We start from the raw sequence: 51,622 nt of genomic DNA on the forward strand, positions 1-51,622 counted from the left end.
GATTACATAGTAAGGAATATGAGTGCTTTTTACAACAGCAATGGTGGATTCATTAAGTTGAGCAAATAGTTGCTCACCACCTCTCATAGGCTTATGCAATAATTCTTCTTTGGCAGAATTAGCAAAAACTAATATGGCTGTTTTTGAATGCATATTATACTATTACGCTACTGTTCCCTGACAACTACTACCTGCACCTGCAGTGCAACCATAGCAGTGTTGTGAAATTACGATATTTCTATTATTTAGCAAATCTTCGTTGTATTCACTAATATGTTTTACTTTGCTAGCTACCTTAAGATCAAGCATTTGATTGAAATCACAATCGTACAACCAACCGTCCCAGCTTACAGAAATGGTATTGGTACACATTACATTGGCAACGGCTGAAGGATTGTAGGCATCTACCAGGGCATACATATAGTCTTCATAGTTTTCTGAAGCAATTAAATAATCCAAAAACCTACTAATAGGTAGATTGGTGATCGCAAACAGATTATGGAATTGAATTCCGAAATCTTCAAGTAATGCCTTTTTGAAATCTTTTTCCATAGAAGCTTGATCCCCAGGTAAAAACGCACCCGAAGGATTGTAGACCAAATCCAACCGCAAATCGCTATCCGGCATCCCATACCCACGTTCATTGAGTTCCTGAAGTGCCTTGATCGATTTGTCAAAAACACCATCTCCTCTTTGTTTGTCGGTTTTACCACGAGTCCAGTGCGGCATTGAAGAAACCACATGCACATTGTGCTTTTTGAAAAAGTCCGGAAGATCGTAATATTTCTTATTAGCTCTTATGATGGTAAGGTTACTTCTTACAATAAAATCTTTGATTCCAGCTTTGCTAGCCTCTTCAACAAACCATCTGAAATTAGGATTCATCTCGGGAGCACCTCCGGTTAAATCCAGCGTATGCGCTCCTGTATTTCTGATCACCTCCAAACATTGCATCATCGTTTCTTTGGTCATGATCTCTTTCCGGTCCGGTCCGGCATCAACATGACAATGTTCACAAACCTGATTACACATGTATCCGACATTGATTTGCAGTATTTCAAGCTTACGAGGACGTAAAGGGAACTGATTAATTTCAGCTATTTTGTCGGCAAACTTGGGTAATTCGCCATTGGCAAAAATACCATTGTTTAAAATTTCCAGCTGTCTTTGAGTATTGGCTAACTGGTCATTTCTTTTATGTAGCGACTGTTTTTTCTTTGTTTCAGACATTTTTCCTTTAATATTTTTACGATCAGAAACTACATAGAGAGTTTCTCGTACTTATTCATCATTTGTACACCATGTACCAGAGTAGCACCACTTTCGATTGCTGCTCCTGCGTGCACTGCCTCCATCATCTCTTCTTTTGTAATTCCTCTTTGTAATCCATCTTTGGTGTATGCATCTATACAATATGGGCATTTTACCACATGAGATACGGCAAGGGCAATCAAAGATTTTTCCCTGGCGCTCAAAGCACCTTCTTCAAATACTTTTCCGTAGTAATCGAAAAATTTAGTGCCTAATTCTTCGCTCCATTCTGTGATTTTACCAAACTTTCTAAGATCCGCCGGATCATAATATGTTTTAGACATATGCTGTTGTTTTATTTGGGAATAAATTTATTTGTCGTTGTTTATAGTGTATCACTTACACTATATTTCTAAAATTAACTTTATTTTTTTTGAAAAATTAAAGTTTAGGTAATATAAAAAAACCTTAACGAATAAAATGGTTATTTCTTAAACATCATAAGAATAAGAGCACAAAGTGCCGATGTTTTAATATTACGTTAAGAAAAAAGCTTAATTTAGACTCGAAAGTCAATTTGCGAGATATTCTTATTTCTGAAATAAGAATTATAATTTATTACACAAAGGTCATGAGGAAAAAGGTTACTTTAAAACAACTTGCTCGAGAATTAAATTTATCGATATCCACAGTTTCGAAATCTTTAAAGAATGATCCCGAAATCAGTCAAAAAACAATCAATAGGGTTCACGAATTAGCAAGTTTTTACAATTATAAACCCAATGCATTAGCCGTTAGTTTAAAAAGTAACAAAACCAAAACCATAGGGGTAATTTTACCAGAAATACTTAACCACTTTTTTGCAAAAGCACTTTTCGGAATAGAAAAAGAGGCCGCCAAAAATGGATATAAAATAGTGACCTGCATTACCAACGAATCCTACCAAAAAGAAGTAGAATATGTAGAGATGCTCAACTATAGTAGTGTTGATGGCTTTATCGTGGCATTGAGTCAGGAAACCCAAGTGCTTAACGAATTAGACCATTTTAAGGTATTGAAAAGAGAAAATGTTCCAGTGGTAATGTTTGATCGAGTAAGTGATGAAATTGATTGTGATAAAGTGATTGTAGACGACAAAGTAGCTTCCAAAAATGCGATGCAATACCTTATCGATACAGGATGCAAACGAATTGCCATAGTTACTACTATTGGAGATATTAGTGTTGCTAAATTGAGATTAGAAGGAGCTAGAGAAGCTGCAGAGGCTAATAAAGATGTTTCATTGATAAATCTTGAAGTAAAAGACACGATAATAGATTTAGTGGAAAAAGAATCTAATGCCATAGAAAATGAAATTGAGAAGTTTCTGAAAGAGAACGATCTTGATGCTGTATTAGGTCTTGATGAAACCGCTGCAGCTATTACTATAAATATATCTCATAAGTTAGGTTATAAAATTCCTCAAGATATTTCTGTGATTGGATTTACAGACGGATTATTGTCTAAGCATTCGTATCCCAAGTTGACTACAGTATCTCAGCATGCAGAGGATTTGGGAGCAAAAGCCGCTGAAATTTTACTGGGCCATCTCGTGGATGATTATGATGAAAATTATAAAACCGCTACCGAGATTGTGAAAACTTCTTTAATCGTAAGAGAATCTACCAAATAAAGTTAGATTTAGTCAATAACATAAGTTTTCTTATCAGGTCCAACACCAGTAAGTGTCAGTTTTTTCCACTGTTTTGGTAAAATTGGATTTTTCTGAATGATTCCTTCGTCGGTCAAATGAAGTCCTCCAAACCCAAAAATGACAGTTTGTAACATTCCTCCGGCACCCGTGGCAAAGTAAGGATTGTTGCTAGTTGCAGCTTCGGCCAAAGCACCAAACGGAGGTCTTTTGTTGGGTTCGTAGCTTCGTTTAAACAATCGAAATGCATTATCGGCGTCGCCCAAACGAGCATAGATAACCGCAAATACACTTTGCGCCATTGCTGGTCCTTCTTCTGCAAGCTTGGGTTCGTAATATTTTAAATCTTTAAGGATGGTTGCTTTATCACTGATAATATCCAATGGATATGACAGTAGGTTAACGTCTGCCTGTTTGATACGATCTCCATCATAAGTGCTGTGTTCTTTGGTTGTACCATCTTCAAATTTATGGATCACTATGTTCTTTGCAACCTTGCTCCATTCTGGATTTGAAGCCAAACCCAATTTGGTTGAGGCTTTTTGAGCATATTGTAAGCAGGTGATGGCAGATCCATTGGTAAATGCGTTATCATCTACGTTTGGAGCGAATTCATTTGCACCTACTACATTTTTGATGGTGTATGAGCCATCTGCATTAGGCGAAGATCGACTTACCCAATAATCAGCAACTTCTTTAAGTAATGGATATCCACGTTCTTTTAACCAAGTTTTATCTTTAGTAACGCGATAATAGTTCCAGAAAGCAATGCCTACATCTGCAGTTATATGATGTTCAAAAGTACCGGTAAGTGCCCATGCCGGAGTCGCTTCTTCTCCTGTATCATCACTTTCCCAAGGAAACATGGCACCTTTATATCCAAAATTAATGGCTTTTTTCTTGGCAATTTCCAGGCGGTCCGAGCGATAATTTACTAATGATCTTGCGATTCCCTGGTTTAGAACCAGCAATGGTGGATACATCCATAATTCGGTGTCCCAAAAAATATGACCGTTATAGTTTTGTGAGCTTAACCCCATTGGAGCAATACTCAGATTAGAATCTTCTCTAGAGAATGCATATAGATGGTATAAGGCCAAACGCACATCGAGTTGCGATTGCAGGTCACCTTCAATAATAATGTCTCCTTTCCATAGATCTTTCCAGCGGTTTTTGTGTTGTGCCAATAGATCTTTTTGTGGAGTAAGTAGATTAAAAATTACAAAACGCTCACTTTCGGTTTGTGGGTCATAAAAATCTTGCGTCGTACATTGTGCACCAGTCCAGGCAAATTGGTAGTTTTCTCCTTTTGTTATTTTCTTTTCAAACGATAATCTGTTGTCGTATTCAGATACTTTTTGATGAATTAATTTTGGTCGCTGGTGCTCTCTTGTAGAGTTGATCGCATGCCAAATAAAGGTTCCAGAAGAGGCTACGGTATGTCGGTTTAGTCTACTTTTTGCTACAGTTTGTAGTATGGGCATGGTGGTTTCAAGATCTTTCAGAATCCGAAAAGTACTATTTGGTGAGTTGTACTCTTCTGGAGTTTGGATTTTTCCAGTTACTTTTAGGTCAATATCTTCTGAGGCCTGTATCTCAACATCAATATATCCAGCATAGGGAACATTCTGAAGAGCATAGATGCTATACGAAATGGTGGCTAGGTTTTTATAGGTGAAAGAGGTTGTAAAACGAGCTTCTTTCATGTGTAGTGTTTGGGTCCAATTATCAATAACACTGTTATCAAGTAGTTGTCCGTTGATTTCTACCTCTAAATTTCCAAAGTTCATCCCTTGTAAAATTCTACTAACTCCAAGCGGAGATTCTTTGTCGTAAACGTTATTAAGGATAATCTGTTTTGTTTTGAAAATGTTGGAAGAAGGAAGGATTCCGATTCTACCGTTGGCGGCTACGATTCCGGTATAATTTTGTTGATTCGTAGTAGAAATTGACCATCCATTTTCTTGAGAAACAACAGCGGTACTTAAAATGATGAGAAATAGAAATGCTAGTAATCCTTTGACTTTTTGTGTGATCATAACAATAAACAATTTAAGTTAATAGTGATGTGCTATTTAAGGTGTTTTAATAGCATTAATCCCTACTTTAGAACTATGTTAGTATTGTTTATTAGCGTATTGTGGTAGTTAAATATATGGATTTATGTACTATCCCTCAAAACCAATTCGGTTTTTAATTTCACCACCTTTTTACGATGATTTTTGTCTACGGGTTCATTAAATTGCTGAATAAGTAACTCGGCTACCTTTTGTCCCATTTCAAAGCTGGGCTGCGCAATACAAGTCATTGATGGTACAAAAACTTCACCTAATCCTAAATCCCCAAAGCCAATCACTGCAACATCATCGGGGATACGATATCCCATTTTCAGCAATGTTTTCATGGTGAGTAAACCATAATTATCGGTACAGGTAAAAATGGCATCCGGAAACTCTGGTAAGTTACTTAAGAACTCGTTGATTTCTGTATCTTCAAATTCTCTATCCAAAGATTTACAATGTAGAATCAATTCGTCAAGAACTTCAATTTGATTTGCTTGCATGGCGTCTAAATACCCCTTGAAACGATCCTGAAAAACCTTTTTCTCCTTAATACCTCCAACAAAAGCGATTCGTTTTCTACCAGTTTTGATTAAATGTTCTACTGCTTCATAAGAAGCTTTATCGTCTTCAATTAGAACATGATCGGCTCCAGAAACTTCTTCCTTGATATTGTCAAATAAGACAACAGGAATACCTTTGCCAATGATACTTCTGATATGGGTAAATGTTTCGGTTTCATGAGTAGGAGATAGAATAATACCATCTACAATACCTCTCTCGTAGGAAATAAGATTTTCTCTTTCAAATTCAAAAGAGTTTCTGGAAGAACTAATAAGGATTTTATAGTTGTGTTCTCGGGCATAATGATCAATACCACGACAAACTTCAATAAAAAAAGGTTCGTCATATCTGGGTATGATGACTCCTATGATGTTGGTTTTACCAGAACTGAGACTTTTTGCAATCTGATTGGGCATATAGCCCATGGCCTCTGCGGTTTTGAAAACCTTCTCACGGGTACTCGGTTTTACTCTGGGATTTTTGTCCAGGGCTCTAGAAACCGTAGCTATAGAAATATTAAGCTTCCTAGCGATATCCTCAAGTTTTACCCGTCTTTTTTTCAAATTTATCTAAAATTACGTTAAAAAATTGTTATTAAAACATCAATTTCGCTAAAAATATGATAATACAAACGTTTGCATTTTTTTAAACCTATCGATTGTTTCTCAGTTATATGAATTGTTTAGTAATTTGTATTAGTCGTTATGATTTTTTGAGCAATTCATAATAATACCTACTAAAAAAAGTCATTTTTTTAATCAACTTTCCCCAAAATACTTCATGCTCAAGGTGCCATGCGGCTATGCTAATTTAGGATAAATAATGCTTAGTTCGAATTAAACATTGTTTAAAATGCAGTAGGAAAATCAAATATTTTGAAACCAACGATTTTACAATCTTAAAACCGAATTGCATGGAGCTTACTTGGTTCAAAAAAGGAACTATATATCAAATCTATCCCAGGAGTTTTAACGATAGCAACAATGATGGGATAGGAGATCTAAGAGGAATTATAGAAAAACTGGATTATTTAAAAAGTTTAGAAGTCGACATTTTATGGTTAAGTCCAATTTTTAAGTCTCCCAATGATGATAATGGTTACGATATCAGTGATTATTGTGATATCATGTCTGAATTTGGGACGATGGAAGATTTTGACGAACTATTGAAACAAACGCATCATCGCGGAATGCGATTGATTTTAGATTTGGTGGCCAATCACTGTTCCGACGAGCACCGTTGGTTTCAGGAAGCAAAAAAGTCGAAAGACAACCCTTATAGAGATTATTTTCATTGGAGAAAACCTGCTGCCAACGGTGGTCCACCCAACAACTGGAAGTCATTTTTTGGAGGAAGTGCATGGGAGTTAGATCCTTTATCCGGAGAGTATTACTTGCATTTGTTTACCAAAAAACAACCGGATCTGAATTGGGAGAATCCCAAGGTGCGAGAAGAGATTTATAATGCAATGCGATTTTGGTTGGACAAAGGTGTAGATGGTTTCAGAATGGATGTGATTCCGCTAATATCAAAAAGAGAAGGGTATCCTGATGCACCGAAGAAAGGATTCAGAAAAATAATTGAGGAGGTATATGCGAATGGACCTAGAGTGCATGAATACTTGAAAGAGATGAATACAAATGTGGTCAGTCAATATGATGCATTTTCATTAGCCGAAGGAGTTGGAATCAATCATGAAAATGCCGGATTGTATATCAATAAGGATAGAAAAGAGCTGGATATGCTATATCATTTTGATGTTTTAGAATGTACCATAGTAAACGGCAAGTTTGAAGAATCTTCAGTATTTAACTTGGTTAACCTGAAGAACATCTTTAAAAAATGGAGAGAAGCGGTTCACGAAAAAGGTTGGTTAGCAAACGCAATGGGCAATCATGATTTTGCACGAATGGTATCTCGTTTTGGAAACGATACCTCGTATTGGTCAGAATCGGCCAAGATGTTGCTCCTCATGCAAGCCACTCAAAATGGTAGTTTAAACATTTATCAAGGTGATGAAATAGGGATGACCAATATCGTTTTAGAATCTGTAGAAGATGTGAGAGATGTGCAGTCTTTGAATTTTTACAATGAAAATCTGGAGACAAAACGGTATTCTAACCGAGATGCTTTGGAAATGATCAACCGAGAAGGAAGAGATAATGCTAGAACACCAATACAATGGAGTGATGAAATAAACGGAGGGTTTTCTGCACATACACCATGGCTAAAGGCGAATCCAAATTATGCCGTGATTAATGTAGAAAAACAAGACAAGGATAAAGATTCAATATTAAATTTTTATCGAAAAGTATTAAAGACAAGAAAACAATACGATGTATTTGTTCATGGGGATTTTGAAGAACTGGAATTCAACAACCCCAATATCTATGCTTATAAAAAGAAAAGAGAAAATGAAGAAATTCTGGTAGCACTTAATTTTAGTGAAGAGGAGATTGAATTTAAATTCGATACAAGCGATGTTGCTTCAGAAATATTGATTAGTAATTACGAAAATTTAAATATAGAAAATAACCAAATGACACTGAAACCTTATCAGGGAGTGGTTTTGGAAATGAACTAAAAACAGACACCTATACTGTAGAAAGTGAAATTAGTTTTTGTTTGTTAGCGAAGAGGTCTCAGTATTGAGAACTTCTTGAAGGTGTAACAATGGAGGCATCAATATTTTTTGTAACTTAATAGTGTCCTAGACAGTATAATTGCAGAAATCAGTCAGAATGTGGTAATGAGGCTACGATGCCTCCCTTGTTACTTTAACTTATTTAGAAATAGTAATATTAACCATAAATCAATTATTAGGAACTTTCAAATTTAAATCAAACTCTATATTATGAAAAGTATGATACTTAAAAGGCTCATATTTCTGCTGATTTTTTTATCCGGGGGTATGATGTCTGCACAAATTACAGTTTCTGGGGTGGTTTCAGATGCCAATGGACCAATTCCGGGAATTAATGTTATCGTTAAAGGTACTAACCAGGGGGCCAGTACCGATTTTGACGGTAAATATACTATCGACAATGTTGCCGAAGATGCAATTATAGTCTTTAGTTACATTGGTTTCCGAACTCAGGAAGTTGCTGTTAACGGACAAACTACAATAAATGTTACCATGTCTGAAAATGCGGCAGAATTAGATGAAGTAGTGGTGGTTGGATATGGTAGTGTACGAAAAAGTGACGCAACAGGTGCCATAGATGCTATCCAGGCGGAGAAATTTAAAGAAGTGGCGGCAGCCTCTCCAGCTCAGCTCCTCAGAGGTAAGGTATCTGGGGTGCAGGTAACGACTGCAAGTGGTGAGCCAGGTGCCGGAGTAAATATTCGGGTACGTGGTAGTGCATCTCTTCGATCTGGGAATAATCCTTTGATTGTAATCGATGGGGTGCCTATTGATGGTGGAAACGTAAGTGCTGGAGGTGCCAGTCCTTTTGGTAGAACAGCACCAAGAAACCCATTAAACTTTATCAATCAGAATGATATCCAAAGTATAAACATCTTGAAAGATGCTTCTGCAACTGCAATCTACGGATCTAGAGGTGCTAATGGTGTTATTTTGATTACTACAAAAAAAGGTAGAAGTATAGAACCTTCGATTACTTTTAATACTTCTTTTGGAGTAAGTACATTGGCTAGAGATATCGATTTATTAAGTCCAGAGGCATTTGTTTCTACAGCACAAAACGATCCGAACATTACTGTGAACGATTTGGGAGGTAGATCATACGATTGGACAGATGTGATTCTAAGGGATGCCATCCAAGTAAATAACGATATTTCTATTTCACAAAATTCCGAAAGATCTAGTTATCGTCTTTCTTTGGGTGCCACATCTCAAGAAGGTATTGTTAAAGATACAGGCTTAGACAAGTACACAGTATCATTTAATTCTAATACCAAATATTACGATGATAAGCTTACTATCGATGTTAATGCCTTAGTAACTTCACTTAAAGATGAAGCTGAAGCTTTTGCTAGTGATGCTGGATTTACAGGAGATCTATTTTCTGCAGCCTTGCGTTGGAATCCAACTAGACCACTTTTTCAGCCAGATGGGAGTTATACGTTTGTAGATAACCAATCTAATTTGAATCCCCAAGAACTATTGGATTCCTATAAAGATTTTACAAACACTTTACGAATCTTAGGAAATGTTTCTGCTACCTTAAAATTAGGGCAGCATCTCGAATACAAATTCTTATTTGGTGTTGATCGTACCACTTCTGAACGTAAAAGTCAATTATTACCAACGTTCGACTTTCAGGACTTAGCGGTTACAGATCCTGATTCGGGAGAAGAAAGATTAGGTAGAGCAGATGTGAGTACAACAAATTCGTTCTCAAGAATTTTTGAAAACACACTTACCTACAGAAATACGTTTTGGAACGATTTGAATTTTAACGCCATACTGGGATATTCTTTTTACGATTATAATTTCGATGGAAACTCTGTTATCGCTAGAGGTTTTGTTGAGAGTCAGACAGATTTGATCAATAACTTAGAAGGAGCTGTGCAAACAGAAATTAGAATTGATGATCCCGATGATGGAAATAGGTTTAATGAAGTATTCAGAAATTCCTATGACGTTCAGTCGTTCTTTGGTAGAATTAATGGAGATTATAAACGATTATTATATACGGCAACCTTTAGGGTTGATGGATCCAGTAAATTTGGTGAAAACGAGCAATATGGATTTTTCCCTTCAGTTGGTTTAGGATATAAAGTATTTGAAGGAGAAGAAGGATTGTTGAATAACCTGAAAGTAAGAGGTAGCTGGGGTATCACCGGTAACCAGGAATTCCCGGTAAATTCGGCTGTAGAGATCGGAGAATTTACAGGAAACGGTGGTTTTGCAACGGTAACCGCAGCAAATCCAGATCTTAAATGGGAGGAAACTACTTCTTTTGGAATTGGTGTTGATTTCTCTGCTTTTTCAGATAAATTATCAGGTTCGATAGATTATTTTACTCGAGAAACTGAAAATTTATTATTCATCAAAACACTCGAGGCTAACCAACCAGGACCAAGTGTACGACAGTTTATTAATCTTGATGGTACTCTAGATAATTCGGGTCTTGAACTTTCTTTGAATTATAACGTGTATCAAAGTGAAAACTTGAGTTTTGATATTAGTGCAAATGCCGCATTCTTAGGAAACGAAGTAAATATCCCAGGAATTTTTGAGCCAACCGGTTTTGTAAACGGTCAGGGATTATCAGGAGCCTTTACTCAGGTGATCGCTACAGGAGAGGATTTATATAATTATTTCTTGTTAGATTTTAGAGGTTTTGATGAGAATGGAGTAAGTTTATATACAGGGCCAGATGGTACTCCGGTATCAGATGGTACAGCAGTACCTGTCCTTATTGATGCACAACCATTACCCACAGTAAATTTTGGTTTTAGTACTAATCTTTCTTACAAAAATTGGGATTTTAATACCACATGGTACGGGGTAGCAGGAAATTATATTTATAACAATACAACCAATGCGCTTTTCTCTAGAGGAGTTTTTAACGCAGGGAATAACGTTCCTGGAGATATTGCTAACACAGATCAGGCAGTAGGTGATCCATTGGCAGCATCTACTCGATTTTTGGAGAAAGGGGATTTTTTAAGATTGTCTAACGTAACTATAGGATACAATTTTAATGATGCAATACTGGAAACCTTGAAATTGAAATCAGCTAGAATCTACGCAACGGGCTCTAACTTATTCGTAATTACAAGCTATTCCGGGTTTGATCCAGAAGTTGATGCAGCTACTGCATTTGGAAGAGTTTCTCAATTTGGGGTAGATTATTTATCCTACCCTAGGTCGACTAACTTTAGTTTAGGTTTAAGTGTTTCTTTTTAAAAAATGATTGTCATGAAAAATAGAAAGTTGTTATTTATAGCTATGATTATATCGGCAGGTATGATATGTAGCTGTACGGATTTGGATGCCGAGATTTTGGACGGTGTCGAGATCACAAATGATGGAAGTGGGAGTTCTATTCCGGTAGAATCCCAATTGCAGACAGCCTACCAGGGCTTACGAACGTATCAGGACCAGGCAAGATCACATATCGTTTCAGAACATACATCTGATGCTATAGTGGGGCCTACACGAGGAGGTGACTGGGATGATAATGGGGTGTGGAGACAATTACACGTACATACCTGGAACCCTTTGAATGGATTTATTAGAGATTCATGGAATGATATTTTATCTGGAGTTTTTAATGCAAATCAAGTATTAGAAAATAACCCATCTCCTCAACAAGCTGCCGAGGCCAGATTGATTCGGTCATACCATTACTATTTTGTGTTAGATATGTTCGGGATTATGCCGTTTAGAGAGTTAGGGAGTCCACTTACCCAGGAACCTACATTTTTTGAAAGAGCAGAAGGAACGCAGTTTGTAATCGATGAATTAGAAAGTATTATCAACGATTTGCCGGATCGTATGGATCCTACAGTAGCTAACAAAGATGCAGCACGGTTTTTACTGGCAAAGCTATATTTAAACAAAGCGGTATTTATGGCTGATAATCCAGCTGGTCCTTACACTTTTGATGCTGGTGATATGAATGCGGTTATTCAAAATGTAGATGCAATGACCAATACTTTGGCAACAGATTATTGGGATAATTTTGTTCCTAATAACTCTGAAATTTCTCCTGAAATCGTTTTTGCATCTAGAAATATACAAGGTGGAGATGGTGGAAATGTACAATCCAGATGGAGAATGGGGAACCACTATAACCAAAGCCCTGATGGGTGGAATGGTTTTACTACCCTGGCAGAGTACTACGATCGATTTGATCCAAATGATATCAGGATCAACAACCCAGATGCTGATGCATTAACTAATAGTGGGTATAATTTAGGATTCCAGATTGGGCAGCAATATGGCCCTGGAGGACCAGGCGTAGGAACAGCGCTAGAGGATAGAAATGGAAACCCTCTGGTATTTACCAAAGAGATTTCTCTACTTACCGAAGGAAGTACATTAGAAACAGCTGGTGTTCGTGGAGTAAAGTATAAGCCAGACTATGATAATATTGGTAGTCCTGATAATGACTATGTATTAGCAAGATACTCTGATGCGTTATTAATGAAAGCAGAGGCAATAGCAAGAGGAGGAACACCAACAGGTGGAGATACGGCAGAATCTATTGTGAACGCTATTAGAGCAAGAGCATCTCAAGCAGCAATCACAGGATCTCTTGATGATATTTATGCAGAAAGAGGTAGAGAGCTTTGGTGGGAAGGATGGAGACGTAATGATATGGTCAGATTTGGTACCTATTTGAATGCAAAAGAATTAAAATCATTCGAGTCCGGACCAGAAAGAGTGTTATTCTCAATTCCGGCGGGAGCATTATCAACATTCCCTCAAAATCCTGGATATTAGATTTTTAAGTGAATTTATATGAATTAGAAACGGAGCCCTTCAGTTTTGAGGGGCTCTGCTAATTCGTATTTTTATAGTTTTAAGAACTTAAGTGATTTATAACCTTAGATATCGTATACTTACTCTTGTATTTCTCTTCGCTACCTTGATTTGTTGTAAGAAGGAGAAAAAGTCCTATCTCTTCAAAAACATGTTGAGCGCCGACACTGGAATTACATTTCAGAATACATTGAAAGACTCCAAAGATTTGAATATCCTCACCTATCTTTATTATTACAATGGAGCGGGTGTTGCTGTAGGGGATTTTAATAACGATGGTTGGGAAGACCTATACTTCGTTGCTAATCAAGGCAAGAATCAACTATATCTTAATCGGCAAAACTTTCAGTTTAAAGAAGCGACTCCAAGAGTTCTAGAGGACAATGAGGGCTGGTCTACAGGGGTTACCATTGTGGATATCAATAGTGATGGACTTAAAGATATTTATTTATGTAAAGTTGGGAAATACCGAACGATAAAAGGAAGAAATAAGTTATTTGTCAATAAAGGACTTGATCCAGAGGGTAAGGTAATTTTTGAAGAAGAAGCCAAAAAATATAACCTGGATATTGTTGGGTTTTCTACGCAAGCTAGTTTTTTTGATTATGATCTTGATGGAGACCTGGATATGTATTTGTTGAACCATTCTGTACATCCCAATAGAACTTACGGAAGAGGTAGTAAACGAAACCAAATAGATTCACTCTCTGGAGATCGGTTGTATAGAAATGATCAAGGTGTTTTTACCGATGTTTCCCAGGAAACAGGTATTTTTCAGGGGGCTATAGGCTATGGTTTAGGTATAGCAACTAGTGATGTCAATAATGATGGTTATCCAGATATATACGTAGGGAATGATTTTTTTGAAAATGATTATTTATATATTAATCAGAAGGATGGGACTTTTAAAGAAATAATTTCTTCAAACCAAAAGAAACTTCAGCATACTTCTCACTTTTCTATGGGTGTAGATATCGGTGATATTAATAATGATGGTCTTCCTGATATTTTATCGTTGGATATGCTCCCCGAGAATCTAGAAACCTATAAATCTTCAGGTACCGAATACAATTACACTACCTACAATCAGTATCTTAAAAATGGGTATCAACCACAATATATGCAAAATGCATTGCAACTAAATCGAGGAGACGCTAATTTTAGCGAAGTCGCTTTTTTTTCTGGAGTTGCAGCCACAGAATGGAGTTGGGCTCCGCTTATTGCGGATTATGATAATGACGGGTACAAAGACATCTTCATTTCCAACGGGATCAAGGGAGCAACCAATGATATGGATTTTATCAGTTTTATTGCTAATGAAAAGATCCAAGAAAGGATCAATCAAGGAATGACCAAAGAAGATCTATCGTTGATCAAGGAGCTACCCAGCAAGAAAACTTCCAACTATTTTTATCAGAATAAAGGAGATCTCACTTTCGAAAAAACGTCTGATGTTTGGGCAGAAAACCCTCCTTCATACAGTAATGGAGCGGTTTATGCAGATTTGGATAATGATGGAGATTTGGATATGGTGATTAATAATGTAAATGAATCTGCTTTTGTGTATGCTAATACCTCCTTAGAAAAAACAAATCATAATTACTTGAAAATCCAACTCAAAGGGGCAAAGCATAATTTAGATGCTATAGGAACCAAAGTGATCTTGTTTGTTGAAGGAAAAATGCAACATACCGAAGTTTTTACAACCAAAGGCTATTTGTCGGCAGTATCTCCAATTTTGCATTTTGGGCTGGGACAAAATACAACTGTAGATTCCTTACAAGTTCATTGGCCAGGGGGTAATAGATCTACTCTTCAAAAGATAATGGCAAATCAAACACTAGTTATAAACAAGAATGATACTCTACTTAGTGATTCAAGTATTAGTGAAACTCAAGGAGAACAAGAGCGCGATTTGGGAGGTGTCAAATTCAAACATCAAGATTTTGAAACCAAGGATTTTAGTATAGAGCCTTTGGCGCCATACGCATTTTCTAACGAGGGACCTCATATTGCCATAACAGATGTAAATAGCGATGGACGCAAGGATTTTGTCGTTTCTGGAGGAAAACTACAATCTACCTCCCTCTTTTTACAATCTGTAGACGGAGATTTTATAAAAAGTAGGTTACCATCCCTCGAGATTGACCAACAATATGAAGATGTACAACAGTGCTTTTTGGATGCAGATCAAGACGGAGATCAGGATCTAATTACCGTATTTGGAGGAAACGAAAACTATTCCGGATATCAAAGTCCACCAGCTTTGTATATCAATGATAGGGGCATCTTCACTAAAAGTGAAAATTCATTAGTAGATCATACTATCAATGCATCTGTGGTAATATCCGCAGATATTGATAATGATGGAGATTTGGATCTCTTTGTTGGTAGTAATAGTATTCCTGGTAAATATGGAGTTACTCCAAAACAATATATTTTTAAGAATGATGGTAAGGGAGTTTTTGAGGAGCAGACAGCCACTGTTGCTATAGAATTATTTACCATAGGCCAGGTGACCGATGCGGCTTTTATAGATCTTAATAATGATGATTTTGAAGACTTGATTTTGGTTGGACATTATATGCCAATTACGATATTGATGAATGATGGAAAAGGCAATTTCAAAAAAGAAGAGAACAATTCCCTGAAACATACCAATGGTTGGTGGAATTGCCTAATCGTTCAGGATATGGATAAGGATGGGGATGTCGATATCATTGCGGGTAATTGGGGACTTAATACCCGACTTACTGCTTCGGTTGAAGAGCCACTGCGTTTGTATTTGAATGATTTTGATAAAAACGGAAAAAAAGATCCTATTGTTACCTATTTTTATAAAGGAAAAGAAACACCAATAGCAACCAAAGATGAACTATCAAAACAAATTCCAGTTCTAAACAAGAAATTCTTGTCGTATACTACTTTTGCAAAGGCAGATTTCAAAGATTATTTTTCGGCTTCGGCAATTGAAGAAGCTGAAGTCAAGCAGGTTTTTACACTGGCTACAATTTATTTTGAAAATAAGGGGAATCGCAATTTTGAAGCGCATGAGTTACCATGGGAAGCACAAATATCTTCGGTGCATGCCATGCATGTTCTTGATATAAATCAGGATGAATATCCAGATATTGCACTGGGAGGTAATACATATGAAGTAAATACTCAATTAAGTCGGTTAGACGCCTCTTACGGTTCTGTACTATTGAATACTCAAAAAGGAACTTTTGAGGTTGGGAATAAACCAAAATTGAATATAAAAGGAGCAATAAGATCTATACAATCTATCGATGTCAACCAAGAAAAATATCTCTTGTTTGGAATCAATAATGATAGCCTTCAATTAATAAAAATAACAACCAATGAATAAAATAGTATATAGCTGCCTATTAGTATCTATGGTTTTGGGCTCTTGTAAAAAGGAAAAAATAAACACCAAAACCAAAATAGATCAGGAGCCTTTGTTTACCAAAGTTACGGCTGCAACATCTAATATTCATTTTGGGAATACCGTAGAAAGTCAGAAAGACTTTAACATTTTCACCTATAGAAACTATTTCAATGGAGGAGGTGTAGCCATCGGAGATATTAATAATGATGGATTACCAGATGTATATCTTACCGCAAATCAAGGAGAAAACAAACTCTATCTCAATAAAGGAAATTTTAAGTTCGAAGACATTTCCAAATCCTCAAAAACTACAGGTAAGAACTCATGGTCTACTGGGGTAGTTATGGTAGATATCAATGCCGATGGTTTTTTGGATATTTATGTTTGCAATGCGGGAAATGTAAAAGGAGATGATCAAAAAAATGAACTTTTTATCAATAATGGACCTTCGGCAGATTCGGGAATCATTACGTTTACTGAGAAGGCGGAAGAATACAATTTAGCCGATAGTGGTTTTACAACACATGCAGGATTTTTTGACTACGATCAAGATGGGGATCTGGATGCTTACATTTTGAACAATAGTTTTATCCCGGTAAGTAGTTTGGGATTTACCAACAAAAGAGATTTACGGGCAAAAGACTGGAATATTCCCGAGATCCTTAAAGGAGGTGGAGATAAATTATTACGTAATGATAATGGAGTTTTTACCGATGTAAGCGAGGAGGCGGGGATTTATGGAAGCCTAATTGGATTTGGGTTAGGGGTTACTATCGGGGATGTAAATCAAGATTTGTTGCCTGATATCTATGTTTCTAATGATTTTTATGAGAGGGATTACCTGTATATTAACAATGGAGATGGCACTTTTCGGGAAGAAGTAAAAAAGTGGATTGAACACTTAAGTCTATCCTCAATGGGGGCAGATATGGCGGATATCAACAATGATGGTCTTCCAGAGATTTTTGTTACTGATATGCTGCCAGAAAAAGATCAACGGCTCAAAGAGACCACATCTTTTGAGAATTATGATATCTATCAACTCAAGAAAAGTAGAGACTTCTATAACCAATACATGCAGAATTCATTGCAGCTCAATAATGGAAATGGTTCGTTTTCTGAAATTTCCTTTTACAGTGGTGTAGCAGAAACCGATTGGAGCTGGGGAGCATTACTCTTTGATATGGATAATGATGGTTATAAGGATATTTATGTGAGTAATGGTATTTATCACGATTTAACGGATCAGGATTTTATGAACTTTTTTGCTAATGATATCATTCAAAAAATGACTCTTACCGGCAAAAAAGAAGAGGTAGATTCCATCATTAATAGAATGCCTTCTACTCCAATTTCGAATTACGCTTTCAAAAACAATGGAGATTTAACATTTGACAATGCTACTAAAACTTGGGGTTTTGAGGAACCTACATTTTCTAACGGTGCTGCTTATGCTGATTTGGATAATGATGGAGATCTGGATCTTATTGTAAATAATTTTAATATGCCGGTCTCGGTATATCAAAATAAAAGCGAGCGGTTAGGAAACAATTTTGTGAGAGTGCAAATTAAGGGTAAAGATAAAAACACCTTTGCCATTGGGAGCGTCGTAGAAATTTATGCAAATTATGAGATTATCAGACAGGAGCTCGTTCCCACAAGAGGGTTTCAATCTTCTACAGAGTATATTATGACTATTGGAATCGGAAAGATCAATAACATAGATTCAGTCAAGGTGATATTTCCTAATCAACAGACCCAAAGTATCAGTAGTGTTAATGTCAATACATTATTGCAATTTGATCAGGAAGTGGGAAAGGAAAGAGATAAAATATTTTCAGAAAACCAGGTAGTTTATTTTGAGGAGGTTACCGTAGGTTTACAACCTCATAAGGAAGATCCTTATGTAGATTTTGATTATGAAGGATTGATCTATAAAATGCAATCACGAGAAGGTCCCGCTATAGCCATTGGTGATGTGAATGGTGATGGAAATGAAGATGTTTTTGTTGGAGGAGCCTTCAAACAATCTGGTAGATTGTATTTGCAACAAGATAATGGAAAAGTAGTAGCGTCCTCTTTTGAAACAGAGGAAGTTTTTGAGGATACAGCTGCGGCATTTCTTGATATTGATGCCGACGGTGATTTGGATTTGGTTCTGGGGTCTGGAGGAAATTTTAAAGGCGCAAGAACCGGAGTTCGGTTTTATACCAATGATGGGAAGGGGAATTTTTCTCGAGGAAAGATAGTTGCTGCTACCAATGCCAATGTATCGACTATTGCTTCGTATGATTATGATCAGGATGGTGATATAGATTTGTTTGTAGGGTGCTTAAATGTGGTAGGTGTATATGGAGTTTCTCCTCAGAGTCTATTATTAGAAAATGTAGGTAACGGTAATTTTAAGGATATAGTGCTTACCCATGCTCCAGAAATCAGAGAAATAGGGATGGTCACAGAGGCGATCTGGAAAGATGTGGACGGTGATGAACTAAAAGATTTGATTTTGGTAGGAGAATGGATGTCACCCAAAATTTTTAAGAACGCCAAAGGAAAACTAAAGTATCAGGACAATAACCTAAATAGGATCTCGGGTTGGTTTAATACTGTTAAAGCAGAAGATTTGGATAATGATGGAGATATTGATTTGGTGTTGGGGAATCGTGGTCTCAATGCCAAATACAAAGCCACCGAGCAACACCCGATGAGGTTATATGTTAACGATTTTGATAACAATGGTACTGTAGAACAAATAGTGACGCAACATATTGCTTCTAGAGATGTTCCTATACAGCTCAAAAAGGAGATAACGGCACAAATCAACTCCTTGAAAAAACAGAATATTAAGTTTTCAGAATATGCCAAAAAATCAATCAAAGATTTATTTCCGAAAGAAGTTCTGGAAAACACTATCGTTAAAGAAGTGAATACCTTTTCTAGCCTTATCGCTTATAACGATGGTAAGGGCAATTTTGAATTTGTACATTTACCACAAGTAGCACAGTTATCGTGTATCAATGCAATAGAAACTATAGATATTAATGAGGATGGAGTTCTGGATCTGGTGTTAGGAGGTAATAACTATAATTTTAAACCTCAATATTCCCGACTAGATGCGAGTAGAGGAATTGTCTTGTTAAGTACAGGAAAACAAAGTTACAAACCGATTTCATCTTCCGGTTTTTTGGTAGAAGGAGAGATCAAAAATCTGAATTGGATGTCCAATAAGACTGGAAACAAATATTTAATTTCTGGGATTAATAATGAAACTCCAAGAATGTTTAAACTCAAAAATAAGGAATGAGCATAGTGGTTTAGTTCATTCATCTTACTAGTAATGATCAAAAGAGTTTTAATACTAATTGCAATAAGCTTGTTTTCCTGTAAAAAAACAGAAAATAAAAGTACCTTATTTCAGAAAGTTTCTTCAGAAATCAGTGGAGTTACCTTTCAAAATACACTACAAAATACCCAAAACCTCAATATACTAGACTACTTATATTTCTATAACGGCGGAGGAGTAGCCGTTGGAGATATTGATAATGATGGTTGGGTTGACGTTTTTTTTACCGCGAACCAGGGAGAAAATAAACTATATAAAAACAAAGGGAATTTTGAATTTGAAGACATTACCGAGCAGGCAGGTGTAGCAGGACAATCCGATTGGAATACTGGAACGGTAATGGCCGATGCAAATGGAGATGGATTTTTGGATATTTATGTGTGTGCCGTGGTCGGTATTCAAGGGTTAGAAGGAGGTAATGAATTATTTATTAATAATGGAGATGGTACTTTTACCGAAAAGGGAGAACAATACCGAGTAAACTTTAAGAATTACAGTACTAGCACTGCATTTTTTGATTATGATAATGATGGAGATCTGGATATGTACTTGCTCAATCATGCGGTGCATACACAACATTCATTTGGAAAAGCAGCTATCAGAAACCAAAGAGATGATCGTAGTGGAGATAAATTACTACGAAATGATGGCGACGTTTTTGTAGATGTAAGCGAAAGTGCCGGGATTTTTGGAGGACCCAATGGATATGGACTGGGAATTGCTACGGCAGATTTTAATAACGATGGATATACGGATATTTATATAAGTAACGATTTTCATGAGGATGATTATTATTACCTGAATAATCAGAACGGGACCTTCTCTGAAGTTTTAAAAGAAAAGATGGGGCATACCAGTCGGTTTTCGATGGGGAGTGATGTTGCAGATATCAATCACGACGGATATATAGATATCATGACCTTGGATATGATCCCCAAAGAAGAGAAAGTACTCAAAGCCTCTGCCGGGGACGAAACTGTGGACATGTTGGAGATGAGAACGAATCAATTGGGGTATCATTACCAGTATGCACGTAATATGTTGCACATCAATAACGAAGGAAAGTTCTTTTCTGAAACTGCTTTGTTAAGTGGAGTGGCAGAAAGTGATTGGAGTTGGTCCGCTCTCTTTGCAGATTATAATCAGGACGGAGAGCAAGATATCTTTATCTCAAATGGAATCCCGAAACGTCCTAATGATTTGGATTATATCCGGTACATATCCAATGATCAAATCAAGGAAAAAATAACAAAGACCAAGCTGATTGATCAGGAAGCATTAGATATTATGCCCCCGGGAATAGTACAAAATATGATGTTCCAGGGTATAGGAGATATTCAATTCAAAGATCAATCTTTAGGGTGGTTACCAAAAGATACTATGATCTCAAACGGGAGTGCATATGCCGATTTTGATAACGATGGAGATCTAGATATCGTAACGAATAATAGTGGAACTCAAGCCACTTTTTATAAGAATACCGTGGATACTACATCCAATTACTTGAAACTAAAACTTCAATATAAAAAATCAAATCTATTCGGTATCGGGGCCAAAGTCATTTCTTATCATCAAGGGGTTCCTCAATATCGACAAATGTATACCAGCAAAGGGTTTCAATCTTCTTCTGAAGCTATGATTCATTTTGGATATGGAAAAACAAAGTATGTGGATTCCCTGAAGATCATTTGGCCAGACCATACCATACAGATGGCGGAACGCATTAAAACCAATCAAACACTTACTATCCGATTATTAAACAAAAGAAATACGGTTGACTATAAGACAATCTTTCCAAATTCTAAAGGTTGGTTTTCAAAGGTGGATAGTATCCCTGGGTTTGACTTTGAGCATAGAGAGAATAATTATGTGGATTTCAATGGACAGAAACTGATTCCCTACAAAGTATCGGATAAAGGACCAGCCACTGCGGTAGGAGACCTCAATAATGACGGTAAGGAAGATATTTTTTTTGGAAGCTCTAGAAATAGTCCTTCTCAGCTATTTATACAAACCAACACTGGCTTTGAAAAAGTACAAACAACAATTGAAACTGATAAAATTGCAGAAGATGTAGCAGCGGTCATCACGAATTTGGATGATAATAAAACGAATGATCTTTTGGTAGCTTCTTCGGATGGAGAGGTTTTTGGCCCTTCCAAAAGAGTATTGGATCGGCGTTATTTCTATATCGACAAAGGAATACAGAAAACTGATTTTCCTGAATTGTTTAATCATACCTCTGTAATACAACCCGGTGATCCAGATAATGATGGAGATCAAGACCTTTTTGTTGGAGGATATGTAGTGCCAGGGGATTTTGGTAAAATTCCAAGCTCTTATATTCTTAAAAATGAGAAGGGGAGTTTTAAAAAACAGGAACATGAATTGTTAGAAAGCGTAGGTATGGTCACTGATGCTATTTGGACAGATTTTGATGGAGATAACAACAAAGACTTAATTGTGGTTGGTGAGTGGATGTCACCTACATTTTTTAAGAATGATAATGGAAAGTTAGTAGATGCTACGACATCGGTGTCCAAAACAAAATTAAATGGACTATGGCAGTCTATTGAAGCTTTTGATATAGATGATGATGGAGATTTGGATTATATTTTAGGTAATTGGGGATTGAATACAAAATTCAAAGCCTCAGCAGATACCCCTTTACGGATGTATTACGATGACTTTGATGACAACCAAAAAACAGAGACTATCGTGGCAATCCCTAGAGAAGGGAAATATTATACCGCTCTAGGACTAGACGAATTATCTGCCCAACTTAATTTTTTACGAAAAAAATTTACTACCTATGCATCGTTTGCAGGAAAAACAGTTGATGAGATTTTTGATGAAGAACAATTGAGTAATGCTACTCTGTTTGAGGTGCATCAATTGGCATCGGGATATTTGAAAAATGAAGGAGGAACCTTTACATTCGTGCCGTTTAGTAATGAATTACAAATAGCACCGATCACATCGATGTTAACACACGATTTTGACAAAGATGGTAAAGAAGAAGTGCTGCTAGCCGGGAACTATTTTGGAGTTACGCCATACCATGGAAGATTTGACGGTTTTGGAGGCGCATTGCTTCAAAAAAAAGGTAAGATTTTGGAAGCAAATGAGCTCCATATTAACCTTGCTCAAAAGGCGGTAGTAGCGAGTAATATCATTAATTTTGCAAATAAGGAATATTTGATAATTACAGTAAATAATGGAAAAGCAGAAATTTATGCGATTCATCAATAAACCATATAGATTACTAGCTGTTTTAGGGACGGTTTTGAGTTTCATCTCTTGTCAGCAACCCGAAGAAATTGAAATCTCTGCAGATCATTATCATACTGCCATAGATAACCTGACGGCAGTAATGGTACATGATATATTCTCACCTCCTGTTGCTAGTAGAATATACAATTATCCTAATATAGCGGCCTACGAAATCATAGCGCAAGGAAATCAAGAATATAACACCTTATCAGGGCAGTTACATGATCTTAAACCTATACCGGTTGCCGATACCACTAGCGGAATTAATTTTAGACTGGCAGCATTGATTGCTTATCTGGAGGTAGGAAAGACATTGGTTTTTTCTGAACACCGAATAGCATCTTACCAGGATAGTTTGTATGGGGTTTGGGAAAAGAAAAATGCAAAAAGTTACGGTGCTTCCAAAACTTATGGATTACAAGTTGCGGCGCATATCAAAGAGTGGTTATCCAAGGATAATTATGCGCAGACCAGAACAATGCCTAAGTTTTCTGTAAATACTGAAGATCCATCCAGATGGCAGCCAACACCACCTGACTATATGGATGGGATCGAACCACATTGGAGAGAAATCAGGCCTTCAATCATTGATTCGGCTTCTCAATTTACACCTTCTAGACACCCGGATTTCTCCTTAGAAAAAGAATCACCTTTTTACAAAGAACTTTTAGAAACCTATGAGGTGGGGGTAGCCATAAAAGAAGAAGGAGAAAGCTCAGAAAGAATTCAAATCGCTCGGTTTTGGGATTGTAACCCTTATGTGTCTACGCACAAAGGCCACTTGATGTTTGCCACCAAGAAGATAACTCCGGGAGCACACTGGATTGGGATATGCAAGATTGCCACCAGAAAAACAAATTCGGATTTTGAAAAGACAGTATATGCGTATACCAAAACTTCGATAGCCATAGCTGATGCTTTTATAAGCTGTTGGGATGAAAAATATCGAAGTAATTTAATTCGTCCAGAAACGCTAATCAATCAGCATATTGATGAGAATTGGGAGCCTGTTTTACAAACACCTCCGTTTCCAGAATATACTAGTGGACATTCTGTAGTTTCTGGTGCTGCTTCTACGGTACTCACAGAGATTTTTGGTGATGATTTTGCTTTTAATGATGATACCGAAATACCCTATGGTTTACCTATTAGGTCTTTCTTGTCTTTTAATAAAGCGGCAGAAGAAGCAGCTATTAGTAGATTGTATGGCGGGATACATTATCGGGCAGCTATAGATCTAGGTTTGGAACAAGGACGTAATTTAGGTAGTTTTGTGATCGCAAAACTTGAAATGAAAAAGTAATTTTTAGGAAAAAATAATGAAGAAAGTTGTAATTGGTATTTTGGTCATCTTAGTCGGAGTGGCAGTCTGGTTTTTAATGGTTAAAGAACACGACCATGTAATCACATTTAATGCAAATGCGTCTCAAAGTAGCGTATATAACCATGTTAAGGATGCAAAATTTATTGATACCACTTCGATACAAGATAATGCTATTATAATAGACAAGGTACTTTTCGAATCCTTTAAACAGGAAGTGCTTGTAGATAATCAAAAAGTTATTTTGGATTGGAAATTTAAAGCTGTAGCAGATACTATTACCAAAGTAAACGTAGGGATCATTAATACAGAAAATTCCATAAAACATCGTTTACAGGCTTTATTCAAGAAATCACCATTGGTAAAAACAGTAAAAGATGAGTTGATTTTGTTTAGATGGCAGTTTAGTAAGTATACTAATATGTTTAAAGTAACTGTTGATGGAGAAAGTGAAATGCCAGCAATGGAAATAATTACTACAAATGCAAAGGTGAAACGAGATAAGAAGGCAACTGCTATGATGAAAGCAAACTCGTATCTATATCCTAAACTTGCTGAAAACAGTATTACACAGGATGGACCTCCCTTTGTAAACATAAAGAATTGGGATATAGAGGAAGATACTATTACGTTTGATTTTGGAATCCCTATTGCTCACAAGGACACCCTTCCCGATACAATTCCCAATATTGTATTTGGTAGCGTCAAGTCTCAAAAAGCTTTAAAAGCTACTTTTTATGGTAATTATGCTATTAGTGACGAAGCTTGGTTTGCCTTGTTGGATTATGCAAAAAGAGAAAACATCAAGTTGGATAACAAACCTTTTGAAGTATTTCATAACAATCCCATGGCTGGCGGAAATCAGCTAGATTGGAAAGCCGAAATCTTTGTTCCTATTTTGGAGAACTAAGAAATTTGGTAGACTACTTCAAATAGATTAGAATCTGCCAACGACTCCAACTTGTCCGGCACCAAAGCTTAAATTCCATCGTATTTTGTTCTTTTTAGGATTGTATGCGTAGCGTTGTTCTTTTTTAAGGTAGTTATCAACGCTATCCACTACAGCGATACTAATGGCAGCACCAAGAACAACATCTGTTAACCAATGCGCTCCAGACCAAAGACGTGATACAGGGGATAATAAACCTATTGCATAGATACCTCCTTTTACATATGGATTTTGAAATTGCTTTGCCAAAGCGTGTGCAGTACTAATAGAAAGAATAGTATGTCCAGATGGGAAGGAGTGGTATCCCGCTTCATTAGACCATAAACGAAAGCTGAGGTTTCCCTCGTCGGTATTTGGCCTTGCTCTCCCTACCAGCGTTTTGGTGAATGTCTGAAATACACCTCCCGCTGTCGCTGATGCAATAAGAAGTACTCCTGTCTTTCTTATTTTTTCATTTTTAGTGATTAAGCCTATAGCATATATCCCTGTTGTTAATCCATAATTAACCAAAGGTTTTCCAAATCGGAATCCTGTTTCCTCTACAAAATCGGGAACGCCTTCTGCCTGATTCGTAAAATAATCATTTGCTGGTTCATCCAAGGCAAGTAATGTCATAGTTCCAGCTACCACACCGCCAAAGAGGGCCCAGTCTTTTTCTTTCCATTTAAAAGGTTGAGTATATGCATGTTTTACACCTCCATATACAGACAATCCATCATATTTGATAATCTGCCATGTCGTCATTTGTTCTGAGGAACGAGGAGTTCCAGAAGTGTTTTTCGTAGCAAGTGTATCTTGAGAAAAAGAAGGATAAGTGCTACCAACCAGTAACATGCTTATCCATAGGGCTTTTATAACGTTCATAGTAAAAGTTTGCTGAGCAAAAATAACAACTTATTCATAATTACCGACATACAGTGCAATTTTAAAAATTTGGAATTAGCATTATTTATAAAAATAAAACGCATTCCTGATTTGATTTAGGTTGAAAGTTATAGGAAGATCTTAGATCTATCGAATAGGGTAATATTACCGATTTTACCAATTTCCATATTAACACTGAAAGAAAATAGGAAAGAGATAAAGAAATTTGATAAGAGTCAAGATTAACACTTTTCAACTTTATAGAAAGATGAACTATTTCCCCAAAGGGGTAATCCGAAAACCCTGAATAGAGTAGGAATAAAGTCTAAATAACAAGGACATGAGTACAGCACAGCTCGAATCAAACTCTGCAATTGCCGAAGCGTATTTGGCAAAAGGGACAATAGGAAACGTGGGTATGCCTGGAGCACCTATCGCCCATTTTTCTTTGGTCGTAGTCCCATCCAAAAACACGGTTTCAGGTTCTGTAGAAATCACCCAGGCGATCGAAAACGGAAATACCGGGATATTTTCGGTAAAAGGAAATATCCGATCTACTGGATATGGTAAAGTTACCAAGATTGTAAATTTAGAAGGAGAGTATATCTACTCGTTCCCGCCACCAGCAATCGGTTCTATTCTGCAGAGATTTACTGCCTATATGGATATAGACGATTCATGGAATGGCCAAGGAGGGTTCTCTTATGGAGGAGGAAAAATAAATAATGTTCCTGTGTATTCAGAACACTAATTTTTAAAGAGAACAGTGCCATCGGTATTGTTCTCTTTTCTTTTAAAACCTAATGATATGAGTACCAATAATACATACCCAATAGTAAAAGTAACCAACAACTTACCGCATGAAATCGAGATATATGATGTTTTTAATCCTTCAAAAGGAGGAGTAAAAGAGACGTATCAATATACTAAACTGAGCACAATTGCTTCAGGAGCGACTTCAGATGTACAGACCATCAGAAAAGGATCTTTACTACAAGCCATGTTTACGGGAGTAATAGAACAACTTGATAATAAATACTATTATCAATTTCCGATAAAAACGATGTCAGCTATTCAATTCACCTTTGATAATCCACCACCTTTAACCTATAGCATAGAAACCAGTGATAAAGCGTCAACAATCCAATCTTTTTTGTTTCATCGCTTTATCATGGCGAATCCAAATTCGGCACTTACCAAAAATTTATACAGTGCACTCAAAAAGGGAAGTGTAGATAGCGTAAATGCTTTTTTTGCGAGTACAAAAAACTTCAAAAATTGTACGCTTAGCTCCTGGAATATTGTACAAACGTGGTTGCAGATGTTTACTTCAGGTTGGCAAGGCCCTTATTATTTGTATGAGGAAGCACCAACTCCTTTACCTGCCAATTACATTCCGGTTTTGATAGCTACCCTAAATATTGTGTCCAGTGCCAAAGAAAATTTAGCAACATTGAGTATGTGTAGCGAAGATGCAAAAGGGAATCCGGTTTTTGCCAATCCTCCTCAGCATACAACAGTGGTGATGAATGGAGATGGGACCATGGGGGATGATAACCCCGGGCAAGATGTATCGGTTACGTTGACACCAGTATGGATGAATGTGATCCAAACAAGCATGAAAAAAGGAACTCCCGTTTCTAATTATTTAGCAGGACCTGCGGTAACTGGTACAGTAGCAAACAAGAAAGTGGTGTCTTCACAAACTGCTAGGCAATTACCAGAAAGTAAAAAAATAAATACTAAGAAAACGTCTTCTTTTGATGCGTCGTTTGCAAAATTAGGTCAAATGGTAGGATTAATCGTCGGACTCCTCTTTTTGGGAGAATTTGCGATGAAAATAGGAAAGTCTGCCAAAGAAAAAGTGGATAAACTCAAAGAAAAAGCAAATTCGGATAAGGATTTTAAAGACGGAGAAGAAACAATCGACAAGACACCAGACCAGGAAGTAACGGCAGAAGCTACTTCAAAAGAATCAGAATTTAATACAGATGCCGAAGAAGTGTCCCAAAGCTATAACCAAACTTCAGAAGCACTTCAGGAGAATGTGATGACAGAAACTATGGAGGATACCTCTAAAAATATTCAAGAAGAATTAAGCAATCAAATAGAAGAAGGATATACCCCTACGCAAGATTTTGAGGATGCTGTAAGTGATATGGAAAATTCTTTTGAAGAGATTAAAACAGATATAGAGAATGGTAATTTCTCTGAAGCCAATACCAAGTTGAGTGATGTTTCTGAAAATATGGATAAAACATTGAAGGATAATGAGAGTAGCTTGGAAGATTGGGAAAAGTCATCTCTAGAGGAGTCTTCTGAAGCTGTAGACAATGCTGCAAAAGAATCTGATGCTTTGGATAAAGCACAAGAAGAGCACGATCAGGAAATAAAAGATGAGGCTGATGATTCTGGGTTTAACGAAAACGATGATATGCCTGAGACAGATTCGATCCCAGAAGGAGAAATGGCACTATAACAACATTAAAAAGATACAATTATGATCATTACATGGTTTACAGATCCTTCTAAAGGAACATTTACAGAAGGAAGCGGAAAGTTTTCATCCTACTACCAATATGATACCGAAACAAAAAAGTTTGTGAGGATCAGATTAGAATTAGGGCGACAATCTAGTGGAAGTGACCTAGGAGAAACGGGAGCTTTTTTTAAGAACAAAAGGGCTGTAGGTTTTTCTTCGATAGATTTTATAGAGAAGGTAGCAGAGTATCCTGATTCTGATTTTACAATAGATAAGTCCACGGGGAAATTATTGTTGAAAGGAGACCCCATGAGTACAACACCTACCACTGGAGATAATGTGGTAGATATGTCACCTGGACAAACGAAGCCACATTTTGGGAATAGTGTGGCCTCAAAAGCCTTTTTGCCTCCCGATATTGAGCCTAAACATTTAAGCCTAATTGCCAATAATGCGATTGCTAATGGCGAAAGTGAAAGTTTTACTACAAAATCTGTTACGGGTACTCAACTATCCGATGCTTTAAAAGGAAAAGTATGTGATATTATGGGAGTAGAAGATTTTAACACAATTAGCGATGCTGACATTTTGAAAAAACTAAAATCTCAAATCGCCGAAATAAAAGAAGAATTAACCACTCCATCCAAAAAAACTATCGATAGCTCTTTGGAAGATGTAGATAAACTGTTAAGCGGTATTAAAGAAAAAATGGAGACTGATGGTATAGCTCCAACAGAAGATTTCGAAGATGCTCTGGAAGATCTTGGGAAGAAGGTGAAAGCAGCAAAGGAGGCTTCTGAAAGTGGAGAAGGTGTCAAAAAGGCGATAACAGACTTAGAATCTTCTCGAGCTACATTAAAAGAAGCTGTAAAAACCTTAAGTGAGGCTCATCAGAGTACGGTTGACGATTTGATAACGGGCAGTGATAAAGCTATTGAAACCGCACAATCGGCAAGCGACGAATGGGAACGAATAGACACCGAGTATCAGGAGTCAGAAGAAGCTTCTTCAATAAAAGAATACGAAGCCAGTATAGGTAACGAAGAGGCAGAACCGGTTGAACTCAAATAGTTCATACGTTGGTAAATATTTCATGAAAAAACAACACCATGGCATTTCCAAAAATAACACTAGACAACACATTATCTGAAGAAGTAATCGTATATGATGCTTTTCAGAATAATCAAGATGATCAAAGCCTGTCTAACTTTTTTGGTGCTCTAACCGATCTCACTTCAGCTAGTTCTGGAACGAGTGAAGTTTTTGAGCCTATACACGGGCCAATCTCTACATATATCATTTATGATTCGAACCATAACCCGATAAAAAGGGTATTTACGATGGGTAATGCTCCTCAAACTTTTACTGTTGATCAGGGAGATGTAGCTATTATGACACAAACTCAGTCTTTTATTACATTACTTGAAAAATCACCTAACGATCCACAATGTGTAGCTTTTCAAAAGCTTATTAAAGGTGGGAAGGCAAAGCCCAATGAAGTAAATACCTTTTTTAAGGGTACCAAAGATTACACCTCATGTACATTTATTTCTTACATGCTGGCAACGGTTACGATTGCAAGAACGCCAGAAACCAAAAACAAACCACCACAAGAACAAGAGTACTCCTTAAGCAGTTTATGCAAGTATATGGGTATTGATTGGCCATCAGGATTTCCTGATGTAGTAATCTCAGATTTCTTTTGTTCTGAAGCTGACGAGATTTTGCGATTGGGAGGAAAACTAAATATCCATAATGTCACATTTCAAGAAGGTGTATTGGATCATGTTCTTTCCTTTTTACCAAGTCCAGAGATTACATTTGATATAGAAGTAGTGCTTAAACCAGGGTTTAGTATGGGGGTCATATGCCTGAAGTTTATGTTAGATGATATCAAGATCCCGATAGGAAACGGTAAGACCTTTGATATTGATCAACCTACCTTAATGCTTACCATCAATCCACTCTTCAAATTTGTCGTATTCGAGATAAAAGCGACTATCCCTTTCAGTATATTCAAAAGTCCAACTTTTGATGCTCAGATAGCAATGACTATCGATAATATTGAAGCAGAGGTGGGAGTAGAGCTAACAGGGAATAAGACATCCCTCTTAACACCTCCGATTATCAAAGGATTGCATTTTGATTCCTTTGGAGTGGGTATAGGATTGATTTTTGAGCCTGCAGGATTTGCCATTGGGGTAGATGGTACGTTTCATATAGGAGATCAAAAGGATAGAATTAAGCTAGACGATGAACAATTTGCCATTGTTTGCGAAATGGAGGAAGAGGTGCCTAATCCCTTGTACTTGGCATTCTATGTGCCCAAATTAGATTTTGATGAGATAATTACCATTTTTACAAATACCTCGTACAATTTTGATGTGCCCGTTACTTTTAGTGATTTGTCATTTCGATGGGCAGAAAACCCAATGGAGCCAGTGGTGCTACCAGATGGATCATTAGCGCCTATGGGGTACGGTTTTAATGCATATATGGATATTTTAGGATTAACCTTTTATGGAGCTTTAGAGATTGATATGGCTCATGGTGTTTCTGGAGATATTACCATGTCTCCTCTGGCGATGGGAAAGTTGTTTAAGTTATCAGGAGATGGAAAAGGAGTTACCATAAAAGTTGATGCAAATGGAAATCCAATACCAAACAATACCATCCCCAAGACAGCTGCAGAGAAAAAGGTAATAGAAAATGCAACAACCAAACAATTGGTTGCTCCAGGAGGTCCTGAAATGACGGTGAGCACTTCATCATCTCCTTATTTTACTTTGGGCGCTCAGGTAAGTTTGTTTGATATAATCAAAGAAAAGATCGCCGCTTCTATATCCAAAAAAGGGATAGCTTTTGAGTTGGATTATGGAGCTATCCTACAGACCAAAATGAAGTGTATACTTCAGAATTATCATAATTTTTCGGGTGATTTCAGCTATGGATTAGATGTTAATGTGCCATTTCCTACCATTGCAGGATTTAGTTTAGGTACTCTGAAGGTGAATGCTGATTGTAATATGGGACTTGCGATAGCTACTTCAACTTCAGACATTGATTTTAAGGTGCACGGTGGTTTCAATTTTGAAGGGTTGAACTTAAGGTTTGGACCCTTTGATGCTGATATTAATATTTCTAGAATAAAAGATCTGTTAGCCGTTGTTGAACATTATATTTTGGATAATGCTGAAGCTATTTTTAAAGAAATAATTCAAGATGCTTCAAAATGGGCAAGTTTTGTGAAGAAAGCTTTTATAAGCGGTGTTCATGACGTAGCACAAGGTCTTAAAACCGCTTTTAAAAAATCAGAACAAGAAGTGGCTTCCATTATGCATGGAGCGGGGTATGGCATGAACGAAGTGGCCTCTGGTCTCAAAACTGCATTTGGTGCTCCGGCTACAGTGGTTGCAGATGCTTTAAAGACTGCTTTTGGAGCTTCAGACAAACAAGTGGCTAGTGCTTTAAAAGTAGTAGGGTTCGGAGCCAAAGAAACTGCACAGGCGCTACAATCCGCCTTTGGAATTGCACCAAAAGTTATCAATGACATCATGCAAGGTGCAGGATATAGTGCCAATCAAATTAAAGACGCTTTTGAATCTCTTGGAGGAAAGTTTGCTTCTGCAGCAAAAGATATATGGCATGCAGTTTCTCATTGGGATCATTGGTAATGATATTTTAATAAACTCATCTTAACTTTTATTTTTCTATTGGGGGGTATGGTAGAGAATTTGGGGGCGGATGAGTTTACTAATTTTTTAATGAGTTGCTTTCAAATAGCAAAAAAACGTACAGAATAATCTTATAAAATGGTAATGATAGCTGATTCAAAAATTGATTTGGAAAGAGATCCATTAAAACTGTTTAGATCATTATTTGACAGTGACAGCCTTCAAATATTGGAATGGTCTCTTAAAATTACTAAGGATAGAATTGAAACTCGATGTAAACCTACCTTCTATGTTTATCATAAGGCCGACGATCTTTCAGTATATCAAAAACTAAATGTGTTGTTAGAAAGATTAGGGTGCCCATTAGAAGTGTTAAGATTTCAGCAGAATTCTATTGGGACATCGATGTATAACGGGATTAGAGTGCCACTACTTACAGAGGACTACAAATGCCTGTATATACATGAACTGAATCAAAATACAATTAATGCGTTTCGGTGGAGAAATGAAGCATCGTATGATAAAGTTAATTACATTTTTAAAACCGGGTTAAAAAAAAGAGAAGTTCAGGATTTTATTCATCCAGAATTGGATACTTTTTTTAAAGATGTTATGCAAACAGAAGAGGCCAAAAACAGGTCAGGGATATGGCTGCAAAAATTAGAACACAAAGTGCAGGAGGTGTATTTGGCTTTTCCGCATAGACCTAAATTAAAATGGATTTTTGATCTTTTAAAAGACCACATATTTATCAATTATTTTGAAAACACTTTGGCATACTCAGACTTGCGATGCAAAAATGTAGGATTTGATGGTTTACATGAGGAAAATCCGGCAATTACGGTATACTTTACAATCCCCCTTAGTCATAAATTTCCGAATACCTATGTAGAACTGATCAATATGACACATGAGTTTTTTGCTGAAATTAAAAACTAAAAAAAGGATATGATGGTGGGACTTTTTTAGGTCAGTATAATCTTATCTAACTCTATGATTTTATTTTGTGCGGCAAAAATGATAAGACCAGCAATGTTTTTGGCTCCTGTTTTCGAAAGCAAATTAGACTTATGAGTTTCTACTGTTTTTCTGCTTACAAAGAGTTTTTCTCCAATTTCTTTGGCGGTCAGTTGATAGCATAATAGTTTGAGCACATCGATCTCTCTTGGAGTAAGTTCGGCTATATTATTGGTAGGAATTACTGGAGTATTTGATGCAATTTGTTTTCGCATCGTTTCCATTTGTTCGATGTCTAGATGATGACCATTGGCATTTACATTACGGATTACTTTTACCAATTCTTTTTTGTCGATTTCTTTTGGTATAAAGGCATTAGCACCAGATTTAAACATGTACCCAATATAATTGGGTTGGTAATGCGATGATATAACTATTGTTTTGATACCAATATGTTGTTTCGTTAGTTCATCTACCACATCTTTACCAGTACCATCTTTCATTCTTAGATCTGTAAGTACAATATCTGGTAGATTTTCTGTGTCCAATGTATCTAGGAAAGAATTTCCGCTGTAAGATACAGAGATAACCGAAAAACCATCGATGCTATCTAAGTAATCCTTTAATAAGTTGGCAACTAACTTATCATCTTCAACTAAAGCTATTTTTATGTTATTCATTTCTTTGATGTAAAAGGGCGAATCTTGTGCCAGTTGGTTTGTTTTGTTCAAATTTAAAGGTCGCATTGAGTTGTTTAGATCTCAATGTGATATTTTTCATTCCAAGCCCTTTTTTTTGATTTCCCGAAAGTCCTTTTCCATTATCTCGTATGGATAGGAAAATTAGTTTTTGAGATACCTTCAATCTAATAAAAATTTGAGTAGCATTGGCATGTTTTTCAATATTTGTAATCACCTCCTGAAAAATTCTGTAGATGTTAATCTTGATCGTGTCCGGAATTTGAATATGTGGTGCGTCAACGATATGAAAATCAACAGAAAGAATAGTATTCATTGGCTGTAATACATTTTCAAATAATACTCCTAAAGTGCTTTCTTCCAAAAGAGGCGGAGTAAGATCATGAGATATTCTTCTGGCCGTAACGATACTGTTTTTTAGAACCTCTGTTAGCCTATCATCATTATTCATAAGTTGAATTCGTCGCAATTGCCCAATAAGCTCATCATGGATATCTGCGGCAATACGTATGCGTTCTTTCTCTTGAATCTCTATGCTGTTTTGCAACATTTCTTCGTTATGAAGAATTTTTAGATTTGCCCTTTGGCGCTCTTCTCGTTTAATTCGGGTGACATACTTTTTGGTAAGTATAATAATGAATAGAAGCAGCAAGGAAAATAATACCAAAGATCCTGCTATCCATAATATTGGTGTTAAAGGGTTTTTCCAGTCTTCCATGCCAAATTCACTAAAGCTGCATAAAACATGAGAAGACAGAAAGCTCTAAATAGCCATATCCATCCTACCAAATTTAAATGCTCGTTGATAAGATAATTTGTGGTTAAAGCAATAATAAAGTCAATACCAAAATAGAACAGAATCGTTAAAAATATAGTAATATGTGTATTTGATAAAAATAGCTTACCATCAAAGTATCTGAATAATGTTGCGATTAATAAGATAATTATACATAAGATGTATAGTAAACGATCATAGGACTGATATGAGCTAATTTCTTTGTTAAATCCCAAACTCAATAGCATGGGAATGATAAATAACAAGGAGAGGTACAAGAAATTTCTTTTTTTTCTGCGGAAAAGATGCACGAGAATATAGTATCCAAGGTAGAATAAATGGATATAATAGGATACTGAAAACAAAAACAAATTTACTTTACCAAAAATAGCAACAAGCTCTATGGACAAGATGGATACCAGATAGATAATGGTAATTAACGCATGTTTCTTGAACATACTATATACTAGTCCTATAGAAAGAACCAATACACATAGCATGGAAAGAATATCCATAATTTTTTCGATTACTACCGTAGTATCCATTATATGTCTTGCACTAATTTAGAGTAAGTTAAAGTCACTACTCAAACTGAAAGGTGGATGTGGTTGCGAAACGTCCATAAATAATTCATTATCGCCTGATTTTTGAGTTTCGCCTTCATTTAATTCGATCTCACGAGTAAGAATAAACTCAAGATTATACCCAAATATGTCGAAGTTGTTAAGCGCTGTCAATACAAAAACATTTTCTTGGCTAGAACCAAATAATGTGGATAAATCTTCAAAAGGAATGGTCATCAACCGTAGCAAACCACTAGAACCAGATTTTATGGCTTGTTGTTGATCCTTAAACCAGTTTTTTGCACCTAGCATCCAGTTCAAGATTCTTTGTTCTGCTTCGCTTTTACTTATTTGATCATTGCAGGAAAGTGCAACCCGTTTGAAGGCGGTATTTGTTTTGGTGGCAGTCGTATTAAAACTTCTTGTGAATTCCTTTTCTAAAAGATTGATCCCTATTTGGTAAGACTGGTTTTGGTCAGTCACATTATCTACGATATAGAATTTAAGTTCAAATTCGTCTACACCAAAATAACAGTTAAGTGTAGTAGGGTTATTTGTACTCCAATTTTGATAATCTTCGAACGATACAGTAAAGCCATAACCCGAGGTTAAAAAATTAAGAGCAATACTGGTATTTCTAATTTCATTCCAGGTATTGATGTTGGCTTTAATTCTAGTTAAATATTTGCTCGCGCTCATTTTTATAGGTTTAAGAGTTTAGTGATAAGTTACATTAAAAAAAGAAAATTCCGGGGAAATTTTAACTTATTTTCAAATTCGAAATACTTTTTGATCGTACTTCTAAACGCTATAGAAAAGTGGAGTCTTCAACGAAGATGAAAAAAACTATTACTCATCTGTAAAAAGAAAAAAAAACTGTTATTTGTTTTATCTGTTGATTTCTAAACAGATACCCTTCAAAAAAGAAACCCGAGTTTCAACTCGGGTGTGGGATGTAATATCGGGAAATTGTGTGCTTTTTGTTTACGAAGCAAATATAGGTTGTGTTGTGCCAAATATTTCTACGGATGGTTCTAATGTATTTTCTGTATTTGCATAATTAAGATTTTGCAAAACGTTATAATTAAACCAAATAGATAATAATCGGTATGGTATTTCTAATGAATCCCTAATTCCCAGTTTGGAATCTTCCATATGTACCCATCGTTGTAATGGTTGTTCGTATATTTTGTTCAGTATAGTGACCTCGCCATAATATTTTTTCATTCTTAAAAACATTTCGATATCAAATAACCACCTGCTGAAGAAGTTTCTTTTAAATAAGATAGGGACTAGTTCTGCTCTGAAAACCTTGGCTCCGCATTGTGTATCCTCTATGGGTAATCTTAATATAAAGAATACTAACATTTTTATGATTTTTGAAAATACGGCTCTGAAGCTATCTTTTTGGATTCCCGCTGAAGCATTTTTAGCTCGAGAACCAAAGACCATACTTAATTTCCTGTTAGTTTTTAGTGTTTTTAAAAGATCATCAAAATCGTCGAAGTCTGTAGAAAGGTCTGCATCTATAAATCCTACATACCCAATGTCTCCTCTACTATGAAGGTATCTTGCACCAGCTCTCACTGCAGCAGCTTTTCCTAAATTCTTTTTGATGTCAATTACACTTACCTTAGATGGATTAGAAGCTTGTATGTCTTTTAAAAGTACAATGGTATTATCCTTACTTCCATCGTTGACGAAGCAAAGATGATATTGGTTTTCTTTATTGATAAAATTTCTGAAAGCAGATACATTTAGTCTGTTTTCTTCATTATAGCAAGGCACGATTATTCCGGTTTTCATAGGGGTAATTTTTTGGGTTATACCTCGAATGTACCTTAGAATAATGGCTAAAACTGATGCATTTCGATTATTGGAGAATTGCTGTCGATGAATGGTTTTTATCGAAAGACGGGTCATTCGTCGAATCCGAAACCTTTGTTGTATATTTAAACAGAAACTACGGCGAGTCTTATGAATACATCTACAAACAAGTATTTGATTATTGCTTTATTAATAGGAGTAATTTTTCATGGTACCGCCATTTTCTTCACTTTAGAATATACCTATGATGCTTTAATTCATTTGTTTTTCGGAAATCACTATGCAACGAGTTGGTTCGAACCTTGGAGTTATAGTTGGTATACCGGATTTACTGTAATGGGATATCCTCCACTGGTGCATCAAAGTATTGGGTTGCTGTCTTATATCGGGGGATTAAAATTTGGATTGTTTTCTGTGGCTTTGATCGCCATCATACTTTTTATCACTGGGGTATATCGATATGCACTATTATTGACATCCAATCGAACAGTTGCAGGGTATACGGCAGTGTTATCGGTTTTTGCTTCTGTTTTTATAGAAACCTTGCATGTTTTTGGGCAATTACCTAGTATTATCGGGATCTCGGTATTGATGCATGCGCTCCCAGAGATTTATTTATGGATCAAAGTGGGTAAGTACAAATACCTGATCAATGCCTTGAGTCTAATTGCTGTGACTGTTACTTCACATCATGTAACTCCCATATTTGGAATGGTATTTTTTATCTTTCCTTTGATTGGAATGATAATAATGGATGGTGCTCGAGAAAAAGTAAATTCCTATAAAGAAGTACGCTTAAAACATTTCATTCAAACTTTTTTAGCTTTTTTTAAACGAATTGTAGTTTTTGGATTTGGATCATTGCTATTGATTATTACCTGTATACTCCCGTATTGGATCAACACCAAAAACAATCCTATCACACAAGTGCCTATTCCCCATGGTTCCCGTGATAATTTTTTGGAAGTTACTTCATCGGGCTTGGTATTTTTTTTAATTCCCTGGGGGATTTTATTGTTTTTCTTGCCTTATTTCTGGTATCGTTTTTTTAGCAAACGATATTTGTTTTTTGGGTTGTCATTTACTTTACTCACCATATTAGGTACAGGAGGAACAACTCCAATTCCGAAGATGATTCTGGGAGATAATGCATTTAATATTTTGACTCTAGACCGTTTTACGTTGTGGGCATCCTTGATGGCATTGCCCATGTTTGGGGAGTTTATCTATCGTTTTGTAGAGGGAGATCTAAAGATAAAAATAAAAGAAAGATATGGAAGTGTACTACATAGAATTCTAGGAGGATTGATTGGGGGAGGATTGATCTTTATGACTTTTTTTACCATATGTTTAGGCTATTTCAGACCGCTACAACCTGCGCAAATCAAAATGCTCCCTATCCTTAACTTTTTAAAACAGGATCAGCACGATCATTGGCGATTTTTACCCTTAGGCTTTGGAGATCAAATGGCGTGGCTCTCTGCCCAAACCGATGCGATGACGGTAGATGGCAATTATCACTCAGCCAGGAGATTGCCAGAGTTAACAACCAGAGCTGTAGAACGTCTCGAAAATTCAAAATTTAGAGGTGTAGAAGGAATAGGGTCATTGCAACAGTTTTTGACCGTGCCAGAAAAGTACAATTTGAAGTATGTATTTTCTAACGATAAGTTTTACGATCCTATATTATATTTCTGCGGTTGGCAACGTTTACGACAATTAGAAAATGGTATTATGGTGTGGGAAAAGTTAAATGTTCCTCCATTGTCCAATGTATTACCAAAAGATACAATACCACTATTTCAAAAACTAATGTGGGGTTTGATTCCAATGCTTACCGTCATTATCGCATTTATCATCAATATTCAGTTTATCTGGATTCATGGATTGAAAACAAAGTTTAAAGCATTTCCGGTATATTTTAAGTTTGGAGTTGAATATGCTTCTTTTAGAAAAAGTGTATTTCGAATTTCGTATTTGTGGGCAATATGTATATGCATTGTATTCGCGATTGGGGTTTATTTTGCCTACGTAAAAAATGCTACGCAAATTAGACCAGAAAACGTAATCAAAGCCTATTATGATGCCTTGGATTTTAAAGAGTTTAAAAGAGCGTATTCCTATGTTCATCCCAAAAGCAACAAATCTTTAGATCAATTTATGCTTGAAGTCTCCGTAACAGATGGTTTATTGAGTTCGTATGCAAAATTGGATGAACTAGAGGTTACTATTACCGTGCAAACTGACTCTTCAGCAAAAGCTAAAGTAATGGGTAATTGGATTACTCCGCTCGAGAAAATAGAAAAAACCTTTTACCATGAAATATTAAAAAAAGGAAGTAAATGGTATGTGTTGCCTTTGGATTATGATTTGGATATTCCTCCTGATCAGTTGTTTTCTGAAAATGTGGTTTCCTTTTACAATCACGGGCGTAGAAGGATTACTTCTGAACAAACACATCATGAAGATGTTTTAAAACAGCCAGTGCTAGAAGTTTTGAATGCAGCAATAGTAAAAAATGAAGATCAATATTATATCATAGGGGAACTGCAAAATGTTGATAATGTTCCCAGTGATGTGGTGGTTACCGGTACTTTGTATGCCCAAAATGACAGAGAATTAGCGACGTACAATGTAAAGCATCAAATGAAGCATAAGTTAATGCCAAAAGAGACTACGAGTTTTAGAATGGATTTTGAAGGAGTTGCCTGGAGAAGCCTTGAGGATAATAAACCGACGACTTTTGATCCTGATCAGTTTACTGCTGCTAATTTGGATGGACAGCCAACAAAGTTCAACTTACAATGTGCAGGAAATGTCGCTACTGTTGATCTGTATAAAGGAGTTGTGATTAATGATATCTCGATTCGAGAGAATGGGGTTGATGGAGTTTTGTTTAATTCTGGATTACAAGAAGTAACTATTCCTCAATTGATCATTTCATACTATGATGAAAACAAAAAATTGATATGGGTGACTCAAAAGTATCTACCCGAAGGGATACGGCCTCAAAGGAAATTATATTTTGAGTTTGATTTTCTCGATCTTACCAAAATAGAAAGAGTAGATGAGCACATGGAAAACGTTTTTGTAAATGGATTGTCTAATGAGGAAATCAGTAATAAAATGGTACCCAATAGAAAATCAGAATATATGCAATCACAGTTACTACGGGTGCTAGGAAAAGGGTTCAACTATATTAAAATTGAAATTAATAATTACGTGGGAGCTTCAAATTGATGAGAATACGAATACGACATATCATTTTAATGGGCTTTAGTTTATTATTTAGCATTTCATTTGCACTCTTGGTACAAGTTGAAAAACCGGTACAAGTAACCCTCAAAACAACACAAAAGAAATACCAGGCGGGCGACAAGATTATGTTAGACTTTGCATACGATAGTACCCTCACGTTTCAGTTGTTCTTGAAAAACTCTTACGGAAGTACATTATTAACATCTTCTTCGGGACAGTTCATCATCCCGGAGTATTTGGCAAAGAAAAGAGGAACGCTAGATTATTTTCTGATTCACAATTCAAAATGTGTTTTTAAAGGAGATATTTCGATTCATGCAAATTCGGATACATTGGTCGAGCTTGAAACTTATATTGGTCCACCAAGTATTGTAGCGGGCGATAGAGATTATACTATGCATGTTGTAGCTCCTACGGATAGATACGACAATCCTCTTCCAGACAGCACGAAAGTAAAATTTAAACATCAGTTTCTGGGGGCAGAGAAAGAGTATGAAGAACTCACCAAAGATTTGATCGGTTGGAGAAATATATTTGCTTACGAAAAAAAAGGGAAACTATTGGTTTCTTCGCAGATTGGAGAAACAGATTCAAAAGAATTTTCAGTAGAGATATATCCTGCCCTTCCAGAAGATTTCGCAATCGAAAGTTTTAGAGAGCATAACTATGCAGATGGTAATCAGATAATAACTTTTAGTACTGGCATAGTAAGAGATGAGTTTGATAATATAGTAGCCAATGGTACTATGGTGAATTTTGTGATCAAAAATCAGGAAGGAACACTTTTGAAAGCACAAGGCACCACGGTAAATGGTATTGCGTTGGGAAAAGTATTGCATCCAAGCTATGAAGATGTTTGGCAAGTACAAGCTTTTGTAAACGGGATTGCAAAAAGTAATACGATAAGTGTTGTTTTTGAAGCGGTGCTAGAAGATTTTGAAGTCGATTTTGATACTAGTAATAGAGAAATTGTTGTAGGGCCTCTTCGTAGTTTTATGGAGCAAATCATCCCTGATGGGGCATTGGTGAAACTGGAGATTTATAAGGATAATAAACGTATTGAAACCAAAGTAAAAACCTCGTTTGAGGGAGAAGTTAGATTTATACTTGCCGAGGGGTTTTATCCCACAGGGGATTATGATTTTGATATAAGCTCGCTTGGAGTAACAAAGACCTTTAAAAATATCACATTGCAATGATAAAAATGAATAGGAATATATACAGGATTTTGGTTGTTATTTCATTTTTGGGGGTGGTAATTGCTATTCTTTTTATAATTAGCCAAACTCTTACCTACCTCAATACAGGAGCGGATCGAAACTCTATGTTGCATGTAGCTCTTAATAAAGAAAAGGTGTACTTGCCAAAATTGGTTTGGAAAGACACCATCAACCCTGGGAGACCAATTGAAAAACAGACCATGAACGATATACAAACTGACTATTTGAATGCCTGGTATGTACGTAACGTGGCCTATCAAAATAATGAGTTAAAAGCGATCGACGATTATTATACCACTAGTGCGATGCAAAACATTGTTCATACAATAGAAGCCAATCAATCCAATCAACTTTCTATTCATGGTACAACAATAACACACAATCTCTCGCTGGATTTTTACAGTGCAGATGGACAGTTAGCGGTGATCAATGATTCTGGAGTAAAAGAATATCAACATGTATACAAAGACAATCAATTATTGTTTCAAATAGAAGATATATCTAATTACAAAGTTTTACTGCTTTTGGAAGATGGTTATTGGCGAATACGACATATCGTCAAGAATGAAAATAGCGAAGAACTAGAGGGTTTGATCTCAAATGGTTTTGCCAAGGTTATTGAGGACAAAATCTATGTAGACCAGCATGAATACCAAATGAAAGGGATTAACTATTATCCGCAAAAAACGCCATGGGATATGTTTGGAGACGATTTTGATATCGAAGTGATTAGTAAGGACTTTGATATTCTTAAAGAAGCAGGATTGAATACTATTCGCATTTTTGTGCCTTATGTAGAATTTGGAAAAGAGCAAGTACATCCAGAAAAGTTACAAAAGTTGCAAGATGTGCTGGATGTTGCATTATCCAAAGAGTTAATGGTGGTGGTTACTCTTTTTGATTTTTATGGCGATTATTCGGTTTTGGATTGGACACTTACACACAGACATGCAGAGCAAATAGTTGGTCATTTTAAAGACCATAAAGCTATATTGGCGTGGGATATTAAAAACGAACCTAATCTGGATTTTGAGAGCAGAGGCAAAGAGAATGTTATAGGATGGTTAAAAGAAATGATCCATCAAATCAGAGAACACGATCCTAATCACTTGGTTACTATTGGGTGGTCTGATATGGAGTCGGCTACCTTATTAAATGAAGAAGTAGATATAGTATCTTTTCATTATTACAAGGACATAGACGATTTCGATAATGATTTTTCATTTTTAGACGTCCAAGTAGATAAACCGTTGGTATTGCAGGAATTCGGTTTGTCCTCTAATAGAGGTTTATGGAGTCCGTTTGGATCTTCAGAGAGAAATCAAGCTGATTACCATAAAACGTTTCAAGAGATAATCAAGAAAAAGAATATTCACTATCTCTCATGGACTTTGTATGATTTTCAGAATGTTCCCAGTAGCGTTGTTGGAGGATTACCTTGGCGTAAACACAAACAAAAGCATTTTGGGTTTATTGATGCTTCAGGAAACAAAAAGGAAGCTTTTCAATACATTTCGCATTAAGCAAGCTTAATCTCAGTAAATTTCTCAAGATACATCCCGGTAATTCTACTCATTGGGAATGCAGTTGCAGCGTCATAATTGGCTTTGCCCAATTCGTTTCTATATGAGGGACTTTTAACGATTTTCTCGATGGCATCAGATAGGCTGTCTACACTCTTGGGATCAAAAAATTCACCTCGATATCCTTCTTCTTTAACCAGAATAGAAAGGTCTCCCAAATCGGGCATTACTACCGCTTTACCGTAGCTCCCTGCTTGATGCAATACTCCAGAACTACCTGTAGTAGAGGTGTATGGGAAAATCACCATAGCACTCTCTGTAAAAATTTTGGGAACATCCTCTTCTTCAACATACCCCGTAAAGGTTAGTTGTGGAATATCATGGTATTTTTTCTTCATAGTATCAAGGTATCCAGGAACATTTGGATTGTCTGTTCCCGCTATGACCACCTCTAGATCTTCAGAAGTACGACCTCTAATTTTTTGTACAGCTTCGATGAGTATTTCTACTTTTTTATAGGTGCCAAATTTTCCGAAGGTCATTATTTTTAAGGGGCCATCTGGGAGATGGTACGAAGGTTCTTCTGGCAACTCAAAGGTGCCATGCGGAATAAGCACTATATTCTTTGCTTTATATTTCTCCTCCAGAATATCTACGTACTTACTGATCGTTACTGCTACATAATCTGCTTGTAGTATGAATCGGGTAAGTGTCGTCCCTATAAAATTATAGATCTTCTGCAAGAGCTTGTTTTTTGTAAAACCAGCGCTGCTCAAGTCCACCTGCTCCATGATATTGTGCAGTAGAACAATGGTTGGAATATTTCTTCTTTTACATAATAAAGGCAGCAGTAATCCTAGCGCTGCGGCCACTTTTTTATCACCAAACTTCATAAACTGAAGATTAAACAAAATAGCATCGGGCTTGGTCTGTTTTACAGCCTTCATCACAGAAGAGATGTTAGTGTAACTGTTAAATTTCCAGCATTGTTTTACGGTAACCTTGCATCCTTCTTCTGTAAAATTAACATCAGCTTCTTCTGGCGTAATGTCTGTTAAAATGATTAACTCAGATACATCTGCCTGTTGTCTAAAATGTTTTACTAAATGGTATGCGTATTCGTTTAAAGTTACCTTGCTTGGGGGATAAGCAGTTACAATAGCTAATTTCATAAAGGTTTTAATTTATTGGAAAAATAGACCAAGACGAATTAAAATCTATCCGAAATACGAAGGGGTAAGTTGATTTCAAGATTTTAGGACGAATAGGGGCACGTCTTTAATTACTTACAATTTAGAAGATCTACATCAAAAAAACAACAGTAACGAATAGATTATTCAGCGATTAATAATTTTCTTTAAAAATGTAACTCACTTTATTTTTTTCGAAAGCTTTTCTAATAATGTTGTTATCTCTACCAAAAACAAACAAAATTTTATTTCTTCGATTCGCTTTGGAATAAATATCTTTAAGCACCTGTATACCTTTGTGGTCAATTTTTTGTACTTTTTTTAAAGACATCACAACTTCATCATAATGATCAAGCAAATTATTGAAATGTTCTTTTACATGTGTAGTGTTATTTAATGTAAAATCTCCAATAACTTCAAATTTTCTGGCGTTTTGTACAATTTGTAAATTCATGATTTCTAGATTTTAGGGTTAGTGATTTATAGGTAATCGTTCTTAAGCATGTAGTTTACTTTTCCAAAAGCATTTTTTACCTGCTCGTTCTGTCTGCCGATGATGTAGAATATTTTGTTTTCTTTCATGGCATTTTTAAACAAAGAGTTGAGTACATGAACACCAGAAGCATCTATTCTTTTTACCTTATCTAGACAGAGAATCACTTTTTCGGTACTAAATAACAATTGCTCGCAATGACGTCTTAGAGAGTTTACATTCTCTGCAACAATACTTCCTTTTACTTGATAGATTCCTTGATTTTGGGTTATTTTCAGTGCCATAACTTCTAATTTTTAAAGGTTACTTATTTCTAATTTCTGTTTTTTTCTTCGGTAATACAGGTCATCCTTCGTTGAGAAGAATTTTTCCTTCGACGAGAGGGGTTAACCTTTCGTTAAGTGTTTTGCGGCTATTTTTTGATAACCTGCAAAAAACAAGAGTTGGAAAATGAGCAGTATGCCCATTGCAACGATTTGCATGATGACGACTTGTAATAAAGAATCGTGAAATAAGATGATAAGTACTACTTGAAGAATACCGAGTAGAGAAGAGATAATCACAGGGATATATTGATCCAGTGATAAAAAGTAATAGGCAAATATGTTTGATATTGCAAAGAGTGAAGTAGCAATAGCATATTTCCAGAGTAGGGGAGCCATACTTATATATTGTTTCCCAAACATGATATTGATTACAAATTCTGGGAAAAAGTAACAACCTATTACTATAGAGGTTGATAAGAGTGTGATATAAAAGACATATTTAAAAAGAATTGAAGCCGATGATAGTCCGTCTTTTTGCCGTTGTACTACTTTTGGTAATAGCAGCATAACAAACATCCAGGCTACAAAATACACTACTCTTCCAATTAAGGCTAAAGAAGCATATAAGCCTGCGTTATAGGTGTCAAAATAATGCTTTACCAAAAGGATATCACTATTATTGATAATGATCTGGCTTAATTCATAAAATGCTGTGAGGATAAAGAATTTAAGGATATACTTGTTCTCTGCAATGGGGAGTTGATATTTTTTGAAAGGTTGTACACCTTCAGAATGGAAAGGGAACAAACCAAATACAAAAGATAAAGCAATACCCAGAGCAACAAGAATAGAGGATTGAAGATTTACGATATATATCAATGCAAGGGTTAGCAGGAGCCTGCTGATCATTTCTCCTTGATAAGTGATGGCCAGTTTGTCAAATTTCTTAATTCCTTGAAAAAAACCGCGGTTTACACTCATTACAAAGTATAAGGGTACTCCTATACCAAAGAGGATAAACATTAAGGAAGTTTGGGTGTTAAATAACTGCTGCAGTTGGCCAGCAAAGGTGATAATTAGAAATCCAAATACAATACCAGTTATCGCTGCATACTTATGAATGATATTGATAAAATTATTAAAAATCCCATTTTCAAAAATCACCGAGAATTTTGCAGTAGACAATTGGAATGTCATTGCAATAAAAGACAGCACTAGCAAAAAGGTAATCAATAATGCAGCATCTGCAAATTGTTCCGGACCCAAGATTCTTCCCAGCAACAAATTATAAAGATAGTTCCCGCCATTAACGATAATCACGCTGGCCATGAACTTCTGTTCTGGAGAGATTTGTTTTAAGACCTTGAGGCTAGTAATCATATTCTTAAAGATAGTACTTTATACCATATTAATTCCGGTTATAAATAATTAAAATTTTGTGTTTTTTCTGTTAAGCTTACTGTACTCTACCCATAGAGTACAGTAGCCAACAGCAAATAATTATAGTTAAATAAGATGCTTCAATGTTACCCAAACCTGAAACAAATACTTTTGATTATTTTATGAGGAAACTTCCCTTGTATCTTACTTTAAAGTTATCTCCTCTAATGATATATTTATAAACACCCTGCGTTAGATTTTTGGCTGTAAACAGGAAGGTGTCAGACATTGCACCATCGTTTGTAATTTCCTCTTCCTGTACAATTCTTCCTAGCATATCGACCACCGAAATGGTAATTTTTTCATTTGGTGTAGGCATTATTATAGTGGTCTGACTACTAAATGGATTAGGGGAATTACGTACCGAAGTTCTGACTTGTGCTACATTTTCGGTGTCTTCCTCTTCAGCAATGATTTCTTCATCTTCAGATCCAATTGTCTTAGTAAAAGCAAGATTTTTCACTTCAATCGTAAAAGGAGAGGAATTCTTGTAATCTCCCTGGATTGAAAATACTACACTTCTGATATCGCTAATTGTGGTTTTTTGCTTTGCTTTATTGGCAAAATCAGTAAACGCAATCGTATATTTTTGTAGCGAATTATTGGCTTTTATTTGATAACGCAATCTGTCGTTCCAGTCGATCAGGTCTTTGGATACCAAAATGACTTCTACATCGGTATTGGCTTGTAATTCGAAAGTAACTCCAATAAATTCTGAAACATCTAAGGTAAGATCTCCACCAAGGATATTTCTGAATAGATTCATCGTTTCTTTTACAGATCCCTGTACAGTTACATCTCTTTCTACCAGATAGTCATCAGTATCTTGTTCTGAAGCTTTGTTTTGTACAATGCTGAAGTCAGAAATTATTGCTCCTCCTTCTTGATAGTCAACACCCCATGGCCCATCGGCTAGATACAAGATGTCTGCTTTTGTGGGATCATCACCTGTAATAGCAAAACCAATATCAAATAAGTAACCAGTATCCACATTAATGGTTTCAAAATAAGATCCAGATAACGGAATACTTTTAGTAATTAATTCTTCATTATCTTGCTCAGTAGCTCTTTTGTTTCCTCTGAAATTAACTTGATTGGCTTGTGCTTTATTCACTATGCTCAATGTCAATTGTCCATCTCTATAAAATCCTTTTTGGATGAATATCTCTGGGATATTGTTAGGAATAAATGTTTTTCCTAATGACTTTCCTATAGCCAATTGATCGATAATGGTATTCGCAATATGCACGGCTTGAGGGATGGATCCTCCCCAGATCTGGAAATTCAAATAATCTCCTTCTGGATAGGCTTCAATATTCCATAAACTATACAATTCATTCTGAAATTCGTCAAGTCGCACAGAAAAATGTAACGCATATTCGATTTCTCCTCCTGGTCTTTTGATTCTAGTATTTACCAAATCGAAGTTTCTTACTCGTAATGTTCGGATATCTTCGATAATAGAACCGTTAAGTCGATCACAAATGGTTTTGGAGTGATCATAAACTCCTCCTTTAGTGGTCATTGCCAGAGCAGCACCAACTCGATCTTCCTGGTTGTAATAATCAATAGAAAAAACAGCAGTCGCATTGGTGATCCCGATTAAATCGTCTGGGCTAGAAACATATGAAGTTTCAATTCCAGCAGCACCAGTAAGCGGGAAGTAGACACTAAGATCTGTTCCATTTTTTGTACGATATTTTCTGGATCCTGGCGAAAACTTCTCCTGTAAACGCTTCTGATTGGATACTTTGTTTGTTTTTGCTCTTAAGAAATTTCTTTTGGCAATCAAATTCGCCAGATCTCCATTACTTTCTAATCCACCATCGTTTCCAGAGGTCACTACACCTTCTTCAGTAAGTTCTGGGATATTAGTGGTCTTCAGAGATGAATATTGATCTGCACTGATATGAAATAGCATATCATTAAAATCATGATCTGCAGATGGATAATCTCTTCTGGTATCTTCAAATCCCAGAACAATAGTCTGATTTGCAGTGTCCGCCAATAAAATATTGTGGGGGCGTAATGCTTCATCACACTCTGGATTAAAATCTGGATTAGAATAAAGTTGCCATAACCCTGAATCTACAGTAGTCCCATTCCATCCATCAACTAGAAGCACCCAACCAATACCGGTGTCTGCGGGGAAACTGCCTAGATCTATCGTATTACCAGCAACTAATCCACCATCACTTCCTGTTTTAGACCCGTTAGGGAACACCAGGGTAATATCTTCTGGACTAGGAGCTTGTTGTAATGGGCTATTGATGTCATAGGTATAATATCCTAAGGTGTTTTTGTAAGTTGTATTTTCGTTAATGAAGGTCACTTTGATATTAGCAGTACTCTCTACAATGACATCAGTATCATATCCTGAGTAAATATAGTTGGGATTGTTATTTGGGATTGAATTTCCTTCAGGCAATGCACCGTCAATCCTATTGATATAATCGGTGGATAGAGTTTCGTTAGTATCCAGATAATTTGGAGTACCATTCGTAGTATAAGTGCCAAGGTACTGATATCGTTCTCCTATACTTAGTACGGGAAAGCTCGCTGGTGTTTGATTTCCGTTTTCAGAATCAAAAACTGTTTCTTTTACATCAAAATGATCATCAAGTCCATCCTGATCAAAGTCACTTCCTGCTGCCACAGTATCAGCAACATTATCGGCATTGGTATCATAGGCATCTACATGATCCAGCTTTCCATCATTATTAGAATCTGTATCCATGAAATCTGGTAGATCAGTACCATCGGTATTTACATATCCTTGTGGAGTACCTCCCTGATCGGGATCAAAAGCATCATCCATTCCATCTCTATCGGTGTCATTACCTGATAAAGTTATAAAACTGGCATTGTTTTGCCCTTCAATCAAATCTATGATTCCATCTCCATCAGCATCAATATCATAGGGGTCGTATATTAAATCTCCATCAGTATCTGTGGGGAAGAATGCAACTCCCGTTTGATCTACATCAACGATATCTGCAATTCCATCGAGATCAGAATCCACAAAATTATCATCTTCAGAATTGAAATACCCATCGCCGTTGGTATCGTAGCTTCCTAAGCCCGCTTCAACAATATCAAAAATACCATCGTTATCACTATCTAGGTCTAATACATTAGGTACACCATCTCTATCGGTATCAAAAGCAAGAGATACACCACTATTACATGTAGCACCAAAATCAGGATCAAGATAGTTAAAGGTACCATCGCCATCATCATCTCCATAAGGGTCTATTCCTCCGCCTTCTACTAGATCTGGTATCCCATCTCCGTCGGTATCTTTATCAAAAGGGTCTAAGACTTCATCCTGATCGGCATCTACTGGAGAAACACCAATGGCACATTTAAAACCATCATTAGAATTGGTAACTTCAGTATTATTTAATAGTGTAGCGTACGGACTTGGATTTTCATAGTCATTTACCAAATATAGTCCTCCTTGATTACTCGAAACATATAATCGATTACTAGTATCAGTATATGCTGCGCCAAAAGTGTGACTAGGTAAATCAGTTACCGATTTGCTGCTAAATGCTGGTGTAGCTGTAGTAAGGTCCCATTTATAGACGTTTCCTCGGCTACCCCCGTATAAATTACCATCTATAAATACAATATCGGCACAGGTTTGTGGTGAGGCTTGATCAGAAACTACAATTTCAAAAACAGGGGAAGAAGTTCCATCATAATCCTGAAGATTTAGGATCTTATGAAATGATCTTTTGTCTAGTGCGTTTTGAAAAACCCATAGGTTTCCTTCGTTATCTACGTCTGCTGCATATCCCCCACCAAATTGGATAGCTCCATTGGGAGCTACGGCTCCTAAATCTAAGATAAAGTCTTCTCCGATTCGCAACAAGTGTTTATCACTATTTCTAATCGCATACAGGAAATTATCTACAGGGTTATATCCGCCTGCATTGTATGCGGTATGGGTATGTAAAGGATCCGAATAGGTTCCGGTAATAGGATCGTAAGAACGTAGAGCACCAGAAATAACCTGGTAAAACTTACCTTCATTACAATCAAAAGGTTGCTGTGCATAGCTTGATGGAGCTAAGGCAAGAAGCAATATAAAAAGAGTAATTATTTTTTTCATAGGTATACTTTATGCGTACTTGATATTATTTTTTTAATTCTTGATATAGAGTTTTGATAGTAGTTATTTTACCATATTGTAATTCAGTTTTAGTTTCAAGTTTTCTGTTATTTTTTTACTAGTTGTACTGATTTTAAGGTAGCTTATCCATATTGCTAACAGGTTGATAGGGATCAGGAATGAATCTTTAAGCGTTATTTTCGATCCTTCTACTTCGATCCAGCTATCTAGTGGTTCTTCGCTAATGCAGTTCAACAGATCTTTAAGTCCGATATGCTTTTTCAATCTCAAGAAGATTTCGATATCAAATAACCATCTGCTGATAAATCTTTGGCTGTATACATTCTCTATGATACTTTTCTTAAATACTTTGGCACCACATTGTGTGTCTTTGATAGGCAGTTGCAGGATATGTCTGATAAAGAATCCTACAAAGTTTGATAACAAGTTTCTTAGAAAACTTCTCTCTATATTGTTAGCTTCTTCTGCTTTTCTGGATCCAAATACCATGGTTAGGTTTGGATTAGCATTTAGTTTTTCTACCAGATTGTCCATTTCTTCCAACGAAGTAGAAAGGTCAGCATCCAGGAATCCGATATTATCGATATGATCTAATTCTTTTAGGTAATTGGCTCCTGCTTGTACTGCAGATGCTTTTCCTTGGTTTTGTTCCAGATCGATTACCGATATTCTTTTGGGATCGAATTGTCTTAGTTGTTGTAGTAGCTCTAAGGTATTGTCTGCGCTACCATCGTTTACAAAACAGAAGTGATAATTATTATTGTTGGTTAAAAATTGGCAAAATTTGTCTTTTTCCAATCTATAATATTCATTATAGCATGGAATAATAATTCCAGTAATTTTCGTCATTATAATTAAGATTTTGGGGGAATACTTCAGGGGCAATTACAAGTAGAAGTATTCTTGATACATTATATTTCTCTTAGTTTTTTATGTTAAACATTCTTCTGGGG

The 51,622-nt window shown here is 36.2% G+C and carries 34 protein-coding genes (1 of these 34 running past the window's edge); 17 read left to right on the forward strand and 17 right to left on the reverse strand.

The window, feature by feature from the left end; all coding sequences use genetic code 11:
• The 3 genes in view from BUE24_RS21870 to BUE24_RS21880 are tightly spaced (at most 29 nt apart) and all read right to left on the reverse strand, a layout consistent with a single transcriptional unit that may run on beyond the window.
• A protein-coding gene (locus tag BUE24_RS21870; protein WP_073321314.1) for a TIGR04282 family arsenosugar biosynthesis glycosyltransferase crosses the window boundary here: on the reverse strand, window positions 1–153 show its start. The gene continues 522 nt to the left of window position 1, outside the view; the window shows 153 of its 675 coding nt (coding positions 1–153); the start codon lies at window positions 151–153; its stop codon lies off the left edge, out of view.
• 9 nt (window positions 154–162) lie between these two features.
• A complete protein-coding gene (gene arsS / locus BUE24_RS21875; RefSeq protein ID WP_073321317.1) occupies window positions 163–1,230 on the reverse strand; it encodes an arsenosugar biosynthesis radical SAM (seleno)protein ArsS in 1,068 nt (355 codons plus the stop codon).
• Between the two features lie 29 nt (window positions 1,231–1,259).
• A complete protein-coding gene (locus tag BUE24_RS21880; protein ID WP_025742421.1) occupies window positions 1,260–1,595 on the reverse strand; it encodes an arsenosugar biosynthesis-associated peroxidase-like protein in 336 nt (111 codons plus the stop codon).
• Between the two features lie 287 nt (window positions 1,596–1,882).
• Between BUE24_RS21880 and BUE24_RS21885 the strand changes: the two genes are divergently transcribed.
• Entirely contained in the window at window positions 1,883–2,923 is a 1,041-nt protein-coding gene (locus BUE24_RS21885) for a LacI family DNA-binding transcriptional regulator (protein ID WP_073321320.1), read from the forward strand.
• An 8-nt stretch (window positions 2,924–2,931) separates the two neighbouring features.
• Here the strand turns inward: BUE24_RS21885 and BUE24_RS21890 are convergent, their stop codons facing one another.
• Both BUE24_RS21890 and BUE24_RS21895 read right to left on the reverse strand, forming a co-directional pair.
• On the reverse strand, window positions 2,932–4,980 hold the full coding sequence (locus tag BUE24_RS21890) for a kojibiose hydrolase (RefSeq protein WP_073321323.1): 2,049 nt from the start codon (window positions 4,978–4,980) through the stop codon (window positions 2,932–2,934).
• A gap of 122 nt (window positions 4,981–5,102) precedes the next feature.
• A complete protein-coding gene (locus tag BUE24_RS21895; protein ID WP_084549654.1) occupies window positions 5,103–6,128 on the reverse strand; it encodes a LacI family DNA-binding transcriptional regulator in 1,026 nt (341 codons plus the stop codon).
• A 350-nt stretch (window positions 6,129–6,478) separates the two neighbouring features.
• On the opposite strand from BUE24_RS21895, the gene BUE24_RS21900 reads away from it, so the two are divergent.
• The 8 genes from BUE24_RS21900 (at window position 6,479) to BUE24_RS21935 (ending at window position 25,262) form a co-directional block, all read left to right on the forward strand.
• Window positions 6,479–8,149, forward strand: coding sequence for a glycoside hydrolase family 13 protein (locus tag BUE24_RS21900; RefSeq protein WP_073321328.1), 1,671 nt, complete (start codon window positions 6,479–6,481; stop codon window positions 8,147–8,149).
• 270 nt (window positions 8,150–8,419) lie between these two features.
• Window positions 8,420–11,443, forward strand: a complete 3,024-nt coding sequence (locus tag BUE24_RS21905; protein WP_073321331.1) for a SusC/RagA family TonB-linked outer membrane protein — start codon at window positions 8,420–8,422, stop codon at window positions 11,441–11,443.
• A 12-nt stretch (window positions 11,444–11,455) separates the two neighbouring features.
• Window positions 11,456–12,985, forward strand: coding sequence for a RagB/SusD family nutrient uptake outer membrane protein (locus tag BUE24_RS21910; RefSeq protein WP_073321334.1), 1,530 nt, complete (start codon window positions 11,456–11,458; stop codon window positions 12,983–12,985).
• Window positions 12,986–13,175: 190 nt separating this feature from the next.
• Window positions 13,176–16,394, forward strand: coding sequence for a VCBS repeat-containing protein (locus BUE24_RS21915; RefSeq protein ID WP_084549655.1), 3,219 nt, complete (start codon window positions 13,176–13,178; stop codon window positions 16,392–16,394).
• Window positions 16,387–19,719 carry a VCBS repeat-containing protein gene (locus BUE24_RS21920; RefSeq protein ID WP_073321337.1) on the forward strand — a complete coding sequence of 1,111 codons (3,333 nt, stop codon included), beginning with the start codon at window positions 16,387–16,389 and terminating at the stop codon, window positions 19,717–19,719. Before BUE24_RS21915 ends, BUE24_RS21920 begins: the two co-directional genes overlap by 8 nt.
• 33 nt (window positions 19,720–19,752) lie before the next feature.
• A complete protein-coding gene (locus BUE24_RS21925) occupies window positions 19,753–23,010 on the forward strand; it encodes a VCBS repeat-containing protein (protein ID WP_073321340.1) in 3,258 nt (1,085 codons plus the stop codon).
• On the forward strand, window positions 22,976–24,334 hold the full coding sequence (locus BUE24_RS21930; protein WP_073321343.1) for a vanadium-dependent haloperoxidase: 1,359 nt from the start codon (window positions 22,976–22,978) through the stop codon (window positions 24,332–24,334). Before BUE24_RS21925 ends, BUE24_RS21930 begins: the two co-directional genes overlap by 35 nt.
• 16 nt (window positions 24,335–24,350) lie before the next feature.
• Entirely contained in the window at window positions 24,351–25,262 is a 912-nt protein-coding gene (locus tag BUE24_RS21935) for a GyrI-like domain-containing protein (RefSeq protein ID WP_073321346.1), read from the forward strand.
• 27 nt (window positions 25,263–25,289) lie between these two features.
• Here the strand turns inward: BUE24_RS21935 and BUE24_RS21940 are convergent, their stop codons facing one another.
• Entirely contained in the window at window positions 25,290–26,165 is an 876-nt protein-coding gene (locus BUE24_RS21940; protein WP_073321350.1) for a phosphatase PAP2 family protein, read from the reverse strand.
• 340 nt (window positions 26,166–26,505) lie between these two features.
• On the opposite strand from BUE24_RS21940, the gene BUE24_RS21945 reads away from it, so the two are divergent.
• The 5 genes from BUE24_RS21945 (at window position 26,506) to BUE24_RS21965 (ending at window position 33,260) form a co-directional block, all read left to right on the forward strand.
• The gene (locus BUE24_RS21945; RefSeq protein ID WP_073321353.1) at window positions 26,506–26,916 is read left to right on the forward strand and encodes a DUF1842 domain-containing protein; all 411 of its coding nucleotides are present in this window, start codon (window positions 26,506–26,508) and stop codon (window positions 26,914–26,916) included.
• A gap of 57 nt (window positions 26,917–26,973) precedes the next feature.
• Window positions 26,974–28,644, forward strand: coding sequence for a hypothetical protein (locus BUE24_RS21950; protein ID WP_073321356.1), 1,671 nt, complete (start codon window positions 26,974–26,976; stop codon window positions 28,642–28,644).
• A 21-nt stretch (window positions 28,645–28,665) separates the two neighbouring features.
• Entirely contained in the window at window positions 28,666–29,718 is a 1,053-nt protein-coding gene (locus BUE24_RS21955) for a hypothetical protein (protein WP_073321359.1), read from the forward strand.
• 38 nt (window positions 29,719–29,756) lie between these two features.
• Window positions 29,757–32,321 (forward strand): hypothetical protein, encoded by a 2,565-nt coding sequence (locus tag BUE24_RS21960; protein ID WP_073321362.1) that lies wholly within the window; start codon window positions 29,757–29,759, stop codon window positions 32,319–32,321.
• A gap of 138 nt (window positions 32,322–32,459) precedes the next feature.
• Window positions 32,460–33,260 carry a hypothetical protein gene (locus BUE24_RS21965; protein ID WP_073321365.1) on the forward strand — a complete coding sequence of 267 codons (801 nt, stop codon included), beginning with the start codon at window positions 32,460–32,462 and terminating at the stop codon, window positions 33,258–33,260.
• 26 nt (window positions 33,261–33,286) lie between these two features.
• Here the strand turns inward: BUE24_RS21965 and BUE24_RS21970 are convergent, their stop codons facing one another.
• From BUE24_RS21970 to BUE24_RS21990, 5 genes are all read right to left on the reverse strand, one after another.
• Window positions 33,287–33,958 (reverse strand): response regulator transcription factor, encoded by a 672-nt coding sequence (locus tag BUE24_RS21970; RefSeq protein ID WP_170864655.1) that lies wholly within the window; start codon window positions 33,956–33,958, stop codon window positions 33,287–33,289.
• Entirely contained in the window at window positions 33,951–34,694 is a 744-nt protein-coding gene (locus BUE24_RS21975) for a sensor histidine kinase (RefSeq protein ID WP_073321368.1), read from the reverse strand. Before BUE24_RS21975 ends, BUE24_RS21970 begins: the two co-directional genes overlap by 8 nt.
• Window positions 34,670–35,296: a hypothetical protein gene (locus tag BUE24_RS21980; RefSeq protein WP_073321370.1), complete on the reverse strand. Its 627-nt coding sequence runs from the start codon at window positions 35,294–35,296 to the stop codon at window positions 34,670–34,672. Before BUE24_RS21980 ends, BUE24_RS21975 begins: the two co-directional genes overlap by 25 nt.
• A gap of 18 nt (window positions 35,297–35,314) precedes the next feature.
• Window positions 35,315–36,013, reverse strand: coding sequence for a hypothetical protein (locus tag BUE24_RS21985; protein WP_073321373.1), 699 nt, complete (start codon window positions 36,011–36,013; stop codon window positions 35,315–35,317).
• A gap of 285 nt (window positions 36,014–36,298) precedes the next feature.
• Window positions 36,299–37,120, reverse strand: coding sequence for a glycosyltransferase (locus BUE24_RS21990; protein WP_073321376.1), 822 nt, complete (start codon window positions 37,118–37,120; stop codon window positions 36,299–36,301).
• 171 nt (window positions 37,121–37,291) lie between these two features.
• On the opposite strand from BUE24_RS21990, the gene BUE24_RS21995 reads away from it, so the two are divergent.
• The 3 genes from BUE24_RS21995 to BUE24_RS22005 are packed head-to-tail and all read left to right on the forward strand — an operon-like array spanning window position 37,292 to window position 43,142.
• Window positions 37,292–40,381 (forward strand): hypothetical protein, encoded by a 3,090-nt coding sequence (locus BUE24_RS21995; RefSeq protein ID WP_073321380.1) that lies wholly within the window; start codon window positions 37,292–37,294, stop codon window positions 40,379–40,381.
• Window positions 40,381–41,598 (forward strand): Ig-like domain-containing protein, encoded by a 1,218-nt coding sequence (locus tag BUE24_RS22000; RefSeq protein WP_073321383.1) that lies wholly within the window; start codon window positions 40,381–40,383, stop codon window positions 41,596–41,598. The genes BUE24_RS21995 and BUE24_RS22000 overlap by 1 nt, the downstream gene beginning before the upstream one ends.
• 5 nt (window positions 41,599–41,603) lie before the next feature.
• Window positions 41,604–43,142, forward strand: coding sequence for a cellulase family glycosylhydrolase (locus BUE24_RS22005; RefSeq protein WP_342039434.1), 1,539 nt, complete (start codon window positions 41,604–41,606; stop codon window positions 43,140–43,142).
• On the opposite strand, the gene BUE24_RS22010 is transcribed toward BUE24_RS22005, so the two are convergent.
• The 6 genes from BUE24_RS22010 to BUE24_RS22035 all read right to left on the reverse strand — a co-directional run bounded on the left by BUE24_RS22010 (window position 43,139) and on the right by BUE24_RS22035 (window position 51,518).
• On the reverse strand, window positions 43,139–44,314 hold the full coding sequence (locus BUE24_RS22010; protein WP_073321389.1) for a glycosyltransferase: 1,176 nt from the start codon (window positions 44,312–44,314) through the stop codon (window positions 43,139–43,141). The two genes, BUE24_RS22005 and BUE24_RS22010, sit on opposite strands and share 4 nt — an antisense overlap.
• Window positions 44,315–44,486: 172 nt before the next feature.
• The gene (locus BUE24_RS22015; protein ID WP_073321392.1) at window positions 44,487–44,786 is read right to left on the reverse strand and encodes an STAS domain-containing protein; all 300 of its coding nucleotides are present in this window, start codon (window positions 44,784–44,786) and stop codon (window positions 44,487–44,489) included.
• Between the two features lie 26 nt (window positions 44,787–44,812).
• Window positions 44,813–45,109: an STAS domain-containing protein gene (locus BUE24_RS22020; RefSeq protein ID WP_073321395.1), complete on the reverse strand. Its 297-nt coding sequence runs from the start codon at window positions 45,107–45,109 to the stop codon at window positions 44,813–44,815.
• Between the two features lie 102 nt (window positions 45,110–45,211).
• A complete protein-coding gene (locus BUE24_RS22025; protein WP_073321398.1) occupies window positions 45,212–46,471 on the reverse strand; it encodes an oligosaccharide flippase family protein in 1,260 nt (419 codons plus the stop codon).
• Window positions 46,472–46,646: 175 nt separating this feature from the next.
• On the reverse strand, window positions 46,647–50,648 hold the full coding sequence (locus BUE24_RS22030; RefSeq protein WP_073321401.1) for a DUF6923 family protein: 4,002 nt from the start codon (window positions 50,646–50,648) through the stop codon (window positions 46,647–46,649).
• A gap of 63 nt (window positions 50,649–50,711) precedes the next feature.
• Window positions 50,712–51,518 carry a glycosyltransferase gene (locus BUE24_RS22035; RefSeq protein ID WP_073321405.1) on the reverse strand — a complete coding sequence of 269 codons (807 nt, stop codon included), beginning with the start codon at window positions 51,516–51,518 and terminating at the stop codon, window positions 50,712–50,714.
• Window positions 51,519–51,622 lie beyond the last annotated feature (104 nt).

The organism is Aquimarina spongiae (genome assembly GCF_900141785.1).
Taxonomy (GTDB): Bacteria; Bacteroidota; Bacteroidia; order Flavobacteriales; family Flavobacteriaceae; genus Aquimarina; species Aquimarina spongiae.

Bases quoted from the DNA above. Each gene is read 5' to 3' on its own strand.
- arsS (WP_073321317.1), bottom strand. From the start codon at position 1,230: ATGTCTGAAACAAAGAAAAAACAGTCGCTACATAAAAGAAATGACCAG.
- BUE24_RS21880 (WP_025742421.1), bottom strand. From the start codon at position 1,595: ATGTCTAAAACATATTATGATCCGGCGGATCTTAGAAAGTTTGGTAAA.
- BUE24_RS21885 (WP_073321320.1), top strand. From the start codon at position 1,883: ATGAGGAAAAAGGTTACTTTAAAACAACTTGCTCGAGAATTAAATTTA.
- BUE24_RS21890 (WP_073321323.1), bottom strand. From the start codon at position 4,980: ATGATCACACAAAAAGTCAAAGGATTACTAGCATTTCTATTTCTCATC.
- BUE24_RS21900 (WP_073321328.1), top strand. From the start codon at position 6,479: ATGGAGCTTACTTGGTTCAAAAAAGGAACTATATATCAAATCTATCCC.
- BUE24_RS21905 (WP_073321331.1), top strand. From the start codon at position 8,420: ATGAAAAGTATGATACTTAAAAGGCTCATATTTCTGCTGATTTTTTTA.
- BUE24_RS21910 (WP_073321334.1), top strand. From the start codon at position 11,456: ATGAAAAATAGAAAGTTGTTATTTATAGCTATGATTATATCGGCAGGT.
- BUE24_RS21915 (WP_084549655.1), top strand. From the start codon at position 13,176: ATGTTGAGCGCCGACACTGGAATTACATTTCAGAATACATTGAAAGAC.
- BUE24_RS21920 (WP_073321337.1), top strand. From the start codon at position 16,387: ATGAATAAAATAGTATATAGCTGCCTATTAGTATCTATGGTTTTGGGC.
- BUE24_RS21925 (WP_073321340.1), top strand. From the start codon at position 19,753: ATGATCAAAAGAGTTTTAATACTAATTGCAATAAGCTTGTTTTCCTGT.
- BUE24_RS21930 (WP_073321343.1), top strand. From the start codon at position 22,976: ATGGAAAAGCAGAAATTTATGCGATTCATCAATAAACCATATAGATTA.
- BUE24_RS21935 (WP_073321346.1), top strand. From the start codon at position 24,351: ATGAAGAAAGTTGTAATTGGTATTTTGGTCATCTTAGTCGGAGTGGCA.
- BUE24_RS21940 (WP_073321350.1), bottom strand. From the start codon at position 26,165: ATGAACGTTATAAAAGCCCTATGGATAAGCATGTTACTGGTTGGTAGC.
- BUE24_RS21945 (WP_073321353.1), top strand. From the start codon at position 26,506: ATGAGTACAGCACAGCTCGAATCAAACTCTGCAATTGCCGAAGCGTAT.
- BUE24_RS21950 (WP_073321356.1), top strand. From the start codon at position 26,974: ATGAGTACCAATAATACATACCCAATAGTAAAAGTAACCAACAACTTA.
- BUE24_RS21955 (WP_073321359.1), top strand. From the start codon at position 28,666: ATGATCATTACATGGTTTACAGATCCTTCTAAAGGAACATTTACAGAA.
- BUE24_RS21960 (WP_073321362.1), top strand. From the start codon at position 29,757: ATGGCATTTCCAAAAATAACACTAGACAACACATTATCTGAAGAAGTA.
- BUE24_RS21965 (WP_073321365.1), top strand. From the start codon at position 32,460: ATGGTAATGATAGCTGATTCAAAAATTGATTTGGAAAGAGATCCATTA.
- BUE24_RS21970 (WP_170864655.1), bottom strand. From the start codon at position 33,958: ATGAATAACATAAAAATAGCTTTAGTTGAAGATGATAAGTTAGTTGCC.
- BUE24_RS21975 (WP_073321368.1), bottom strand. From the start codon at position 34,694: ATGGAAGACTGGAAAAACCCTTTAACACCAATATTATGGATAGCAGGA.
- BUE24_RS21980 (WP_073321370.1), bottom strand. From the start codon at position 35,296: ATGGATACTACGGTAGTAATCGAAAAAATTATGGATATTCTTTCCATG.
- BUE24_RS21985 (WP_073321373.1), bottom strand. From the start codon at position 36,013: ATGAGCGCGAGCAAATATTTAACTAGAATTAAAGCCAACATCAATACC.
- BUE24_RS21990 (WP_073321376.1), bottom strand. From the start codon at position 37,120: ATGAAAACCGGAATAATCGTGCCTTGCTATAATGAAGAAAACAGACTA.
- BUE24_RS21995 (WP_073321380.1), top strand. From the start codon at position 37,292: ATGAATACATCTACAAACAAGTATTTGATTATTGCTTTATTAATAGGA.
- BUE24_RS22000 (WP_073321383.1), top strand. From the start codon at position 40,381: ATGAGAATACGAATACGACATATCATTTTAATGGGCTTTAGTTTATTA.
- BUE24_RS22005 (WP_342039434.1), top strand. From the start codon at position 41,604: ATGAATAGGAATATATACAGGATTTTGGTTGTTATTTCATTTTTGGGG.
- BUE24_RS22010 (WP_073321389.1), bottom strand. From the start codon at position 44,314: ATGAAATTAGCTATTGTAACTGCTTATCCCCCAAGCAAGGTAACTTTA.
- BUE24_RS22015 (WP_073321392.1), bottom strand. From the start codon at position 44,786: ATGAATTTACAAATTGTACAAAACGCCAGAAAATTTGAAGTTATTGGA.
- BUE24_RS22020 (WP_073321395.1), bottom strand. From the start codon at position 45,109: ATGGCACTGAAAATAACCCAAAATCAAGGAATCTATCAAGTAAAAGGA.
- BUE24_RS22025 (WP_073321398.1), bottom strand. From the start codon at position 46,471: ATGATTACTAGCCTCAAGGTCTTAAAACAAATCTCTCCAGAACAGAAG.
- BUE24_RS22030 (WP_073321401.1), bottom strand. From the start codon at position 50,648: ATGAAAAAAATAATTACTCTTTTTATATTGCTTCTTGCCTTAGCTCCA.
- BUE24_RS22035 (WP_073321405.1), bottom strand. From the start codon at position 51,518: ATGACGAAAATTACTGGAATTATTATTCCATGCTATAATGAATATTAT.